Raw genomic sequence first — 57392 nt, 5'->3', positions numbered from 1 at the left:
GGTTCTGCAGCGCCTCGGCGGCAGCATCCACGATGAACGAGGGGGTCGCGAAATCGGGCTCTCCCGCCGCGTAGGAGATCACCGGGCGACCGGCGGCCTGGAGTGCCTTGGCCTTGGCGTCGACCTTGAGGGTCGCGGACTCGGCGATGGCGGACAGCTTGTGGGAAAGAGGAGCACGGGAAGTCACGGACCCGAGCCTAGTGTTCCCATCCCGGCGCGCCGAGGGTCGGATCGCCGAGCCCACCCCCGGGGCGTCACGCCGTCAGGTCAGCGCGCCATCAGCGCGACACACGGGTCGGTTACCGTGAGCGGGTGACAGCGCCCACCACGCCCCTCCGCTCCCGACGTCGGGGGTTCGGCTCGCTCGTCCGGCTCGGCGCCGCAACGGCCCTGGTGGGCGTCGGCGCGGGTCTGGCCGTGCTGCTGCTCGTCTGGATCGTGCACAGCCTCGAGCATCTCGTGTGGGGCCACGAGGAGGGGCCGTTCCTCGACGGTCTCGCCCTCCCCGACCCCTGGTGGTTGCCGATGGTCACGGTGGGCGGCGCCGGTGTCGTCGCCGCCGTCGGGTGGTACCTGCTCCGTCGGTTCGGCCGGCGCCTCGCCACGGTCGAGCAGGGCGTCGACGGGGCACGGATGCCGTGGTGGGAGACCCTCGTCGACACCGTCCTGCAGGTGGGGTCGGTGGCGATGGGGGCGTCGATCGGCAAGGAGGTCGCGCCCCGTGAGCTGGCGGCGATGGCGGGGTCCAAGGTCGTGCGGTGGTTCCGTCTGGACGCCCGGTGGTGCCGGATCCTCATCGCCTCGGCCGCCGGGGCCGGTCTCGCCGCCGTCTACAACGTGCCCCTCGGCGGTGCTCTCTTCGCCATCGAGATCCTGCTCGCGCAGTTCAGCGTCGGGGCGGCGGTGGTCGCGCTCGCCGCCAGCTCGATCGCGACCCTCGTCGCCCGACCGCTCGTCGGCGACGGATCGTTGTACTCCGTGGCATCCGTCGAGGTGAACGCCTCGCTGATCGTCGCCGCGATCCTCATCGGGCCGCTGATGGGATGGGGGGCATCGAGCTTCTCCACCGTGACCAAGACGCTCGCGCGGTTCCGCCCCGAAGGCTGGAGGCTCCTAGTTGTCCTGCCCGTCGCGTTCGCGGCCGTCGGGGCGCTCGGTGCGGCCTTCCCGCTCATCCTCGGCAACGGTCGCGCCTTGGCGGCCGCCGGTTTCGACCTGTCGCAGCCCGCGCTCCTGCTCATCGCGCTCGCTCTCATGAAGTACGTCGCGACCACCGTCTCGCTCGGTGCCGGAGCCATCGGCGGCACGCTGCAGCCGTCTGTCGCGATCGGCGGGGCACTGGGGGCGGCGGCGGCCGCGGGGTGGGCGTTCGTCTGGCCGGGAGCAGATGGCACGGCCCTGGCGATCGTGGCGGCCGCCGCCTTCCTGGCATCCACGATGCGTGCGCCCTTCACCGCCATCGCGCTGGTCATCGAATTCACCGACACCGGTTTCACCCTGTTGGTGCCGATCTTCCTCGCCGTCGCCGGTTCGCTCGCGGCCTCGCGACTGACCTCGCGCGAGAGCCTCCGGCGTTTCGCGCCGATCGATCCGGCGCGGGCCTAGAGCTGGGTGATCCAGCCGCCGGGTCGTCTGTCGCCGGGCGGGTAGCTCCGGTGCACGACGGCGGGTCGTTTCGGCGACACGCCGTTCGGGATGCCGGTGGGCCGGAGTGTCGGCAGATTCGTCCGCCGTTGTGCCCGGCGGCCCGGCTCAGGGGAGCGGAGGCCGCGCGTGCGGGGTCATTGGGCGAGGTGCAGGCCGCGGTCGACGTGGGCGAGGATGGCGAGCTCGACGGTCTCCCAGTCGTGGACGACGAGCGCGTAGTCGAAACGCAGCGTGACGAAGCCCCATGCCGCGGCGTGGGCGTCCCGCCGGAGATCGCGGTGTCTATCTGATGGTCGATCGTGATGCGGCGCGCCGTCGACCTCGACGATCAGCGCGTCTCCGATCAACAGATCGACCCGCCCCACCGACACGATCCCCACCTGCGTTCGCACCCTGAGCACGCGGTGCCGCAACCGCCATCGCACGAGGGATTCCAGCCCGCTGTCGGCGTCTGCTCGGGCGAACTCGAGCGCGGTGCGCCCGAGTTCATTCGTGTGTTCCCACAGCCACGTCCTCCCCGCGGCGCTCAGGATACGCCGACGGAGCGCCGACTCCACGGCGACGAAGAATTCCTCCACACCACGACACCGCAGGATCTGTCGGAGGATCCGCGGGACGGACGGTACGGCGAAGGGGGCGTCGACGACGGCGTCGTCCCAGTGCACGTCGCACTGGCACCCGTCATGCGCGTGCACGTGCCCGCCGCCGCGCATCCAGACGTGCGTCTCCTGCGCGTCGGCGAGCACCCACAGCCCGCGATGCCGTGCCGCCGTGACGCACGCGACGGCACCGCCGTGTCGGGCCGCGACGACGACCGGCGCGCACGCGCCCCTCGTCGCATAGACACCGCGTCGGAGATGAATCAGGTCGCCCGCCCCCGTGGCCGCGACCATGGCACTCCTCGACAGGCCGCCGGCACGAAGGTCGCGGAACGTCCGGATGCCATGCCCGCTCTCGCACATCCCACCAGAGTCCTCGCGGCATACCGGCCCCGTGCAGGGTACGGGCCAATCTGTGGATGCCGCGGGCCTGGGGAGGAGGCTGCCGGGGCCGCGTCACCGGTGGTGCACAACGGCGGGGCATTTCCGGGACACGCCGATGCGGGATGCCGAGGCGTCGGCGCGTCGCCGGTCGTTCCGCCGTTGTGCACGAGCCCCCGGGCGGCGCACTACCCCGGCGCCCCGCCCGCCCGACTACTCGACCAGCCGCAGCGCCGCCCACAGCTCCGCGCGGGCGGCGAACGACGACAGATCCCGTTCGGACACCCGTTCGGCCTGGGCGATGCGGGCGCGCACCGTGTGGCGGTGGATGCCGAGAGCGTGCGCCGTCGCCTCGTGCGAGCAGTCGTTCGCGAGCCAGGCGTCGAGCGTGGCGACGAGCGCGGAACCCTGCTCGGCGTCGTGGAGGCGGAGCGGAGCGAGGCTCCCCGCGGCGACCGTCCGTGCCGCCTCGGACCCGAGCGCGGCGATGAGGCCCGCTCGGGCGGTGTCGGCGAAGTCGGCGACGCCGGGCGTGGACACCCGATCCCGTGCGGTGCGCGCCTGGGTGAGGGCGCGTGAGAACCCGTCGTAACCGGTCGTGGCAGAGCACCCGATCACCGTCTCGAACCGTTCGGCGATCTCGGCGAGCAGCCCGCGTGCGCCGGCCGGCACCACGATGACGAGGCCGTCGTCGCCGCGGCCGAAGAACACCTCGCCGCGGTGCTCCTGCCCGCGTCGCTCGAGCCACTCGGTGAGGGCGGTGGAGCGGGCGGATGCCGCGGGGGTGAGGGCGACGACGACGGGAGGGGCGGGGAGCGGGCCGAGCAGATCACGCGCGGCGCGGCGCGCGAGCGCGGGGTCGTCGCCGAGCAACACCTGCACGAGGCCCGCGCGGAACATACCGACCGCCCGGCCGAGACCGTCCTGCTGCTCCAGCGCGAGCGCGGCCATCGCCACCACCGCGGTCACGACGCTGCGCGCTTCGTGGTCGAGGTCGGAGGATTCGATCGCGAGGGCGCCGCGGAGGTGCCCGCCGCGACCGAGCGTCTGCACGGTCACCGACGTGTCGGCGACGCGGATCGCGCCGGCGGCCCGGGTTCCCCGGCGCAGCATCGCGGTCACCTCGGCCGCGACGGCATCCACCGCCGCCGAGGCCAGGGTGCCCTCGGGATGGGCGTCGCGGAGGGCCCCCGCGGCATCGAACAATCCCACCCAGCACCCGAGCTGGCGCGACAGCTCGGCGAGGGTGGCCGAGAGACCGTCGGGGCGCAGGGCGGCGAGCGATACGGCCCGCTGGGCGGCGAGCGACCAGCTGCGGCGGGCGTAGGCATCGGCGGCGATCGCCTCGGCGCCGGCGCGGGCCACCGCGATGAACGGCGTGCGGTACGGCACCTCGAACAACGGCAGTCGTGCCGCCGTGCACGCGTCCACCAGTCCGGAGGGCATGCCGTCGCGCACGACCTCCGTGCCGAAGCCCAGGGCCCGCACGCCCCGGGCGACGAGGCGATCCACGTAGGCGCGGTAATCCGCGGCGTCGGCGTCGGCGAACTGCGTGCCGGTGGTCAGCAGCACGAGCCCCTCGCTGAGGAACGGGGTCGGGTCGGCCAGGTCGCTGGAATGCACCCAGCGCACCGGTCGGTCCATGCTGCCGGGCGCGAGGTCGTGCTCGTCGACGACGAGGCGCAGGTGCAGGTCGCGTCGCGCGAGCAGCGCGCGCAGGCTCGGTGGGGCGACCGCGGTGTCGGCCATGCTTCCTCCTGTACAAGACGTATACGGCGGTGCGAGCGACTGTACAGCCTGGAGAGTGCGGGCCGTGTCGCGCCGTCCGTAGCATCGCCGCCATGAGCCTCGACACCCTCCCCACCGTCGGCGGTCCGTCCCTCGCCCAGGAGCGCCGCCTCATCACCTCCATCCCCGGCCCCCGTTCGCAGGAACTGCTCGATCGCAAGGCCGCGGCTGTGGCATCCGGTGTCGGCCACACCGTCCCCATCCACGCGGTCGCCGCGGGCGGCGGGGTCGTCGTCGACGCCGACGGCAACTCCCTCATCGACCTCGGCTCGGGCATCGCCGTCACCAGCGTCGGCAACGCCCATCCCGCCGTGGTCGCCGCCGTGCAGGAGCAGGTCGCCGCCTTCACCCACACGTGCTTCATGATCTCGCCCTACGACTCCTACGTCGCCGTCGCCGAGGCGCTGAACCGCCTGACGCCGGGGGACCACGCCAAGAAGAGCGCGCTGTTCAACTCCGGCGCCGAGGCCGTCGAGAACGCCGTGAAGATCGCCCGCAAGTACACGGGACGTCAGGCCGTCGTCGCTTTCGACCACGCCTACCACGGCCGCACCAACCTCACGATGGCGCTGACCGCGAAGAACATGCCGTACAAGAGCGGCTTCGGCCCGTTTGCGGCGGAGGTCTACCGCGCGCCCCTGTCCTACCCGTTCCGCGACAGCCTGTCGGGCCCCGAGGCCGCGGCCAAGGCCATCTCGCTCATCGAGAAGCAGGTCGGCGCCGACAACCTCGCCGCCGTCATCATCGAACCCATCCAGGGCGAGGGCGGCTTCATCGTGCCCGCCGACGGGTTCTTGAACGCGATCGTGGACTGGTGCCGCGACAACGGGGTCGTCTTCATCGCCGACGAGGTGCAGTCGGGCTTCGCCCGCACCGGAGCGATGTTCGCCAGCGAGCACTTCGGCATTGTCCCCGACCTGGTCACCACCGCCAAGGGCATCGCCGCGGGTCTGCCGCTGGCGGCCGTGACGGGGCGAGCCGAGATCATGGATGCCACTCACACGGGCGGCCTCGGTGGCACGTACGGCGGCAACCCGGTGGCGTGCGCCGCGGCTCTGGCATCCATCGACGCGTTCGAGAACGAGGGCCTCATCGAGCGGGCCCAGCAGATCGGCGACCTGCTGAAGGGCCGGCTCCACGACCTGCAGGCGGGCGACCCCCGTATCGGAGACGTGCGCGGCCACGGCGCGATGATCGCCGCCGAGTTCGTCGAACCCACTACCGGCGCGCCCGACGCGGCCCTGACCGCCGCCGTCGCGAAGGCGTCGATCGCGGAGGGCGTCATCGTCCTCACCTGCGGCACCTACGGCAACGTCATCCGGTTCCTGCCCCCGCTGTCGATCGGCGACGAGTTGCTGAACGAGGGCCTCGACGTCGTGGCGGCAGCGCTCGCCCGCAGCTGACGACCGTCCCGGCGGCGGACCCACCGCCGTCGGGACGAGGGCCCCGCCGACCCCGATCGGCCCCGCAGAACACACAGACGTGAACGAGAAGGAAGAAGAGCCCATGGACGAGATCACCCGCGATGTGGTCGTCATCGGAGCCGGCGCCGCCGGACTCACCGCCGCCAACAAACTGCGCAAGGCAGGCCTCTCGGTCGCCGTCCTCGAGGCGCGCGACCGTGTCGGCGGGCGTCTGTGGACCGACGTGATCGAGGGGGCGATGCTCGAGCTCGGTGGGCAGTGGGTGTCTCCCGACCAGCAGGCGCTCATCGACACCGTCGCCGACCTGGGCCTGTCGACCTACAGCCGCTATCGCGAGGGCGACAGCGTCTACGTCGGCGCCGACGGCGAGGCGAAGCGCTTCACGGGGGAGATGTTCCCGGTGGCGGAGTCGACCGAGCGGATCATCGACGAGATCACCGCGCGGCTGGATGCCATGGTGGCCGAGATCGACCCCGACAAGCCGTGGGAGCACCCCCGCGCCGCCGAGTGGGACAAGGTCTCGTGGGACGCATGGCTCCGCCAGCAGACCGATGACGACGAGGCCGTGCGCAACCTCGCGTTCGCCACGGGCTCGGCGATGCTCACCAAGCCCACGCACACCTTCTCGCTGCTGCAGTCGCTGCTCATGGCGGCATCCGCGGGGTCGTACTCGCACCTCGTCGACGCCGACTTCATCCTCGACAAGCGCGTCGCCGGCGGCCTCCAGCAGGTGCCCGAGCTGCTCGCCGAGCGTCTCGGCGACGACGTCTTCCTGAACCAGCCGGTGCGCCGCATCGTGTGGGGTGCCGAGTCGGCCACGCCGGATCGCCCGGCCGACACGGGCCGGCGGGTCGCGGACCTCCGCGCGCTGACCGCCCGCGTCGAGGCCGCGGCATCCTCCTCCGACGGCGTCACGGTGATCGCCGAGGGCGTCACCGTGCGCGCACGCTTCGCCATCCTCGCCCTGGCCCCCGTGCTGTACTCGCGCATCTCGTTCGAGCCGCCGATGCCGCGCCTGCAGCACCAGATGCACCAGCACATCTCGATGGGCTTCGTCATCAAGGTGCACGCGGTGTACGAGACGCCGTTCTGGCGCGAGCAGGGACTGTCGGGTACGGCATTCAGCCCCTACGAGCTGTGCCACGAGGCCTACGACAACACCAACCACGGAGATGAGCGGGGCACCCTGGTCGGCTTCGTGTCCGACCAGAACGCCGACGACCTGTTCCGCCTGAGCGCGGAGGAGCGCAAGGAACGCATCCTCGAGTCCCTGTCGCACTACTACGGGCCCGCCGCGAAGGCACCCGTCGTCTACTACGAGAGCGACTGGGGCACCGAGGAGTGGACCCGCGGCGCGTACGCGGCGAGCTTCGACCTCGGAGGCCTGCACCGTTACGGCGCCGACCAGCGCCGGCCCGTGGGCCCGATCCACCTCGCGTGCAGCGACATGGCCGGGGCGGGTTACCAGCACGTCGACGGGGCGATCCGGCAGGGACACCGCGCCGCCGACGAGATCCTCGAGCGGACGCGCGGATGAGCGGCGACCGCGTCGTCGTCGGCTACGCGGCCACCGACGCGGGCGCGGACGCCCTCGCGCTCGGGGCGCGCCTGGGCGCGGCGCTCGACGCCCCCGTGCACGCCGTCGTCGTGCTTCCCTCGGCCGAGGGCAACGTCTCGATCCCGACCGATGCGTCGTACGAGCGTCTCGTGGAAGACACCGCCCGCGGGTGGCTGCGCGACGCGCTCGCGTCGTTCCCCGGCATCCGGGGTCACGTCCGACACGCTTCCGCCGTCTCGGACGGTCTCGTCGCCGCCGCGGAGGAGTTCGACGCCGGCGTCATCGTGGTCGGCACCGGCGGGGGAGGCCCGCGCGGTCGTCACCGCCTCGGCACCACCGCCGAGGAGCTGGTGCACTCCGCTCCGGTCCCCGTCGCGCTCGCGCAGGAAGGGGCGCGCGGGATCGACCCGGGCGTCGGCCTTCCGCGGGTCACCGCCGCGATCGGCACCCGCCCGGGCGCCGGCGTGCTCCTCCACACCGCCGCGACCGTCTCGCGTCGCACCCACGCGCCGCTCCGGCTGCTCTCCCTCGCCGGCGTCGACCTGCCGAACCGCGTCGATGCCGGCCTCACCCGCCTCACCGGCCAGACGCACGCCGCGAGCGTGCTGGACGCTGCGCGCGCGACGCTTCCCCCCGAAGTGCCGGCCGAGGCCGTCGTCGGCACGGGCAGCGACATCGAGGACGCCGTCTCGCACATCGAGTGGCAGCCCGGCGAGATCGCACTGGTCGGATCGAGCCGCCTCGCCCAGCCCCGTCGCCTGTTCCTCGGCTCCACCGCGGGGCGGATCCTGCGCGCCCTGCCCGTCCCGATGATCGTGGTGCCCCGCACCTCGGAGGCCTCGTCATGACTCACGCAAGCCCGGCGCCCGACAGCGCCGTCACCACCGGCATCTCCAACAAGGGCCTTCGCGTCGGCTCGATCGGCATGATCGGCGCCGTCGTCATCGGCATCTCCACCATCGCCCCGGCGTACACGCTGACCGGCGCCCTCGGCCCCACGGTCTCGGCCGTCGGGTTCCAGGTGCCGGCGATCATCCTCGTCGGCTTCATCCCGATGCTGCTGGTGGCGCTCGGCTACCGCGAACTGAATTCCCGGATGCCGGATGCCGGGACCTCGTTCACCTGGGCGGCGCGGGCCTTCGGCCCCTGGGTGGGCTGGATGGCGGGCTGGGGCCTGGTCGCCGCCACCGTGATCGTGCTGTCGAACCTCGCCGGTATCGCGGTGGACTTCCTCTTCCTCCTCATCGCGCAGATCAGCGGCAACGCGGAGATCGCCGAACTCACGCGGGTCGTGCCGATCAATATCGCGGTGTGCCTGCTGTTCATGTTCCTGGCGACGGTGGTGTCGTACCGCGACCTGCAGACGACGCAGCGCCTGCAGTACGGCCTGGTCGGCTTCCAGATCCTCGTGCTGCTCGTCTTCGCCGGCGCCGCCGTGGTCGAGATGATGAGCGGCAACGCCTTCGATGCGAGCCCCGTGCAGGCGTCGTGGTTCAACCCGTTCGAGGTGGAGTCGTTCAGCTCGTTCGCCGCGGGCCTGTCGCTGTCGATCTTCATCTTCTGGGGGTGGGACGTCATCCTCACCATGAACGAGGAGACGAAGGACCCCGACAAGACACCGGGTCGCGCCGCCACCGTCACGGTGTTCCTCATCGTGGCGCTGTACCTGTTCATCGCGGTCGCGCTGCTGATGTTCGCGGGCAACGGCACCGGCGAGCTCGGACTCGGCAACGAGGACATCCAGGAGAACGTCTTCTTCCACCTCTCCGGTCCCATCCTCGGCCCCCTCGCGTTCCTCGTGTCCCTCGCCGTCCTCACCAGCTCGGCATCCTCGCTCCAGGCCACTTTCGTGGGGCCGGCGCGGACCCTGCTGGCCATGGCGCACTACGACGCCCTGCCGAAGAAGTTCGCGAAGGTGAGCCCGCGGTTCTTCACCCCCGGCTACGCCACGATCGTGTCGGCCATCGTCGCCTCGGCCTTCTACGCGATCATGCGCGTGCTGAGCGAGAACGTGCTGACCGACACCATCACGGCGCTGGGCGCGATGATCTGCTTCTACTACGGCCTGACGGCGTTCGCGTGCGTCTGGTACTTCCGCAAGCAGTGGTTCGACTCCGCCCGCAATGTGCTGCTCACCCTGCTCGCCCCGCTCGTGGGAGGCGCCATCCTGGCCGTGCTGTTCGTCACGACCCTGATCGACAGCGCCGACCCCGAGTACGGGTCGGGGTCGAACATCGGCGGCGTCGGACTGGTCTTCGTCATCACCGTCGTCATCATCGTCACCGGCATCGTGCTGATGGTGCTGCAGCGCGTGGCGAGCCCCGCCTTCTTCCGCGGTGAGACCCTGGGTCGGGAGGCACCCGCCAGTGCCCGCCGCCGCCGTACGTCCTGACATCGAAACGACAAGGAGCACCATGAGCGACTACGCCGTCGTCAACCCCGCCACGGGGGAGACCCTCGCCGAATACGACACGCTGACCGACGCCGGAGTCGAGGACGCCCTGGCATCCGCCCACGAGGGATACCGCACCTGGTCTCGGACCGCTCCGGCCCAGCGGGCCGAGGCGCTCCGCCGTGTGGCCGAGCTGCACCGCGAGCGCCGTGACGACCTCGCCGCGATCATCGTGCGCGAGATGGGCAAGCCGCTCGAGGCGGCCCTGGGCGAGGTCGACTTCGCCGCCGACATCACCGAGTACTACGCCGACGTGATCGACAAGATCACCGGGGACACCCCGCTCGACATCCTGGGCGAGGGGTCGGCGGTGATCCGCCGCTCGCCGCTGGGCGTGCTGCTGGGCATCATGCCGTGGAATTTCCCGTACTACCAGGTCGCCCGTTTCGCGGCCCCGAACCTCGCGGTCGGCAACACGATCCTGCTCAAGCACGCCCCCCAGTGCCCCGAGTCGGCGGAGGCGCTGCAGGCGATCTACCGCGACGCGGGGCTGCCCGACGGCGCGTACGTCAACATCCGGGCGACCAACGACCAGGCGGCGACTATCATCGCCGACCCGCGCGTGCAGGGCGTGTCGGTCACCGGCTCGGAGCGCGCCGGTGCCGCCGTCGCCGAGATCGCCGGCCGCAACCTCAAGAAGGTGGCGCTGGAACTCGGCGGCTCCGACCCGTTCATCCTGCTGTCCACGGACGACCTGGATGCCGCCGTGCAGGCCGCCGTCGACGCGCGCCTCGACAACAACGGCCAGTCGTGCAACGCCGCCAAGCGCTTCATCGTGATCGACGACCTGTACGACGCGTTCGTCGAGAAGTTCTCGGCCGCGCTCGGCGAGGCGAAGGTCGGCGACCCGTTCGCCGACGACACCGTGCTCGGTCCGCTGTCGTCGCTCGCGGCCGCCGAGCGCCTCGACGAGCAGGTGCAGCGCGCGGTCGCCCAGGGCGCGACGGTGGAGGTCGGCGGTACGCGCGACGGGGCGTTCTACCCCGGCACCGTGCTGACGGGCATCACGCCCGACATGGACGCGTACGGCGAGGAGTTCTTCGGCCCCGTCGGCACCGTCTACCGGGTCGCCGACGAAGAGGAGGCGATCGAGATCGCCAACGGCACCGGCTACGGGCTGGGCTCCTACGTCTTCACCACGGATGCCGAGCAGGCGCAGCGCATCGCCGACCGGATCGAGGCCGGCATGGTCTACGTGAACGTCGTGCTCGCCGACTCGCCCGAGCTCCCGTTCGGCGGCGTCAAGCGCAGCGGCACCTCGCGCGAGATGGGTCTGCTGGCGGCCGACGAGTTCGTCAACAAGAAGCTCATCCGCACGGTGTGACCGGCAGAACGTCCCCGGCCCGGTTTGCGGGGTCGGGGACGCTCGGCGTGCCGGGCGGGCGGCATCCGAGCGCCCTCTCCGCCCCTTCGATGGGTGGCTCGGTTCGCCAGGTCGGGGCACATGGCATAGACTGGGAAGTGCAGTCGAAATCTGCATTCTTTCGCCGTGCCCTCGGGTACGCGGCATCCTCCCCCGAGAGATTCCAGGCGGAAGTGCGCCGGTTTCGTTTCCTGGATCCCTCGGGATCTTAGGGCGGTAGCTCAATTGGCAGAGCAGCGGTCTCCAAAACCGCAGGTTGCAGGTTCGATTCCTGTCCGCCCTGCGCACAGCGCACGCTGGCACAGACACAGACCAAGGTGGTTCGATGACGCAGGACGAGGCGAGCGGCGAGATCGTCGCCGAGCGCGGCGCCCCCCGCGAGAAGAAGCTGAACTTCTTCGCGCGGATCGCCCTCTTCATCCGTCAGGTCTTCGCAGAACTCCGCAAGGTCGTCACGCCGACGCGGCAGGAGCTGCTGAAGTTCACCGCCGTGGTCCTCGGTTTCGTCGTCGTCATGATGGCGATCGTCTATGGCCTCGACGTGCTGTTCGTGTGGATCACCACCGCCGTCTTCGGCGTCCCCGGTACCGCCGGCGCCTGACCGGCGTTCGTGCGGACGTGCGGCGCCAAGAGCGGCCGCCTCTGAACGGAAGAGATCACAGTGTCTGAAAGATATGTCGACGACGCCGATTGGGCGACGGCAGCCGAGCAGTCCAGCGAGGACGACGAAGCCCAGGAGGGCAACGTGCTCGAGTCCCAGGAGCGCGCCTCCGACTCGGCCGAGCACTCCGCCGTGCACATCGTGGAAGACGAAGACGAGGTCGACGACGCCGACCTCAGCGACATCGACATCACCGACCCGGAGGCGGACGCGATCGTGAACGACGCTCTCGAGATCGACGAGACCAGCGAGGCCGAGGCCGCCGCCGAGGTCCTGAACGACTCCCTCGCCGAGGAGCAGGCCGAAGAGGCCGCGGAAGCAGCCGACGAGGTCACCCCCTACGACGGCCCCGACGTCAACGGCGAGCCCGACGAGCCCGTGCTCGACGAGGACTTCGTCGACGAGGTCTCCGCCGCAGCCGGCGTGGTCGACGAGGTCGAGGCCGGCGAGTCCGCCGCCGACGCGCCCACCGACCTCCACTCCGAGGACCTCGAGGCCGACGACGAGGACGCCGACCCGTACGAGGCCTACCGCACCGAACTGCGGTCGCTCCCGGGCAAGTGGTACGTCATCCACTCCTACGCGGGGTTCGAGCGCAAGGTGAAGGCCAACATCGAGCAGCGCAAGTCGACGCTCGAGGTCGAGGACGACATCTACCAGGTCGAGGTCCCCATGGAGGACGTCGTCGAGATCAAGAACGGCCAGCGCAAGATGGTCAACCGCGTGCGCATCCCCGGCTACGTGCTGGTGCGCATGGACCTCAACGAAGACACCTGGTCGGTCGTGCGTCACACCCCCGGCGTGACCGGCTTCGTGGGCAACGCCCACAACCCCACGCCGCTGCGTTTCGACGAGGCGTTCAACATGCTGAAGAGCCTGGTCGAGGTCAAGGAGTCCGCTCCCACCAAGGCCGGCGCCGCCAAGGGCTCGGCGACGGCCCAGCGCGTCATCCCCGCCGAGGTCGACTTCGAGACCGGCGAGACGATCACGATCAAGGAGGGCTCGTTCGCGGGTCTTCCCGGCACGATCAGCGAGATCAAGCCCGAGAGCGGCAAACTCACCGTGCTCGTGTCGCTCTTCGAGCGCGAGACCCCCGTCGAGCTCTCGTTCGACCAGGTCACCAAGATGGTCTGACGCCCCGCGCGTCTCCCGAACGCCCCGCCCGGCTCTCGCCGGCGGGGCGTTCGTCGTTGGCGCCCATCGTTGTCGCCCGTCGTTGTCGCCTGTCGGTCGTCCGGTCGTCCGTCGCTCGCCGGTCGTCTGTTGCTCGCCGGTCGTCTGTCGTTCGCCCGGTTGTCGGCGCTCGCCGGTCGTCTGTCGCTCGCCCGGTTGTCGGCGCTCGTTCCGGTCGCTGAGCGGCGTCAGCGAGCAGCGCGCCCGCGATCCCCACGCATAAACACGATCCGTGCGCGGAAACACGCTGTCGCCGTGTTTATCCGCACGGATCGTGTTTATGCCGTTGGCTCAGGCGCCGCGCTTACCCGGCCAGGGACGATGTGGCCCGTCGGAGCGCGGTACCCACGCGGGTGCGTTCGCCGGCGGCGGCCATGCGGGGTGCGTTCGCCGGCGGCGGCCACACGGGTGCGTTTGCCCGCGGCATCCACGCATAAACACGATCCGTGTGCGGAAACATGCTGTCGCCGTGTTTATCCGCACGAAACGTGTTTATGCCGTTGGCCCGGGCGCCGCGCTCGGCGGGCGGGGACGAGGTCGCCCGTCGAGGTGGGGTACCGATGCGGGGTGCTTTCGGCCGCGGTGTCCACGCATAAACAAGATCCGTGCGCGGAAACACGCTGTCGCCGTGTTTATCCGCACGGATTGTGTTTATGCCGTCGGCTCAGGCGCCGTGCTTACCCGGCCAGAGACGATGTGGCCCCTCGGATTGCGGTACCCCCGCGTTCGCCGGCGGCGGCCACGCCGCTTGCGTTCGCCGCGGCCATGCGGGGTGCGTTCGCCCGCGGCTCCCAGCAACCCATGCGGGGTGCGTTCGCCCGCGGCATCCACGCATAAACATGATCCGTGCGCGGAAACATGCTGTCGCCGTGTTTATCCGCACGAAACGTGTTTATGCCCAGGGGGAAGGCGCCGCATGGCAACGTAGGGCAGGGCATCGGCCCGTAATCCGCGGCATCGGCGCGACCGAGCGTTCGCCCGCGGCGGCCGTGCCCTGACCGCGCCTACGCGGGACATTGCGGTGATGCGAGTTCGTCAACGCGGCTGCCGTCCGCGCGTCACAACGAGCGCGGATTGTGACCGACGGATGTCAGCGCCGCCGCCTCGGCGCGCCGCACGGGGGTGAGCCCCGCGGCGAGAAGGGCGGACCTCAGCCCCTCGACGCCGGTAGCCCCCGCGTAGTCCCACCGGGCGATGCGCCAGCCGGCTCGGCGGAGAGCGTCTTCGCGGCGCTTCTCGGCGCGGAGGGCCTCACCCGCGCCGTCTCCCTGGTACTTGACCCATCCGTCCGATTCGCCGATGACCTTGCGCTCGGGCCAACAGAAGTCGGATCTATAGACACGACCGTCGATCTCATGCTCCGTTTGAAGCGCCGGATTGGGGAATCCGCACCACTCGATGACGACCCGGCTGATCGACTCCGCGGGGGATTCCGAAAGCGGCGTCGCACGATTCAGCACCCACTCCATGCGTCGAAGGCCGAACGTGTTGCGTTGAACGGAGCCTCGCTCGAGGAGATCCACCCCGAACAAGCCGAAGGAGCGCGACGCCGCGTCGGCGACGGCGAGCCCCAATGCGGGAGGGAGGGCGCGGGCGAGGTCGACGACGACGTCCTCGACCGGTGTCGTCCGGATGCCGGCCGTCTCCAGCGTCGCGCGTCGGTCCGCGCTCGTGTGCACGGCGACGTCGCCGTACTTGGCCGAGCGTGCGCGGCGCCCGTCGAAGATGTGGATCAGCCGCGGATGCCCGAACGTCGGTAGACCGAGGAGTGCGGCAGCCGACTCGTGCGAGAAAACGGCGTCGCGTCGTGCCGTGGCGAACGCGTGGACGCGGACCAGGTAACGCTCCCACGGGGAAAGCCCCTCCCATCGGACGCGTGCCGTGTAGACCCCAGGACGGACGCGCACCAGCCGCCCGTCGCGCGACGGCGGCGGTTCGGAGAACGACACACGCGTAGCGAGCACCAGCGGTGTCGGCGATGCGCGCAGTGATCGAGGTACGACATCCATGCGGTGGAGGATGGCAGCTTTGCCGGAGTGGGATGCGCGTCCTGTGGATAAGTCCCCTGGTGCTGACGCATAAACACTGTTCGTGCGGGGAAACACGTCGTCGTCGTGTTTCTGCGCACGGATCGTGTTTATGCGTGAGGAGACCGGCAGTGGCGCGACGAAACCGGATGCCGGATGCCGTGCGGATGCCGCGACACGTGGCCGTGGAGCGGGCCGCTGGGGGAGCGCGGAGGGGCGGGGGACTGCGGGCGGAGCGGAGCGGGCCGGTGGGGGAGAGAGGGGCGGAGCGGGCCGGCGGAGGAGCGGCGCGGTGGGGAAGCAAGCGGCGGAGCGGGCCGCTGGAGGAGCGAGGGGCGGAGCGGGCCGGCGGGGGAGCGGCGCGGTGGGGAAGCAAGCGGCGGAGCGGGCCGGTGGGGGAGCGCGGCGCAGGGCCCGGCCGGCGGGGAGGGCGCTGCGGGGGAGGTGGGGCGAGCGGGCGGGGCGGCGGAAGCGACGCGAACGATGGATGCCGATGGATGCGACGTCGCGTATGATGGGGAGGTTGCGTGCGACAGCACGTGACGACCGCTGCCCGGAACCGCCGGGTGTGCGGGAGAGAGGGAGCCGCGAGGCCCCCGCTCGAGAGAGGAAAAGGATATGGCACCCAAGAAAAAGGTGACCGGCCTGATCAAGCTCCAGATCAAGGCGGGCGCGGCCAACCCCGCGCCGCCGATCGGTCCGGCGCTCGGTCAGCACGGCGTCAACATCATGGAGTTCTGCAAGGCCTACAACGCGGCGACCGAAGCCCAGCGCGGCAACGTCATCCCCGTTGAGATCACGGTCTACGAAGACCGCAGCTTCACCTTCATCCTGAAGACCCCGCCCGCTGCGGAGCTCATCAAGAAGGCGGCTGGCCTTGCCAAGGGCTCGTCCACGCCCCACACGGTCAAGGTGGGCAAGCTCACCAAGGACCAGGTCCGCGAGATCGCCACCACGAAGCAGCCCGACCTGAACGCGAACGACATCGAGGCTGCCTCGAAGATCATCGCCGGCACCGCCCGTTCCATGGGCATCACGGTCGAGGACTGAGGGAGATAACAATGGCTACCAAGTCCAAGGCATTCCGCGCCGCTGCTGAGAAGATCGCGGCCGACACGTTCTACACCCCGACTGAGGCCGTCGCCCTCGCGAAGGAGACCGGCTCGAAGAAGTTCGACTCGACCGTCGAGGTCGCGCTGAAGCTCTCGGTCGACCCCCGTAAGGCAGACCAGATGGTCCGCGGCACGGTCATCCTGCCCCACGGCACGGGCAAGACCGCGCGCGTCATCGTCTTCGCCAACGGCCCCGCGGCCGAGGCGGCTCTGGCCGCCGGCGCCGACGAGGTCGGTGGCACCGACCTCATCGAGAAGGTCGCCGCCGGTTACACGTCGTTCGACGCCGCCGTGGCGACCCCCGAGCTCATGGGCCAGGTCGGTCGCCTCGGTAAGGTCCTCGGACCCCGCGGCCTCATGCCGAACCCGAAGACCGGCACCGTGACCCCCAACCCGGCCAAGGCCGTCGAGGAGATCAAGGGCGGAAAGATCGAGTTCCGCGTCGACAAGCACGCCAACGTGCACTTCGTCGTCGGCAAGGCGTCGTTCTCGGCCGAGCAGCTCGACGAGAACCTGAAGGTCGCTCTCGAAGAGATCGTCCGCCTGAAGCCCTCGAGCTCGAAGGGCCGTTACATCCAGAAGGGCGCCGTCTCGACCACCTTCGGTCCCGGCATCCCGCTCGACGTCAACGTCATCGCCTGACGTCTGTCGTCATCCGGAAGCCCCGCCGCGCCTCGTGCCGGCGGGGCTTTCGCGTGCCCGGTCGACCCCGCGGCACCCCGGTCGCCCGCCCGTCCGTGCCCGTTCCGGCGTCGTCGGTCTGGACCGCGCGTCGCCCGCCACCCTCCATCCGTCCGTGCCCGTTCCGGCGTCGTCGGTCTCGACCGCCGCCCCCCGACACGCACGAACGTGCAACACAGCGTCATCGGGGAAGAGACGGACGCGCGAGCGTGTTCTGCTTGAGGGCGCCGATCGCGCCACCCCCATCACCATGTCTGGAACAGCTATGCCCCGTCGCCGTCTGACCGTCCTCGCCGCCACCCTGGGCCTGAGCGCCCTCGCGCTGACCGCCTGCAGCGGCGGTGCGACCTCCGAGGCCGCCCCGGGAGCGGGATCCGAATACGGTCTCGTCTCCGACGGCACCTTGACCGTCGCCACCGAGGGCACCTACCGCCCGTTCTCGTTCCACGAGGGCGCGGGCGACCTCACCGGCTTCGACGTCGAGATCGCACAGGCGGTCGGCGACAAGCTCGGCCTCCAGGTCACGTTCCAGGAGACCCAGTGGGATGCCATCTTCGCCGGCCTCGACGCGGGACGCTTCGACGTCATCGCCAACCAGGTGTCGATCAACCCCGAGCGTGAAGAGAAGTACACCTTCAGCGCCCCGTACACGGTGTCCCGCGGTGTCGTCGTCACCGCCGACACCGACGACTCGATCTCGAGCTTCGCCGATCTGTCGGGAAAGACGACCGCGCAGTCGCTCACGAGCAACTGGTACGAGCTGGCCACCCAGAGCGGCGCCCAGGTCGAGGCCGTCGAGGGCTGGGCCCAGGCCGTCGCCCTTCTCAAGCAGGGTCGCGTGGACGCCACGGTCAACGACCAGCTCACCTACCTCGACTACGAGAAGACGAACAGCCCCACGGGCCTGAAGATCGCCGCCGAGACCGAGGACACCTCGGAGAGCGCGTTCGCCTTCAAGAAGGGCCAGGACGCCCTCGCGCAGGCCGTCGACGGCGCACTCGACGAGCTTCGCGCCGATGGCACGCTCGCGGAGATCAGCCAGAAGTACTTCGGTGCCGACGTCACGCAGTAACGACCCGCTGTAAAGCCCCGCGGATCGATCGTCTCCCGCCCCTAGCGTGGGAGTCGGTCGGTCCGCGTCCGCGTGTGCGCGAGCACCCGCGCGCAGGATCCGGGCCGCACGCCCGCAGGAGGAAGGAGGCCCATGAACGACATCTGGACGCTGTTGCTCGACTCGTTCTGGCCGATGGTTCTGGCGGGGCTGCGGGGCACCATCCCGCTGTCGCTGGCCTCGTTCGCGATCGGTCTCATGATCGCGTTGCTCATGGCACTGCTGCGCCTCTCGCCCAACGTGGTGTTGTCGGGGATCGCCCGGTTCTACATCTCGATCATCCGCGGCACGCCGCTGCTGGTGCAGTTGTTCGTGATCTTCTACGGCCTGCCGTCGTTGAACATCACGATCGACCCGTTCCCCGCGGCGGTCATCGCCTTCTCGCTCAACGTCGGCGGCTATGCGGCGGAGATCATCCGCGCGGCCATCCTCTCGGTCCCCCGCGGACAGTGGGAGGCGGCCCACACCGTCGGACTCTCGCCCACCAAGACGCTGACGCGCATCATCCTGCCGCAGGCCGCGCGCGTGTCGGTGCCGCCCCTGTCGAACACCTTCATCTCTCTCGTGAAGGACAGCTCGCTGGCATCCCTCATCCTGGTCACGGAATTGTTCCGCCAGGCCCAGAACATCGCCGCCTTCTCGTACGAATTCATGGCCGTGTACCTGGAGGCGGCGCTCATCTACTGGCTGTTCTGCCTGGTGCTGTCGTTCGGGCAGAACGCCCTCGAGAAGAGGTTGGACCGCCATGTCGCCCACTGAGAACCCTCTGCTGCAGGTCACGGGGCTCGAGAAGAGCTTCGGGACGAACAAGGTGCTCGCGGGCGTCGATCTCGAGGTGCGCCGCGGTGATGTGCTCGTGCTGATCGGGCCGTCGGGGTCGGGCAAGACGACGGTGCTCCGCTGCCTGAACGGCTTGGAGACCCCGGATGCCGGAGTCGTGGCGTTCGAGGGAGGGCCACGCGTCGACTTCGGTGCGAAGGTCACCAAGGGCGATCGGACGGCGCTCCGTGATCGCTCGGCCATGGTGTTCCAGCACCACAACCTGTTCCCGCACCTGACGGTGATCCAGAACGTCATGGAGGGGCCGGTGCAGGCCCACGGCGTGTCTCGGGCTGAGGCGGGGGAGCGGGCCGAGAGGCTGCTGGCGCGCGTCGGTCTGTCGGAGAAGCGCAACGCCTACCCGTCCGAGTTGTCGGGCGGTCAGCAGCAGCGGGTCGGCATCGTCCGCGCGCTCGCCCTCGAGCCGCAGCTGCTGCTGTTCGACGAGCCCACCAGCGCCCTCGACCCCGAGTTGGTCGGGGAGGTGCTGACGGTACTGCGCGAACTCGCGAACGAGGGGTGGACCATGGTCATCGTCACGCACGAGCTCGGCTTCGCCCGCGAGGTCGCCGACGAAGTGCTGTTCTTCGACGAGGGTGTGATCGTCGAGCGTGGAGCTCCCTCGGAGCTGCTGCGGCAGCCGAAGAAGGAGCGCACGCGGCGCTTCCTGAATCGTCTGCTGCGTCCTCTCGACGGCCCTGATCCCGCGTCGGACGAAACCGCCTAGCGCCCCGCCGGGAGTAGCGTCGGAGCATGGGACGCCTCGAAGATCTGCTCGGCATCGACACGCCCGTCGTCCTCGGCCCGTTCGGTGGCCTCTCGTCCGTCGCGCTGACCGCGGCCGTCAGCGGCGGCGGCGGTCTCGGTTCGTTCGGGCTGTACGGCTACGCGCCCGAACGCGTCCACGACACGGTCGCGGCGCTGCGCCGGGCGACGACGGGCCGCATCGCGGTGAACCTGTGGTGGCCCCGCGGTGACGAGGTCACACCCGCTGATGTCGACGTCGCCCCCTTCGTCGCCGCCGCCGCCCCGCTCTTCGCGGCCGCCGGTGTCACCCCGCCCCTGCCCCCGGCATCCTTCATGCCGACCCTCGCCGCCCAGCTCGACGCGGTCTTCGACGCCCGGCCCGACGTGCTGAGCGTCGTCTTCGGGGTCCCGGATGCCGACACCCTCGCCCGCGCGGCGTCACTCGGCATACGGGTCGTCGGAACAGCCACCTCGGTCGCCGAAGCCGTGGCGCTCGAGGCCGCCGGCGTCGACGCCGTCGTCGCGACGGGGTCGGAGGCGGGAGGACATCGGGTGTCGTTCCTCCGCGACCCGGCGCACTCGCTCGTCGGTACGTTCGCGCTGGTACCGCAGGTCGTCGACGCCGTCGGCATCCCGGTGATCGCCGCGGGTGGAATCGCGGACCGACGAGGCGTCGCGGCGGCGTTCGCACTGGGGGCCGAGGGTGTGCAGGTCGGCACGGCGTTCCTCCGCACCCGGCAGTCCGCCGCGACGGACGGTCATCGGGCGGCGATCACCGCGTCCGCCGACACCGACACGGTCTTGACGCGGGCGATGAGCGGACGGCTGGCCCGTGGCATCCCGAACCGCGCGATGCGCGAGCTCGAGGCGTCGGGCATGATCGCACCGTTTCCCGCGCAGAACTGGCTCACCGGGGTGTTCCGTGCCGCGGCGACCGCGTCGGGCGACGCCGATCTGGTGTCGCTGTGGGCCGGGCAGGCGGCGGCTCTCGCGCGTCTCGACGACGCTGCGGAGGTCCTCACCGACCTGCGGGCCGGGGTTCCAGCCGGCCACTCGGGCCCCGCTTGAATCACACAGAATCGCGCCGATCTCGCAGGATTCTCGCCGGAAGATGCGAATTTCGCCTCATCCTCCGCGTTCGATGAGCCCGCCCCCGTCCGCGGCGTCTGGTCAGGCCGTCGCGCGGATCTCGAAGCCGTCGGGAGGCGTCTCGCTGCTCTCCTCGGCGTCGACGCGGTCGACCCCCGCCGACGGTGGTCCGTCATGGGCCCAGGCGATCACGCTGTCGACGGTCGCCGCATCCCCGGCGATGAGCGCCTCGACCGAGCCGTCTCGACGGTTGCGCACCCAGCCGCGGGCGCCCGCGCGCTGCGCTTCGTTCTGCAGGGCGTAGCGGAAGCCGACGCCCTGCACTCGCCCGTGCACCGTGATCGTCACCGCTCGCATGCGGTCATTCTCGCCGAGCGACTCGCGATCTGTGCGGGATCCCGCGGGTTCGGGGCGGATTCGGCGGTTCGGGGCGGGCGGATCCCGCCCCGAACGGCGGATCGCGCCCCAGGTCCGAGGTCCCGCCCCGAACGGCGGATCGCGCCCCAGGTCCGAGGTCGCGCCCCGAACGGCGGATCGCGCCCCAGGCCCGAGGTCGCGCCCCGAACGGTGGATCGCGCCCCGAATCTCGGACCGCGCCCGACGGATCGACGGCCGCGACCCGGGCAGCCCCCGGTGCCGGCCCCGCCGCGTCAGTGCGGCAGAACGAGGGAGAGGGCGATGGCGAACATCACCACGGCGATGACGGCGTCGAGTATCCTCCACGCGCGCGGGGTGTCGAGCCAGCGGCCGAGGTAGCGTGCGCCGAACCCCAGCGCCGAGAACCACGCGAGGCTGGCGATGCAGGCGCCGATCGCGAACGCCCAGCGGTCCTCTCCGTGCGTGGATGCCACGGAGCCGAGCAGGAAGACGGTGTCGAGGTACACGTGCGGGTTGAGCCACGTGAGCGCGAGGCACGTCAGCACGGTGGCGGTGAGGGTCGTGCGGGTGCGGAGCGCGGTGCCCCCGGCATCCGTCGTCGTGGGCGTCCCCGTGTTGACGCGCAGGGTCTCGCCGCTGGGACGCAAGGCCCGCCGCGCCGCGAGCACTCCGTAGCCGACGAGGAACGCCGCCCCCGCCCAGCGCACGACCACGATCAGCCACGGCACGGCCTGGAGCACGAGCCCGATCCCCGAGACGCCGAGCAGGATCAGGATGGCGTCGGAGAGCGCGCACACCGCGACGACGGCGAGCAAGTGCTCGCGCCGCACGCCCTGCCGCAGCACAAATAGGTTCTGAGCGCCGATGGCGACGATGAGAGAGAAGCCAAGGCCGAGGCCGGCGAGCAGGGGAGTGAGCACGTTCCGACGGTAGGGCGACAGCGTTCAGAAGACCAGCTCAAGATTCTGCAGGACCATTAGCATCGCTTCATGTCTATTCCGCTCGATCTGGCCCGCACCCTCGCCGCCGTGGTGGAGGAGGGGACACTGGATGCCGCCGCCCGTCGCCTCCACATCACCCCCTCCGCGGTGAGTCAGCGGGTTCGCGCTCTCGAGGATCAGCTCGGACGGGTCGTGCTCGTGCGCTCGAAGCCCGTGCGCACCACCGAGGCGGGGGATGCGGTGGTGCGGCTCGCGCGCCAGCTCTCCTTGCTGGAGCACGACGCGCTCGCCGCGATGGGCGCGGAGGGAGGGTCGGTGGCATCCGTCCCCCTCGCGGTGAACGCCGACTCGCTCGCCACCTGGTTCCTGCCGCCGTTGGCCCGGGTCGCGGCCCGCCGCCCCGTCGTGTTCGACCTGCACCGCGACGACCAGGATTTCACGGCGGGACTGCTGGAATCGGGGACGGTGATGGCCGCCGTCACCTCGCGAGAGGCCCCGGTCGCCGGGTGCCGCGTGCGCCGGCTGGGGGTTCTGCGCTACGAGGCGGTGGCCACGGCGGACTTCGCGACGCGGTGGTTCCCCTCGGGCGCTCACCCGGACGCGCTGGGCTCTGCGCCGGTGGTCGACTTCGACCGGCGCGACGACCTCCAATCGCGTTGGCTCGCCCGGCGGGATGTGGCGGTGGTGGGGCCGCCGCGACACCGGGTGCCGGCATCCCAGGACTTCGCCACCGCGATCGAGCTGGGTCTCGGCTGGGGTCTTCTGCCGGGCTTCCAGTCCGCCGCGGGCCTGGCATCGGGTGCGCTCGTGCGCCTGGGCGAGGATCCGGTCGACGTGCCGCTGTTCTGGCAGCAGTGGAACCTCACCTCTCCGCTGCTCGACGACATCGCCGACGAGATCGTCGGCGAGGGGCGTCGCGTGCTCGCGGCGTGAGGTCAGTCGCCGCTGACCCGCAGCACGATCTTGCCGCGCGTGTGCCCGCGTTCGAGCTCCGTGTGCGCGGCGGACGCCTCGGCCAGGTCGAACACCCGGTCGACGTAGACCCGCACCGCGCCGGAATCCAGAAGGCGCGCGATGGTCGCGAGGGCACTGCCGTCGGGGATCGTCTTGTAGTCGGTGCAACGGATGCCGCGCGCGGCGGCCGCCTCGCGGAATCCCGGCCACGCGCCGGTGGGGACCTCGATGAGCAGCCCGCCCGGACGGAGGACCTCGAGCGAGCGGGTGCCGGTGTCGTCGGAGACGTCGCCGATGAGATCGATGACGACGTCGACGTCGTCCAGCACGTCTTCGAACCGCGTCGAGGTGTAGTCGACAACCTCCGACGCACCGAGCTCGCGGAGCCACGCGAGATTGCGCGGCGACCCGGTGGCGATGACGTGCGCGCCGAAGTACGCGGCGAACTGCACCGCGAAGTGACCCACTCCGCCACCTCCCGCGTGGATGAGGATGCGCTGCCCCTGATGCGCGAGGGCCGTCTCGACGACGAGCCCCCACGCTGTCAGGGCGGCGACCGGCACTCCGGCGGCCTCGACGTGCGAGAGCGAGAGCGGCTTACGGGCGAGCGAGAGGGTCGGCACGACGACGTACTCGGCGTAGGTGCCCGCCGTGCGGGGGACGGCGGCCATGCCGTACACCTCGGTCCCGACCGGGAACGGGTGCGCGTCGAAGGGGGCGCGCACGACGACACCGCTCACGTCGAGTCCGAGCACCGCGGGCCACGCGTCGATGGATGCCGACATCCCGCGTCCGGCGCGCGTCTTGGCGTCGATCGGGTTGATGCCCGCCGCGACCACCCGCACGAGCACCTCGCTCAGCACCGGCTGGGGCACCGCGGTCTCGGCGATGCGCAGCACGTCGGCTGCGCCCGGCGCGTCGTAGACCACCGAACGCATCGTCTCGGGCACCGCGGGAGCGGGGTGCAGGGCGGCCTCGGGACGCGTCGATCGGAATCTCATCGGGCGCTCTCTCTCGCGGGTGTTCGCAATCGAGGCGGCTCCGCCCCGACGATCCCAGTCAAGCGCGTCATTGTCTCGATGGTGTTTCGCCGCCGTCACCGTGTCGCGAAGCCCGATCGGCGAGTTTGCTTCGGCAGCGGCAGCGGCAGCGGCAGCGGCAGCGGCAGCGGCAGCGGCAGCGGCAGCGTCAGGCGGTAGTGGCAGCGTGGGGCGGCGGCGGCAGAGGCATCGCCAGCGGCGGCGGCACGGAGTGGCCGACCCCGCCACGGCGGTGCGCGCCACGGTGCCGGCGGGTGCCGCCGCCGGCACCCGTCGAGGGCCGTCCGTCCGGGCCGCGCCCACCACCGGGGCGCGCCGCAGGGTCGAAGACCTCAGTCCCGCGCCGGGACCTCTCCCACGGCCAGCGCGTGCAGCAGCGTCGAGAGGTGGCGGATGTCGTCGATCGACCAGTCGGCGATGGCCTCGAAGAGTCGGCTCTCATGCGGAGCGCGCGCGTCGGCGAGCCGGCGATGGCCGAGCTCGGTGACGGCGATGAGGCGCGAGCGGCCGTCGTTGGGGTCGGGGGTGCGGGTGACGAGCCCGAGCTCCTCGAGCTCGGTGATCGACCGGCTGAGGAAGCCCTTGTCGGCGGCCAGGCGTTCGGCCAGGGCCGAGAGGGTCAGCGGCCCGAACCGGCTCACGACGGAGAGAGCCTTGAACGTGGCCGGGAGCATTCCGGGGCTCACGCGTTCCGCCGCCTCGGAGACGAAGCGGCGGAACACGGTCATGAGCTCCGAGAACGACGATTCCAGGGCCTGTACGGCCACTCGGCGGTCATCGGTCACGTCGCTCATCACGTCAGCCATCCTCTCCCATCTCGGCGTCGCGGTGGGTGCGGCGGGAGGTCGCGGCATCCACGGTCCTGACCGAACCGGTGGCGGCGAGGGCGCCGTCGCCGGCACGGGGGTCGGTGGAAGCATCCAGGGTCCGCACCGATCCGGTCGCGGAGAGGGTGGCCATGGCCGCGGGGACGGAGACGGTCGCGAGGTCGGCTTCGCTCGCCGCCACGCGCTCGCTCGTGGTCATGCGGGTCAGCGGACGGTTCGGCAGGAACAGGATGGCGACGAGGCTGACCACCGCGACCGGCACCGCGATGAGGAACGAGTGGGCGATGGACTGCGCGTAGATGTCCTCGACGATGATGCGGACGCTCTCGGGCAGCGCCGAGACCTGCGGGATCGTTCCGGACTGCAGCGACTGGGCCACGGCGGCGCCGTTCGCGCCCAGACCCATGATCGCCGCCTGCAGGTCTGCCGCGCGGTCGGTGAACAGGCTCGTCGCCATGCTGGCGAGAGCGGCACCCATGACCGAGACGCCGATCGTGCCGCCGAGGCTGCGGAAGAACGTCACCCCCGAGCTCGCGGCTCCCATCTGGGCGGGGTCGGCGGTGTTCTGCACGATGAGCACGAGGTTCTGCATGGTCATGCCGACGCCCGCGCCCAGGAGGAACATGTACAGCGAGACAAGGGCGAAGTTGGTGTCGTAGTGGATGGTCGACAGCAGGAACGATCCGGCGATCAGCAGCACTCCACCGGCGATGAGGAACGGCTTCCAGCGACCGAAGCGGGAGATCAGGGCACCGACGACGATGGATGCCACGAGCAGGCCGCCGATCATCGGGATGGTCATGACGCCGGCCTCGGTGGGCGTGGCGCCACGGGCCATCTGCATGTACTGGCTGAGGAAGACCGACGTTCCGAACATGGCCAGTCCCGTCGCGATCGAGGCGATCGTGGCGAGTGTGAAGGTGGCGTCGCGGAAGAGGGTGAGAGGAACGAGCGGCTCGGACGAGCGGAGCTCGACGACGATGAACAGGACCGCTGCCAGCACGGCGCCACCGACCATGAGGGTGGTCTCGAGGCTCGCCCAGTCGAAGGAGGTGCCGGCGTTGGTCACCCAGATCAGCAGCAGCGACACCGCTGTCGACAGCAGCACGATGCCGACGTAGTCGATCTTGACCTTGCGCTTCGCGCGGACCGGCAGGTGCAGCGTGCGCTGCTGGATGAGCAGGGCGGCGACGGCGAAGGGGAGGGCGACGAAGAAGTTCCAGCGCCAGCCGAAGGCGTCGGTGATGACGCCGCCGAGCAGCGGGCCGCCCACGGTCGCGACGGCCATGACCGCGCCGAACAGGCCCATGTAGCGGCCGCGCTCGCGGGGGCTGATGATGTCGGCCATGATGACCTGGCTGAGGGCGGCGAGACCGCCGGCACCCAGGCCCTGCACCGCGCGGAAGGCGATGAGCATCTCGGTGTTCTGCGAGAACCCGGCGGCCGCGGTGGCGAGCACGAAGATGGCGATCGCGACCTGGATCAGCACCTTGCGGTTGAACAGGTCGGCGAGCTTGCCCCAGATGGGGGTCGAGATCGCGGTGGTGAGGAGGGTCGCCGTGATGACCCAGGTGTAGGCGTTCTGGTCGCCCGACAGGTCGTGCACGATGACCGGCAGCGACGTCGAGACGACGGTCGAGGCGAGCATCGACACGAAGGTGCCGAGCAGCAGCCCGATGAGGGCCGGGAGCACGCGCCGCGGGGCGGCGGTCTCAGGGGAAGTGGTTGTCATGCGGAACTCCACGTGGGGGACGGATGCCGCGACGACGATGGCGCGATTAGTTGACTGATGTCAACGATACGCCTATTGCTTGACTTGCGTCAACTATCAATCGAGGAGCGCGAGGGCGCGATACCTCTCCGTGGGTTCCGGGCGCACGGGCTCGGGGCGCGGCTGGCGCGTCTGCATCGTGCGGCGGTAGAGCTCGTCGATGAGGGAGGTCGCCAGGTTGACGAGCTTGCCGATCTCGCGCTCGTCGCGGTCGATCCACTGGCAGCGGGGTTCGTCGTGCAGCGGGACGAAACCGTCGTGCTGCTCCCAGGCCACGAGGGTGCGCTCGGCGCCGAGCACGTGCTGCTGCCACCAGATCTGCCGCATGTAGGTGCGGGGGATCGAGCGCCACGCCTTGTTGGTGGTCTTGATCTCGGCGAGGACGACGCGTCCTTCGCCGTCGACGACGACGCCGTCGGGAGTGGCGAGGTGACGCTTCTCGACGACCGCGTGGTACAGCGCGGAGGAGGGGCGGATGCCGTGCGTCGCCGCGACCCAGGCGGCGATCTCGGGTTCGCGCCGACGACCGTGCGCGGTGAAGGCGTTGCCCGAGAAGTTCGAGCCCATGAGCTTGGCATCCGCCGCTCGCGAGATCGCGTTCGGGCTCGTGAGGGTCGCCACGTCGGTCGCTGTGATGCCGCGGGATCGCGCGCGGATCCAGGCCACTCGATCGCGGGAGTCGGCGACGATCCGTGCGTCGAGGTCGGCGCTTCGGGAGGCGACGAACTCGGGGGACATGCGTTCGACCCTAACCCCGCTCGCGCGTGGACCGTATGCGAACCTCGGCGCGTCGGCATCCGGGGTCTTGTCATGCAGGTAAGGGTGCCCTAAGTTGATGGGCATGACTTCGGATGCCGCTTCGCTGCGCCGCCCCGACGGCGGTCGCTGGTGCGATCTCGAGGGCGCGGTGCTGCTGGGCGGCGACGCACGGAACCTCCCCGAGATGCGACGGATCGCCGCCGCTCTGTCGCCGTCCGCGCACGTGACGGTGCTGGTGGAGGTGTGCGGATCCGACCAGGTCGGCGTCATCGACGCCCGCGAGGGACGGGTGAGCTGGCTGGATCGGTCGCTGGACGGCGGGCTCCGCCCGCGCGGCGAACGTCTCGCGCAGGCGATCCACGCCTGGTGCGCGGAGTGGGCCTGCGGCGACGACCCGGTCTGCACGGTCTGGCTGGGCGCCCGCACGCCGTCCCGGATCGTGCGCATGACCCGCGCCCTGCTGCCCGAGCCGCGCATCTCCTGACGTCTGTCGCTGGGTTGCCGCGGGGTGCCGAGATGACCGTCTTTTCGCGAGATGACCGGCGATTGGTCGAGAAGGCGGGTCATCTCGGCAGGCGGAGGTGATCTCGGCGCAGCGGCGATCGGGCGTCACCCCTCCTCCACAGGGGGAGAGAGCGAGCGCTCGCGGTGCAGGATGCCGCAGCATCGACGGATGGAGCGGGAAGAGCGGGCGGCGAGGGGCGTGGGCGAGGGGCTCTTCACTCGGGAGGAGCTACTGTCCCGCGGCGTGTCCGCCGGTGTTCTCGCGCTCGCTTCTCGGAGTGGCCCCTGGCTGCGTCTGCAATCCGGCGCGTACGTCGACCGTGAAGTGCATCTCGCGCGGCCGCCGGTGGAGAGGCACAAGATCGCCCTGGATGCGGCGTCCCGGTGCATGCGCGGTGGGTCAGCCGTGGTGTCCCATCTCTCGGCGGCGGTCCTCCACGGGTTGCCGCAGTACCGCTTCGGCGACCGCGAGGTGGAGGTCACGCTCGCGGGGCCCGTCGGGGGGTCCAGTCGTGACGGGCTGCGACGTCACCTGGATGCGCTCCCCGACGGCGATGTCGTGTCGATCGGCGGTGTCGCCTGCACCAGCCTCGACCGGACCGTGTTCGACGTCGCACGCACGGCGTCGGTGGAGATGGCGCTGGCCTGCGCCGATGCGGCGCTCCGGCGTGAGGCGGTGTCGGGGCGCCGGTTCGATGCCGCGGCGCAGGAGCGATGGCGGGAACGTCTACGCCATCGAGCGGATCAGGCGTCGGGTCGACGCGGGGTCCGTCGCGCGCGCCGCGTGATCGAGTTCGCCGACGGTCGCGCCGAACTGCCCGGTGAGAGCATCAGCCGGTTGCAGCTCCATCGCATCGGGTTCCGGCAGATCGACCTTCAGATCGCCGTCGCCGGTCCGCGAGGGGCTGACTACTTCGTCGACATCGGGCTGCGCGAGGTGCGCACCTTCTGGGAGTTCGACGGCGAGGTCAAGTATCGGGATGCCGCGATGCGCGGTGGTCGATCCGTCGAGACGGTCCTGCTCGACGAGAAGCGCCGCGAGGACTGGATCCGGGGCGCGACGCAGTGGCGGCTGTGCCGAGGAGGTTTCGCAGACGTGCGGACACCCGAGACGCTGGCCGCCCGCCTCGCATCCTTCGGCATTCGCCCTCCACGCTGAGCGCGTGCCGTGGGCCCCGCCGGGGTGCCGAGATGACCCGAGATGCGCGAGATGACCCGCGATTCGCGCGAACGGCGGGTTATCTCGGTGATCGAGGGTCATCTCGGCGTCGAGAGCGGGGGACGCGGCGCGGAGGCCGGGGGCGGGGCGGGCGGCGGTGCGCGCGCGGCGGGGGCGGGCGCGGCGGGGGCGGGCGCGGCGGGGGCGGATTGGCGAAGGGGGCGAGGGTCGGGTACAGTGGGGGCAAGCCAAAGACCGTCGGTTATCGGAGTGCTCGCACTCCGGTCGAAGCGTCTGCTGAGAAGCAGAGAACCTACGCAGGTCACTTGAACTCCTCCCGAAAGGGAATCCGAGCTCCGTGCGCCTGCGCCGGAGCTCTTCTTTTTTGCCCAGACCCGGTGTCTTCGGCCGGCGCCCCGCCATCGCGGAGCGCCTCGTACACACAAGGAGTGGCCATGGCGCAGAAGGATGCATCGGTCGCCGAGCTCACGAAGAACTTCGAGAACTCGACCGCCGTTCTGCTGACCGAGTACCGCGGTCTGACGGTTGCCCAGCTCAAGCAGCTGCGCAACGACATCCGTCAGGACGCGGATTACGCCGTGGTGAAGAACACGCTGACCAAGATCGCCGCGAACAACGCGGGGGTCACGGGACTGGATGACGAGCTCAAGGGCCCGTCCGCCATCGCGTTCGTGCACGGCGACCCCGTCGCCGTCGCGAAGAGCCTGCGTGCCTTCGCCAAGGCTAACCCTCAGCTCGTGGTGAAGGGCGGCTACTTCGATGGCGCCGCTCTGACCGCGGATGAGGTCAACAAGCTCGCCGATCTCGAAAGCCGTGAAGTCCTGCTGGCGAAGCTCGCCGGCGCGATGAAGGCGACGATGACCAAGGCGGCATACGTCTTCCAGGCGCTTCCGTCGAAGGCCGTTCGCACGGTCGACGCGCTGCGCGAGAAGCAGGACACCGCGGCCTGACCCGGCCCCGGATGATTAACCCGATCAAGGAGATACAACATGGCTAAGCTCAGCACCGAAGAGCTGCTCGACGCGTTCAAGGAGCTCACGCTCATCGAGCTGTCCGAGTTCGTCAAGGCGTTCGAGGAGACCTTCGACGTCACCGCCGCCGCCCCCGTGGCTGCCGCAGGCCCCGCCGCCGGTGGCGCCGCCCCCGCCGAAGAGGTCGAGGAGAAGGACTCGTTCGACGTCGTCCTCGAGGCCGCCGGTGACAAGAAGATCCAGGTCATCAAGGTCGTCCGCGAGCTCACCTCGCTCGGCCTCGGCGAGGCCAAGGCCGTCGTCGACGGTGCTCCCAAGGCCGTGCTCGAGGGCGCGAACAAGGAGACCGCCGAGAAGGCCAAGGAGGCGCTCGAGGGTGCCGGCGCCACGGTGACCCTGAAGTAATAACGCTTCACGCGGTCGCGGCAACGCGATACACGAAGACCCGGATGCCACTGGCATCCGGGTCTTCGTCGTTGTCAGCCGAGGGACCCGAGTTGCCGCGGGCATCCGGGTCTTTGTCGACGGAGCCGCATTCGTGCGGCGCGGTGGTCGGCTCTCGGACGGCACGGGAAGCGTGGTACCCGGTTTCACGGGTCGAGGGACCGATGTTCACCAGATCGAAACGTTGAAGCCTGGGAAAACCGTATGCCCATCGTTTACGGTCGTTGTGAACCCCCGTCGATCCCCCCATCCGACGTCGATCGTTCGCGCGTCGGTACCTGGAGACTCATGCCCATCGCTTCATCCCGCGTGCCCGCACGCCGTTTCACGACCGCATTGAGCGCCGCCCTCGGTGCCGCTCTGCTCGGTTCCGCCCTCGTCCCGCTCCCGGCCTTCGCCGCCGACGGCCCGCGGGTGGTGATCAACGAGGCCTACCTGAAGGGTGGAAGCGCCGGTGCTTTCTTCAACCAGAAGTTCGTCGAGTTGTACAACGCCGGCGATACCGCGCAGGACCTCAGCGGATGGTCGCTGCAGTATCGTTCCGCGGGCAGTGTGGACGCCCCGACCGGCGCGAACACGCAGCCGCTGACCGGATCCATCGCCCCCGGCGGCTACTACCTCATCGGTATACCCGGAAACGGCGCCAACGGCGCCGGCCTTCCCGCGGCCGATGTCACCAGCACGGGTCTGAACCCCTCCGGCACGAACGGGCAGCTGTTCCTCGCCAACGTGACCGAATCGCTCGCCCTGCCCGCCGGCTCCGTCACCGACGGCCGCGTGGTGGACTTCCTCGGCTACGGCACCGCCTCCAGCTACGAGACGCAGGCGGCGACCGTCGAGGGGCCGAACGGAACTGCGAACGCGCTCGTGCGCACGGACTTCGTCGACACGAACGACAACTCCCTCGACTTCACCAACACCACCGCCGTGACGCCGCAGGGCTCGGGGGGCGCGGTGACGCCGACGCCCGCGCCGACCGCCACGGCCACCCCGACCGCAACGCCGACGGCAACGCCCACGCCCGCGCCGACGGTCACCCCGGGCGCGGTCACGCCGATCCGCGACATCCAGGGCACCGGCGCCACGACGCCTCTCGCGGGCGCGACCGTCACCACGCGCGGTGTCGTCACCGCCGCGTACCCGACGGGCGGTTACAACGGGTTCTTCATCCAGACCCCCGGCACCGGCGGCCCGCTCGACCCCGCCACCCACACCGCGTCCGACGCGATCTTCGTCTACGGCTCCGCCGCGACCGCCGAGGTCGCGATCGGCCAGCACGTCGAGGTCACCGGTACGGCGGGCGAATTCTCCGGACAGACGCAGATCACCGTCGACGCCCCCTCGGTCAGCATCCTCACCGAACAGGCGGCCGAGGTGCGCCCCGCGAAGATCACCTGGCCGAAGACCGACGAGGAGCGCGAGCGCTTCGAGGGCATGCTCCTCGAACCCCAGGGCGACTTCACCGTCACCAACACCTACTCGACCAACCAGTACGCCGAGGTGGGTCTCGCCGCCGGTACGACGCCGCTGCGCACCCCCACGGACGTCGCCCGCCCCGACAGCCCGGAGTACGTCGCGGCCGTCGCCGACAACAACGCGCGAGCGGTCGTGCTCGACGACGGTGCGTCGATCAACTTCCTGAACGACGCGAACAAGGGCATCCCGCTGCCGTACCTCTCGCTCACCGAGCCGGTACGCGTCGGCGCGCCGGTGTCGTTCGCGACGCCGGTCATCCTCGACTTCCGCAACAACGCGTGGAAGTTCCAGCCGACCCAGCAGCTGACCGTCGACAACGCCGCCACCGTGCAGCCGGCGACGTTCGCGAACGATCGAACCAATGCCCCGGCGGCCGTCGGCGGCAACGTGAAGATCTCGAGCTTCAACGTGCTCAACTACTTCACCACCACGGCCGAGAGCGTCGGCTGCACCTCGACGTACAAGGACCGCGAGGGCAACCCGATCACGGCCGACACGTGCCCCGCTCCCGGGCCCCGCGGTGCGGCGAACGACGCCAATCTGAAGCGCCAGCAGGACAAGATCGTCGCCGCCGTCAACGGACTCGGAGCCGACGTCGTCTCGCTCGAGGAGATCGAGAACTCCGCCGTCTTCGGCGAGGACCGGGATGCCGCGCTGTCCACCCTCGTCGACGCGCTCAATGCCGCGCTCGGCTCGTCGCAGTGGGCGTTCGTCCCCTCGCCCGCCGTGCTCCCGGCATCCGAAGACGTCATCCGCACCGCCTTCATCTACAAGAAGGCCGTGGTCGCACCGTCCGGTGACAGCGTCATCCTCGACGACCCGGCGTTCCGCAACGCCCGTCAGCCGCTCGCGCAGGCCTTCGCTCCGGTCCAGCATCCGGATGCCAAGATCCTCGCGATCGTGAACCACTTCAAGTCCAAGGGCGACAGTCGTCCCGCCGCCACCGGCGACAACGCCAACGGCATCCAGGGCGCCTTCAACGGTGACCGCGTGCGCCAGGCCGACGCCCTCGGGAAGTTCGCGGCGGCCCGCTCGGCCGACGTGGGCACCGACGACGTGTTCCTGCTCGGAGACTTCAACGCGTACACGCAGGAGGACCCGATCCAGAAGCTGCGCGAGTACGGCTTCGAGCCGCTCGAAGCGGGCACGGGCAAGTACTCGTACTCGTTCAGCGGTCAGTCCGGCTCGCTCGACCACGTGCTGGCGTCGCCGTCGGCCCGGGAGCTCGTCACCGGAACCGACATCTGGAACATCAACGCCGTCGAGGCACTCGCGCTCGAATACAGCCGCTACAACTACAACGTGCGGAACTTCTACGACGCCTCGCCATACCGCTCCAGCGATCACGACCCGGTGATCGTGGGGCTCGACCTCGGGCCCGAGACCACCGACATCACCCTGCTCGGCATCAACGACTTCCACGGTCGCATCGACGCCAACACGGTGAAGTTCGCCGGCACCATCGAGCAGCTGCGCGCAGCCGGAGGTGAGGACAACACGCTATTCCTCTCCAACGGAGACAACATCGGCGCGTCGCTCTTCGCCTCGGCGTACTTCGACGACGAGCCGACCATCGAGGTGTTGAACGCGCTCGAGCTCGCCGCATCCGCCGCGGGAAACCACGAGTTCGACAAGGGCGCCGCCGACCTCACCGGTCGCGTGTCCGACTCCGCCGACTTCCCCTATCTCGCGGCCAACGTCTACAAGGACGGGCAGCCCCTGCTCGACGAGTACGCGATCTTCGAGGTCGACGGAGTGCGTGTGGGCATCATCGGCGCCGTCACGCAGGAGACGGCGCAACTCGTTTCGCCGGGCGGCATCGAGGGCATCGAGTTCCGCGAGCCCGTCGCCGAGGTGAACCGCGTCGTGGCCGAGATCAAGGACGAGGTCGACGTCATCGTCGCCGAGTACCACGAGGGTGCCGCCGAGGGCGACTCCACGGGCGAGACGATCGAAGAAGCGGTGGCCGCCGGCGGCGCCTTCGCCAAGATCGTGAACGAGACGGATGCCACGGTCGACGCGATCTTCACCGGTCACACCCACCAGAAGTACGCGTGGGACGCTCCCCTTCCCGGTGGAGAGGGCACACGCCCGATCGTGCAGACCGGAAGCTACGGCGAGAACATCGGTGAGATCGTGCTGACCGTCGACCGCGAGAACGGTGCCGTGGTCGACTACTCCGCCCGCAACGTCGCCCGCCTCGCGTCGGCGACCGTGCCGAACGATCCCGCGCAGACCGCGGCGAACAGCGCCGCGCTCGATGCCGAGCTGATCGCCGCCTACCCGCGCGTGAAGGAGGTCGACCGCATCGTCACGCTCGCGCGCGCCGAGGCCGACCGCGTCGGTGCGCAGCCGGTCGGGTCGGTCACCGCCGACATCACCACCGCGTTCCGCGGCGGATCGTACGTCGACGGCGTCTACACGGGCGGCCAGCGCGACGACCGCTCGAAGCAGTCGGCTCTCGGCGGCCTGGTCGCCGACGCCCTCCGCGACACCCTGGCCGACCCCACGCGCGGCGGGGCGGAGATCGCGCTGGTGAACCCGGGCGGTCTGCGGGCGGAACTCCTCTACGCGGGCGACGGGGTCATCACCCTGGCCGAGGCGAACGCCGTGCTGCCTTTCGTCAACAACCTGTGGACCACCACGCTGACCGGGGAGCAGCTGCGACTCGCCCTCGAACAGCAGTGGGGTGACACGGCGGGCCGCGACCGCGATCTCGCCCTCGGCGTCTCGGACAATGTGCGCGTCACGTACGACGTCGCGCGGGGCCTGGGTCAACGAATCACCGGCATCTGGATCGACGGGGCTCCCGTCGACCCGGCGGCTACCTACCGGGTCGGCTCGTTCAGCTTCCTCCTGCAGGGCGGTGACGCGTTCGCCGTCCTCGGACAGGGCGCCGACACGCGTGATTCCGGCCTCATCGACCGCGACGGGTGGATCGACTACCTCGAGGCGAACCCCGGCCTCACCCCCGACTTCACCGCGCGTGCGGTGCAGGTCTCGGGTGTGCCCGCTCAGGTCGTGCCCGGCGGCGACGCCACCGTCTCGGTCTCGAACCTCGACCTCACCTCGCTCGGAGCTCCGGCCAACACGTCGCTCTCGGCGACGTGGGGTGCGACGGCCGGGGCCGGGGCGGCCGCCGACTTCCCCGTCGCGAACGGGGCGGCGACGGTCACCCTCGCCGTTCCCGCCGACGCCACAGGCGAGGTCGCGCTGCAGCTCGTCGCTCAGCCGAGCGGTACCGATGTGACGGTCCCGATCCAGGTCGGCGTCCTCGGCGGTGGCGACGGTTCGGCCCCCGGTTCCGGAGGCGGTGCAGGTCACAGCGGCTCGTCGGGCAAGGGCGGCTCCCTGGCCGTGACCGGCACCGACGCGGGCTGGATGGGCGCAGGCGTCCTCGCGGCGCTCGCGCTGCTCGGACTCGGTGTGCTCGCTCGTCGCCGGGCGGTACGCCAGGCCGACTGATCCACCGTGCGACGAGGACCCCGGATGCCACGGCATCCGGGGTCTTGTCCGTCTCAGGCGGAACGCGGGGGCGCGGTGGACGCTCGAACGACGAGGCGCGTCTCGGCCTCGGTGCGGCGCGGGGCTTCGCCGGTACCCTCGATCATCGAGACGAGGATGCGCGTCGCCGCGATGCCCTGGGCCAGGGGGAACTGTTCGACGGTGGTGAGGGAGAACATCTCGGCGTAGTCGTGGCCGTCGATGCCCACGACGCTCAGCTCCGTCGGCACCGAGATCCCCATGCGCCGCGCGGCGATGATCACGCCGATCGCGACCTCGTCGCACGCGGCGACCACCCCCGTCGGGCGCGAGGCCGCGTCGGCGAGGAACGAGGCCGCCGCGGCGTACGCATCGGTGATGGTCAAGGTGGAGGGGACATTACGGATGCGCACGGCCAGGCCGTTGTCGTTCATGGCGTTGCGGTAGCCGATGGAGCGTTCGTCGACGTCTTTCGCGGGCGCGTCGGTCGGGGGAGTGCTGCCGACGAAGGCGATGTCGGTGTGGCCCAGGGCGATCAGGTGCTGGGTGATGATGCGGGTGATAGAGATGTTGTCGAGCCCGAGCGTCGGCACGCCGGAGAGCGCGTTGCCGATGCTGACGACGGGCTTGCCGATGTTGGCGAGGCGCTCGAGGTCGGCGTCGTCGGGCTCGAGCGCGACCGCGATGATGCCGTCGAAGCGCTTTCGCGCCAAGTAGGTCGAGTACAGGCTCTCCCGGTCGCGCGAGCCGGGTTCGGCGACGTACAGGGTGACGTCGTAACCGAGGGGGATGAGGGTGCGCTCCACGCCCTCGACGATCGCACCGAAGTACCACCGGTTCACCTTCGGCACGATCAGGGCGATCGTGCGGGTGCGGCCCGTGGCCAGGCTCACGGCGCTCGTGGAGGGGACGTATCCGAGGGATGCCGCCGCGTCGGCGACGCGCTGGCGCGTGCCGTCGGAGACGTAGCCACCGCCCGTGAGGGCGCGGCTGGCGGTCGACTTGGACACGCCCGCCAGGCGCGCCACCTCGGCGATTCCGCTCATTCGTGGTCTTCCTCGTCCCCTGTCGACGCCCGTGTCGACGTCGAAGAAGAATATCCGACATCGGCCGAAAGTGGAACCGGTTCCTGCTGCCGCGGGGGTGCGTCGATCGGCGTCATTCCGCTAGTTATCCGTTCGTGATCAACGGCGGGTTGCGAGTCTTATGGATTGCCTCTACGGTTACCTGGAATCGGTTCCCGACGGGATCCGGAGCACCACAGAACTCAAAGAGGAGAGACCACATGGGTATGTCACAGCGGACTCGCCTGCTGGCGCCTGTCGGGCTGCTGGCGGTCGGTGCGATCGCTCTCGCGGGCTGCGCCGAAGGCGACAGCGGCGGCACGAGCGCATCGGGCGGGGGCGAGACCACGGTCCGCATCTCCGGCGGAATCACCGGTACCGAAGCAGACGCGCTGAACCAGAGCTTCGAGCAGTTCACCGCGGACACCGGCATCAAGGTCGTCTACACCGGCGACAAGAGCTTCGAGGGCAACATCGTGACGAAGGTGTCGGGTGGCGACGCCCCCGACATCGCGATCGTCCCGCAGCCGGGCCTGCTGAAGACCCTCATCGGCACGGGCGAAGTGCAGGCGGCGTCCGACGCCGTCTCGTCGAACGTCGACGAGTACTGGGGCGAGGACTGGAAGTCGTACGGCACCGAGGACGGCACGTTCTACGCCGCCCCCATGCTCGCCAACCTCAAGGGCTACGTCTGGTACTCGCCGGCGAAGTTCGCCGAGTGGGGCGTCGAGGTCCCCAAGACGCTCGACGAGCTGATGACCCTGACCGCGACCATCCAGCAGAAGACCGGCGCCGCTCCGTGGTGCGCGGGCTTCGCCTCCGACGCCGCGTCGGGCTGGCCCGGAACCGACTGGGTCGAGGACATGGTCCTGCGCCTGTCCGGCCCCGACGTCTACGACCAGTGGGTGGCCAACGAGGTCCCGTTCACCGACCCGAAGATCAAGGCGGCGTTCGACGCGGTGGGCGACATCCTCCTCAACCCGTCGTACGTCAACGCCGGCTTCGGTGACGTCAGCAGCATCAACTCGACCGCGTTCGCCGACGTCGCCGCCAAGGTGGCCGACGGCAGCTGCCCGATGACGCACCAGGCGTCGTTCCTGTCGGCCAACTTCCTGACGGTGACCAACGCCGCCGGTCAGACCCCGACCATCGCCCCCGATGGCGACGTGTACGCGTTCCTGACCCCCGGTGTGACCGAGGGTGAGCTCGCGGTCGAGGGTGGCGGCGAGTTCGTCGCAGCCTTCTCCGAGGACGAGAGCGTGCAGAAGGTCGTCGAGTACATGTCGTCGCCCGAGTTCGCCGACGCCCGCGTCAAGCTGGGCGGCGTGATCTCGGCCAACAAGGGTGCCGATCCCTCGCTCGCCTCGAGCGAGTTCCTCACCGAGGCGATGAAGACGCTGCAGGACCCCAACACCACCCTGCGCTTCGATGCCTCCGACCTGATGCCGGCGACCGTCGGCTCGGGCTCCTTCTGGAAGGGCATGGTCAGCTGGATCGACGGCACGCCCACCGACCAGGTGCTCAGCGACATCCAGGCCGGCTACGACAACTGATCGACGCCGACCGATCGATGGGCCGCCCGCTGTGCGGGCGGCCCATCCGGTCCATACTTCTAACCCGCCCGACGCGTCATCCGGGCACTGATCGATGAGCACGAAGGCGTGTTCGGGAGGGACGTCATGACCGATATCAAGAACGCGGAGACGACGCCGACGGCGTCACCACCGCCGACCGGCCGGGGGAAGCCCGCGTCACGCGGCTCCGCGACCGCGCACCGCACCACGCTCCTCGTGGTCATCGTGGGCCTCATCCTCGTGGTGGCCCTCTTCCTCTTCATGGTCACGCGGGCACCCGCCGAGACCAAGCCCACCACGCTCGGCTTCTCGCTCAACAGCTTCTTCATCTGGCTCGGTGGACTCAGCCCGATCGTGCAGATCCCGATCGTCCTCGTGGCATTCGGCGCCGTCGTCGGCATCCTGCTGCTGCTCATCGAGTACGCGCCGCGATCGGGCAAGGGCTACTTCTGGCTGCGGCTGGCGGCGTGCTTCGCCATCCCCGTGCTGGCGTTCATGCTGCTGCGTCCGTACCAGAACGCCGTGGTCTACGTGCTGGGCATCGCCATCATCCTGGGCGCGATCCTCTTCTACGCCGACTACCGCTCCCGCCAGGGCGCGGGCTACCTGTTCCAGCTGATCCTGTTCGCCGCACCCGCCGCGATCCTCCTGCTGCTCGGACTGGTGTACCCGGCGATCACCACCTTCTTCCAGTCGTTCTTCGACAAGACCGGGGACAACTTCGTCGGCCTCGAGAACTACATCTGGACGTTCACGAACCCCGAGGGCTTCTGGTCGGTCATCAACACCCTCATCTGGGTGCTGCTCGCACCGACCATCGCGACCGCCATCGGTCTCGCGTACGCCGTCTTCATCGACCGAGCCGCGGGGGAGAAGTACCTGAAGGTGCTCATCTTCATGCCCTTTGCGATCTCGTTCGTGGGCGCGGGCATCATCTGGAAGTTCGTCTACGACTTCCGCCAGGGCGACCAGCTCGGCATCCTGAATGCCATCGTCACCTCCTTCGGCGGGCAACCGATCTCGTGGCTGTCCGCGGCTCCGCTGGTGAACACCCTCCTGCTCGTGGTCGTGTTCATCTGGAGCCAGACGGGCCTCGCGATGGTCATCTTGTCGGCGGCCATCAAGGCCGTCCCGCCAGAGCAGAACGAAGCGGCCGAGCTCGACGGGGCGAGCGCCTGGGAGCGGTTCATCAACGTCACCGTCCCCGGCATCCGGTCGTCGCTCATCGTGGTGCTCACCACGATCGCGATCGGCGCGCTGAAGATCTACGACATCGTCGCCGTCATGACGGGCGGTCGCAACGACTCGACCGTGCTCGCCTTCGAGATGGTCAACCAGCAGCAGCGGTTCCAGAGCTATGGGCACTCCGCAGCGCTGGCGGTCGTGCTGTTCGTCTTCGTGCTGCCGCTGATCATCTTCAACGTGCGCCAGATCCGGAAGCAGAGGGAAGTGCGATGACCACCTCCACCGTGGTGCTCGAACCCACCACCGACACCCGCACCGCGCGTCAGGTCGCCCGCGACACGCGCAAGCACGAGGCCATGGCGCGGAGGCGCCTGACCTCGAAGGGCGCCACGATCGCCGCGATCGTGATCGCCTTCTTCTGGACGATCCCCACGTTCGGCCTGTTCATCACGTCGTTCCGTCCCGGATCCGACACGCAGTCCACCGGCTGGTGGACGGTCTTCGTCGACCCGGCGTTCACGCTGGAGAACTACCGGCTCGCCCTTACGTCCGGCGGCACCGCCCTGACGCTGGCGCAGTCGTTCCTGAACTCGCTGGCGATCACGATCCCGGTCGTGCTGTTCGCCCTCGCGGTCGCGTCGCTCATCGCGTACGCGTTCGCCTGGATCGACTTCAAGGGCCGGAACTTCTTCTTCATCTTCATCTTCGCGCTCCAGATCGTGCCGCTGCAGATGGCCCTCGTGCCGCTGCTCAGCCTGTTCTCGCGCGGACTGACGATCAACGAGGTGACGATCTTCCCGGGCTTCGACCTGCGCGGTGTGGAGCACAGCTTCGCCACCGTGTGGATCGCGCACGTGATCTTCGCGATGCCGCTGGCCATCTTCCTGCTGCACAACTTCATCGCCGAGATCCCCGCCGAGGTCATCGAGGCCGCACGCGTGGACGGCGCCGGGCACGGGCAGATCTTCTTCCGCCTGATCCTGCCGCTGGCGGCTCCCGCCCTGGCCTCGTTCGCGGTGCTGGAGTTCATCTGGGTGTGGAACGACCTGCTCGTGGCGACGATCTTCGCGCCATCGTCATCGTTGCCGCTGACGCAATCGCTGAACTCGCTGTCGGGCACCTGGGGCGACCAGTGGTTCCTGCAGTCGGCGGGAACGTTCATCTCGATCCTCGTCCCGCTGATCGTGTTCTTCCTGCTGCAGCGCTTCTTCGTGCGCGGCCTGCTGGCGGGCGCGACGAAGGGCTGAGGCCCGACCTCACGCCAGAGGCGCGGCATCCGATCGGATGCCGCGCCTTCGGCGTTCGTGGGGGTGGTGGCTTGGAGGGGCGGCCGCTTGGGGTGCGCGTGCATGGCGGGGCGCGTGCATGGCGGGGCGCGTGCGTGGGATGCGCGTGAGTGGGGTGCGCGTGCGTGGCGGGGCGCGTGACGGCTTCACGCATAAACAGTGTTCGTGCGCGGAAACACGCTGCCGGAGTGTTTATGCGCACGGATCGCGTTTATGCGTGAGTGCGGCGGGGTGCGGGGCCGGTGGAGGGGGATGCCGCTGCGTCGGCTCCCCGCGGAGGTTGCGGCGTCGGTGTTCGCACGCACGCGGGGCGGTCCGGAGTGGGCGACGGCTCGCGCCACTCTGGGAACCGGGCATAAACACTGTTCGTGCGCGGAAACACGCTGCCGGAGTGTTTCCGCGCACGGATCGCGTTTATGCGTGGGCGGAGTGGGAGCGCGGGGCCGGCGGGAGCGCGGGGCCGGCGGAGGGGGGGTGCCGCGGGTGACGGCTCGCACGGAACGGCCGGGCGCGGAGCGATGACGCGTGCGCAGCGGATCCCGGGGCGGGATGGGATCCGGCGGGTCAGGCGCTGCAGCCGAGGCGCGACTGGATGTCGCGCATCGCGTCGATCTCGGCGGACTGCCCGCTGACGATCGTGCCGGCGACCTCTTTCACCCGCGGGTCGTCACCGAGTTCGATGACGGCCTGCGCCATGGGGATCGCACCCTGGTGGTGCCGGATCATCAGCCCCAGGAACAGGCAGTCGGCGGGCTGACCCTGCAGGGTGCGCAGCTCATCGAGCTCGGCATCCGAAGCCATTCCCATCTCTTCGAGCAACTGCTTCTGCGTCAGCGCCGCGGTGTCGCCGTGGCTGTGTTCGCCCGAGGCTTCCATCCACGTCATGAGCGGCTGCGACGACGCCTGCGGCAGGCCCCACTCCACGAGCCACCCGTACATCTCGCCGCGCTGACCGGCCTGGCCGGTGGCGATGTCGTACGAGAGGGTGCGCAGCTCGTCGTCGTCGGTCTTGCGGTAGATCTCCATCGCCATGAGCACCGCCTGCGTGTGGTGCACCTGCATGTCGCGGGCGAAGCCCGCATCGGCCGAGGTCTCCGAGGGGTGCGCGGGCGCGGCCGTCGCGCCGAACGCCGTGAAGCGCCCGATCGCGAAGGCCACGGCCACGACCGCGACGGCGACGACCGCGACGACGATCCAACGGACCGCGGGACGCGCCGCCGGAGCGTCGTCGCTCACGTCAGGCCTTGCCCGGTCCGTCGATGGCGCCGGAGCAGGAGGCGTTGGGCTCGGGGACGTTCTGACTGCGCCAGAACTCGGTGAAGAAGTCCTTGATGCGCGGGTCGGCCGGGTCGTCGACCTTGAGCTGGTGGTTCCACCCGCTGACCGCGACGGCGGTGTCCATGCCCGAGTAGGGCGAGAGGATGACGTAGCTGGAGGGCATGACGGCCTTCAGCGCATCGATGCCGGCCTCGTCGACGCGCGCCGGGTCGTAGGTGACCCAGATGGCGCCGTGCTCCATCGAGTGCACCGCGTTCTCGTTCGCCTGGGGCTCGGTGTAGACGCCGCAGTTGAGCCAGTACGGGTTGTGGGGGCCACCCGCGGGCGGGTTCTGCTCGTAGGTCACCGTGCCCTGCACGTGGTCGGAGCGGTTCTCGAAGGTCTGCACGCCGCCGATCTCCTGCCCCGTGGAGTTGCCCGCCTCGTAGCTGGGCGCGGGGGCGGGGGCGAAGACGAAGGACGCCACGACCAAGCCGATGACGGCGATGGATGCCACCGAGCCGACGACCCACCACACGAGCTTGCCGCGCTTGCGACGCGCCATCTGCTTCTGGTACTCGGCCAGCTTCTCCTGGCGTTTCTGCTCGCGCTGCTGCTTGACGGTGAGGTCGATCTGAGCCTGCTTGGCGGGGTTGCCGCTGGCTCGCTTATCGGAGGGGGAGGTCATGCGCTGTGTTCTGTCTCTCTTCGGGGCGGGACACATCGGCGTCCGCCGACACGTCCAGCCTATTCGGGCGAATGGGCCTATGGCCTGGGAGGAACCCCCGAGCCGGGATGGTGGCAGGTGGGGGAGTCGCGATAGTATGACGAGGTCGAATCGATTCGAGGTTCGACGATCCCCCCATTTTCTCAGCCCGACAGCGTCGGGCTGTCCGGCGTGACGAAACGAAACCAGACGCGTGCTCGATACCTCCTCCCACCCCGTGATCACCCCCTCCACCGCGCCCTCGCGCCCCGCCCCCACCACCACCGGGGCCATCCGGACGCTGGGTAAGAACCCGGCCACCGCGCCGATCGTGCTGCATCCGGGCGACGCCATCCCGTCGTCGCGGCGCGCGCTGTACATCGTGCTCCTCGGCGCGCTCACCGCCCTCGGCCCGTTCACGATCGACCTGTACCTGCCGGCGTTCCCGGTGCTCGAGGCCGACTTCCAGACGACCGCCGCCGCGATCCAGCTCACCCTGACCGGAACGATGATCGGCTTCGCCCTCGGGCAGCTCATCGTCGGACCCCTCAGCGACAAGGTCGGGCGACGACTTCCCCTGCTCTCGGTCACCGCTCTGCACGTGGCCGCGAGCGTCTTCGCCGCGCTCGCGCCGACCCTCGGCACCCTCTCGGTCGCTCGCGTGCTGATGGGCGCGGGCGCCGCCGCCGGTGGCGTCGTGGCCGCGGCCATCATCCGCGACCTGTTCGGCGGTCGCCGCCTGGTCGTCATGCTCTCGCGCATGGCGATGGTCTCGGGCGTCGCTCCCGTGCTCGCGCCGCTCGCGGGTTCGGCGCTGCTGCTGGTGATGAACTGGCGCGGCATCTTCGTGGTGCTCGCGATCTACGGCGCCGTGATGCTCGTGTCGGCGATCATCTTCATCCCCGAGACCCTGCCGCCGGCTCGCCGCGGCGGCCCGGGCGCCACGACCGTCTGGCAGCGGTACGGCAGCGTCTTCCGCGATCGCGTGTTCATCGGCGTACTCGTCATCGGCGCGATGGCCTTCAGCGGATTGTTCTCGTACCTCTCGGCATCCTCGTTCCTCTTCCAGGTGACCTACGGCTTCAACCCGCAGCAGTACGGCGTGCTGTTCGCCGCCAACTCGGTGGGTGTGGTCGTGGGCGTGCAGGTGGCCTCGCGGCTGGCCGCCCGCTTCGGGCCGCAGTGGGTGCTCGCGGTGTCCACCGCGGTGCTGGTGCTCGCGGGTGGGACCATCGTGCTCACCGACCAGCTCGGACTGGGGCTCTGGGGCACGATCATCCCGCTGTTCTTCTTCATGACCGCGTGCGGCTTCACCTTCCCCTGCGCGCAGGTGCTCGCGCTCGACCGGCACGGCAAGGCGGCGGGGACGGCGCAGTCGATCATCGGCGCCGCCAACTTCGGTGTCGCGGGTGTCATCTCGCCACTCGTCGGACTGCTCGCGACCGGGTCGGGCATCACGGCCACGACGATGGCCTCGGTCATGGTCGGCTGCGCCGTGATCGGCGTGATCGCGCTGTGGACGCTGGTGCGCCCTCGCACGGTGGAGCGTCTCGCGCCCTGAGCGGTCGGCGGCGGGTCGCCTCGCGCCCTGAGACGTCCGGTGCCGGGTCGCCCCGCGCCCTGAGCGGTCGGTGGCGGGCAGGTCACCGCGGCGAACAGTAGCAGAGCGCCGGCGAGAGTCCGCCCGCGCGGGCGACCATTCCCCGGCGCCGTCCGAGACGGCATCATGAGTCGATGGATGACAGGTCGATAGGCGACAGCGCGATCGAGGTCGTGCTCGACACGCGTCCGCAGCGCTTCCGTGCCGTGGTGGGTGTCGTGCTCATCGCCCTCGCGTGCGGACTCGGGGCGTGGGTCTTCTTCCGCGGACCGAGCCCGTTCGCGATCGACGTGTGGTGGAACCAGCTGTTCGCCGCGGCTCCCTCGCAGCCGGTGTTCGTGTTCGCCCTGGTGATGGACGCCGTCGGAGGTCATCTCACCGCGGTGCTGATCGTGCCCCTCCTGGGCGCGGCGGCGCTGTTCCTGTCGCGACGACGATGGTCGGCGGTGTACTTCCTCGCCGCGTCGGTGGGCAGTGCCCTGCTCGTGCAGGTGATCAAGCAGACCTTCGGTCGGGCGCGCCCGGAAGACATCCTCATCCTGAGCGACTACGGCTCCTTCCCCTCGGGACACACGGCGAACGCGGCGACGATCGCGGTGGTGGCGGCGGTGCTGTTCCCGCACGTATGGGTGAGGATCGTCGGCGCCGCCTGGGTCGTGCTGATGGCCTTCAGCCGGACGTACCTGCACGCGCACTGGCTGTCGGACACGATCGGCGGGGCACTGGTGGGTGCCGGAGCCGCCCTCGTGTTCGCCGCGGCGTTCTCGCGCCTTCGTGCCCGGGATGAGGACAGGCTCACGATCAGACGCGCCCGGAGATCGGATGCCGAGGCGGCGGCCTCGCCGTAGGCTGACGCCCATGAGCGAGCCCGGCGACGCAGCCCCCGTTCCCTCCGCCGCGGATGCGGAGGTGGCACGGCTCAGAGCCGAGGCCGACGCGGCCGAGGCCGAGCTGCGCCTCGCCCGCGCTCGGGCCGACCTCGCGGCGGCGGAGGCCGCGGCGGCAGCCGCACGCGTCCGCGCCGCGGGCGGCGGGGCAGCCGACGGCGCGGCAGTGGCCGGCGGGGCATCGGGAGAGGGCGCCGCGGACGGCGCCGACCCGGGCGCGACCGCCGACCCGGCCCCCACCGCCGACCCGGCACCGGCCGAGACCGTCGGGGCGAACCGCGCCGCACAGGACGCGGCGCCGGCAGCGACCCCCGCCGCGTCGGTGCCTGTCGCATCCGCGGCATCCGATGCTCCCCTCACGCCGTCGCAGGTCGCCGGCATCGCCGCGGGGTACGCCGCCGACGGCGCGGCGCTCGACCTTGGAGTGCTGGTGAACGGCGGGCCGGTGGCATCCGTTCCCGTGCGCATCCCCCTCGCCATGGTCAACCGCCACGGCCTCGTGGCGGGGGCGACGGGCACCGGCAAGACGCGCACGCTGCAGCTGCTCGCCGAACAACTGTCGGAGAACGGTGTGCCGGTGTTCGCCGCCGACATCAAGGGGGACCTCTCCGGCGTCGCCGCCCCCGGAATCCCGAGCGAGAAGCTCGCCGCGCGCACGGCCGCCCTCGGCCAGGAATGGTCGCCGCGTGCGTTCCCGACGGAGTTCTACGCGCTGGGCGACGACGTCGGCTCGGGCATCCCGGTGCGGGCGACGGTGTCGGGCTTCGGCCCCCTGCTGCTCAGCCGAGTGCTGGGCCTGAACGCCACTCAGGAGTCGAGCCTCGGACTCGTCTTCCACTACGCCGACGAGAAGGGCCTCGCCCTGGTCGACCTGTCGGACCTGCGCGCCGTGCTGACCTATCTCACCGGCGACGAGGGCAAGGCCGAGCTCAAGGGGATCGGCGGGCTGTCGGCCGCCACGGCGGGGGTGATCCTGCGCGAGCTGGTCGCCTTCTCGGCCGCGGGCGCGGAGTCGTTCTTCGGCGAGCCCGAGCTCGACGTACGCGTCTTCCTGCGGACGGATGCCGCGGGCGTCGGCATCGTGAGTCTGCTGGAGGTGCCCAATGTGGCATCCCGACCGGAGCTGTACTCCACCTTCCTCATGTATCTGCTCGCCGAGCTCTACGAGGTGCTGCCCGAGGTGGGCGACGTCGACAAGCCCAAGCTCGTGTTCTTCTTCGACGAGGCGCACCTGCTCTTCCGGGACGCGTCGAAGGCGTTCCTCGCCGCGATCACGCAGACCGTGCGCCTGATCCGCTCCAAGGGCGTGGGCGTGTTCTTCGTCACGCAGACGCCGAAGGACGTGCCTGGCGACGTCCTCGCCCAACTGGGCTCGCGCGTGCAGCACGCCCTGCGCGCGTTCACCCCCGATGACGCCAAGGCGCTGCGCGCGTCGGTTCGCACGTACCCCGACTCCGGCTACGACCTCGAGCGCGTGCTGCAGGAACTCGGAACGGGCGAGGCGATCATCACGGTCATGAGCGAGAGGGGGGCTCCGACCCCCGTCGCCTGGACCCGCATCTTCGCGCCGCGCGCGTCGATGTCGCCGATCGCCGCCGAGGCGATGGCGTCGGCCGTGTCGGCATCCCCCCTCTTCTCCACCTACGGAACGCCCATCGACGGTGAGTCGGCGCGCGAGATCCTCGGCGCGCGCATGCAGGCGGCGACCGCGGCGCGCGAGGCGGAGGAACGGGCGAAGAAGGCCGCAGCCGACGAGGCCGAGTACGCCAAGCAGAAGGCCGCGATCGACAAGGAGAACGCCGCCGCGCAGAAGAAGGCGCAGCAGGAGTACGACCGGATCCTGAAGTCCACGGCGGCGCCACGGAGCCGCGCGAGCACCCCCGCGCCGGGGCTCGACGGACTGCTCGGACGCGGCGCGACGAAGAGCATCGTCTCGGGCGTGATCCGCGGCCTGTTCGGCAACAGTCGCCGACGCTGAGGGCTCCGCACCGGTGACGTGCGCGCGTCACCGTGTCGGGGGACCGTCACGAAATCGGATGCCGGAGGGTGTGGCATCCGATTCCGTGGGATCCGGCCGATTCTGCGCGGGCGGCGTGGGGCCTCGGCCCGGATCCGGCGGCGACGGGGCGCGGGGTCAGGGGCGACGGACCGCCAGCGGCATGGTCGAGGTGTCGATGAGCGGGTCGCGATCCTGCCGTGCAACGACCGCCTCCGCCTCGGCGGGGGTCTCCACCGTCGGCAACGAGCCGAGCAGAGGGCGCCGGGCGGTCTCGCGCATCGAGAGCAGTGCGACGAGCCCCAGGGCGGCGAAGAACATGATGTAGAACGCGGGCATGAGGGTGTTGCCGGTCCAGTCGATGAGGGCCTGACTGAACAGGGGCGTCGTTCCGCCGAACAGGGACACGGCGACATTGTAGGCCACGGCCATGGCGCCGAAGCGCGACGCGGTGGGGAACAGCGCGGGCAGGGCGGATGCCGAGATCGCCACGTAGAAGGCCACCGGCACCGCCGCCATGCAGAGCGCGATCATGACCGCCCAGAGCTCCCCGATCTGCATGATGAGGAACGCCGGCACCAGAAGGACGAGCGCGGACCCCGCGGCGATCGCGTAGACGGGCTTCCGGCCGATGCGGTCGCTGAGGCGCCCGATCAGCGGGAGCGACGCCGACATCACCAGCAGCACGGGGACCGTCGCGACGGCGGCGGCGATGTTGGAGACGCCGACCTCCTTCTCGAGATAGGTGGGCATGTAACTGGTCAGCGCGTAGCCGGCGGTGTTGGTGGCGGCCACCAGGGCGATGCCGATCAGCAGGGCGCGCCAGTGGTGTCGCACGATGCCGACCAGGCCCTGGCGGGCCATCGGGTCGTCGGCGTCGGCCTCGTGGGTGCCGGCCTGCTCGAAGGCGGGCGTCTCGGGGATGCGCAGGCGGAAGTAGATCGCCACGATGCCCAGCGGGATCGCGAGCAGGAACGGGATGCGCCAGCCGTAGTCGACCATGGCGTTCTCGCCCGAGATCGAGGTGGTGATCGCGGTCGTCAGGGCCACGGCCGACGCGCCCGCGGCGAAGCCGACGTACGAGCCCACGTCGAGCCACGACGACCAGAAGCCGCGGCGGCGGTCGGGGGAGAACTCCGAGACGTAGGTGGTCGCACCGGCGTACTCGCCGCCGGTGGAGAAACCCTGCACCATCTTCAGCAGATACAGCGGCACGATCGCCCACAGCCCGATCTGGGCGGAGGTGGGCAGGATGCCGATGAGGGCGGTCGCGGTCGCCATCATCGCCATCGTGAGGAACAGCACCTTCTGCCGACCGATGCGGTCGCCGAGGGGACCGAGGACGAAGCCTCCGAAGGGGCGGACGAGGAACGAGATGGCGAAACCGAGGAGGGTGACCAGCAGCCCCCACGGGTCGGGGACGTCCGAGGCGAACACCGCGGTGAGGGTCAACGCGAGGTAGCCGTAGATACCGAAGTCGAACCACTCCATGAAGTTGCCGACGACGGTGCCGCCGATGGCCGTGCGCACGCGTTTCGTGTCGACGACGATGACGTCGTCGACCTCGAGGCGGGGGGAGGGGGATGCCGAGGGGCGATTCTCGTTCACCCTTCTACCCCTACCCCGATCGCGGCGAAGTCGCCAGTCGGGGCGCCGCGGACGGCACCGTGCTACCGGAACGCCAGCACGTCGTCGCCCCACGCGCGCCGGAGGTCGGCGTCGAGGTCGTCGACGACGCGGTCCTGCCGGTCGATGACGAGCGTCGCGCGGGAGTCGACGGTGAACGCGGGCCAGTCGGGAGCATCGGATGCCGACGGCGCGCGGCCGTGCGCGAAGGCACTCCAGCGCTGCTGCATCCGCGTCGCCAGCTCCTCGCCGGTGCGGCGTCCGCCGAGGCGGAATGTGAGGTCCTTCGGCCCGCCGTCGAGGTTGCCCCACACGTAGATCAACTCGCTGCCGTGGGTGGCGCCGAGGCGCACGAGCCGGAAGAACGGCGTGCAGTGGTCGAAGCGGTAGAGGTGCACGGGCGCGACGGCCGCGTGGCCCTCGGCCACCCAGAGTGTCGGCAGGCGGAAGCCGATGTCGCCGGCGATGCCGAGGCCCAGCGCCCGATGGCGGACGTGCTCATAGGCGGCGAGCACCTGCGAGCGCTCCGGCAGCACGACGTCGGGGTTCTCGGCGGCCATATCGGCGAACATGCGCTCGATGCGCTCGCCGGTGACGGGGATGAGGGGCGACTTCATGTAGGCGAACAGCGACGCCTCGTCTTTGTTCGTCCCGATCATCAGGGGCACGGGGAGTCCTCGCCCCTCCCGCAGCACCGTCACGGGCGTCTCGGGCACGAGGTCGCCGTCGACGACGGGGGCGAACGCGAGGGTCCCGGGGTCGTGCTCGGGGACCTCGGCGAAGAGTCGTTGACCGGCCGCCGCCAGCGTCGCGGGGCTCATCTCACCGAGCGCGCGGGCGGCGTCGGGCGCATCCGGGTCGACGCCGAGCGACCGGACGAACCGCGTCGCGACCTTGCCCGCCCGCTCGCGGCCGTAGACGCTCGACGCCGGCGACGACTCCGCGATGGCGCGGTGGAAGAGTCCGGATGCCGATGGCGTCGCCAACAGCGTCGTGACGACGCCGCCGCCCGCCGACTCGCCGAACAGCGTCACGCGAGCGGGATCGCCGCCGAACGCGGAGATGCTGCGCTGTACCCAGGCGAGGGCGAGGAGCACATCGCGGAGGCCGAGATTGCCGTCGAAACCCGCGCCCGGGAGTGCCGCGTCTACGCCGAGGAAGCCGAGGGTGCCGAGGCGGTAGTTCAGGGTCACCACGATCACGTCGCCCACCACGGCCAGACGAGCGCCGTCGTAGGTGCGCTGGCTCGCGGCGCCGAACACGTAGGCGCCGCCGTGCACCCACACCATCACCGGGCGCGGCGTCGGGGTCTCGGCATCCGGAGACCAGACGTTGAGGAACAGGCAGTCCTCGTGCTGCGCGACGCCGTCGCCGAGCGGAAGGGGACTGGACGGTTGCGGGCACGCCGCGCCGAAGGCGGCGGCGTCGATCTCGTGCTCCGCATCGGGCGCGGCGCGCGGCGCGCGCCAGCGGAGGTCGTCGACGGGCGCCTGGCCGTAGCGGATGCCCAACCACCGGCGAGCCCCTGCTTCGAGGCGACCGCGAAAGGATCCGGCGGGGGCCTCGGCGAGCGGGCCGGGGGAGGCGTCAATCACGCGAACACCCTAGCGCCGCCGTCAAGCCCCCGGCGATGTCGGAGGCCCGGCGTACGGTGTCGGGCATGAGCGAGCTGACCACACCCACCGGCCGCGAACCCGCCCTCGTCGCGCAGCCCCGCGACGACGGTTCGGCACCGCGCGCCCTCGTGCTCGGCGCCACCGGTTATCTGGGCGGGCGCCTCGTTCCACGTCTCATCGCGGCGGGCTACCGCGTGCGCGTCCTCGCGCGCGACCCCCGGCGTGCGGCGGCGTTCCCGTGGGGCGACGACGTCGAGGTGGTGCAGGGCGATGCGACCGACGCCTCGGCCGTGGCAGAGGCCGTGAGCGACGTCGACGTCATCTACTACCTGATCCACTCGATGGGCGGCGGCCGCGACTTCGAGAGCACCGACCGGCGTGCGGCGCAGACGGTCGCCGATGCGGCGGTCGCGGCATCCGTCCACCGCATCGTGTACCTCGGCGGCCTGCACCCGCTCGACGCGACCCTGTCGGCTCACCTGCGCTCCCGCGTCGAGGTGGGCGACATCCTGATGGCCAGCGGCGTGCCCACCCTGGTGCTGCAGGCCGGCGTCGTCATCGGCTCGGGCTCCGCCTCGTTCGAGATGGTGCGCCACCTCACCGACGTGCTGCCGTACATGCCCGCGCCGAAGTGGGTGCGCAATCACATCCAGCCCATCGCGGTGCGCGACGTGCTGCACTATCTGCTCGGGGCGGCGCGCGTGGCGCCCAACGTCAACAGGGCCGTTGATATCGGCGGACCCGACGTGCTGCGCTACGGCCAGATGATGAACGGCTACGCCCTCGAGGCGGGTCTGAACCAGCGCCCGATCGCATCGCTGCCGGTGCTCACGCCCCGTCTCGCGTCGCACTGGGTCAACCTCGTCACGCCGATCCCCAAGTCGATCGCCCGTCCGCTGGTGGAGTCGCTGCAGAACGACTGCGTCGTCAAAGACCGGGCGGTCGACGACCTGATCCCGCGTCCCGAGGCGGGACTCATGCCTTACCGCGAGGCGGTCCGCTTGGCGATGCGTCGCGTGAACAACGACGACATCGAGACCAGCTGGCTGGATGCCGAGGTCTCCGGCGTTCCGAGCGACCCGCTGCCGAGCGACCCCGATTGGGCCGGTCGCCTGGTCTACACCGACAAGCGCTCGATGACCACGACGGCGAACGCCAAGCAGCTCTGGTCGGTGATCGAGGGGATCGGCGGAGAGAACGGCTGGTACTCCTCGCCGCTGCTGTGGGCGATCCGCGGATGGATGGACCGGCTCGTGGGCGGGGTGGGCCTCGCTCGCGGACGCCGGAGTCGATCGGTCGTCACCGTCGGCGATGCCCTGGACTTCTGGCGTGTCGAAGCGATCGAACCCGGCCATCTCCTGCGGCTGCGCGCCGAGATGAAGGTTCCAGGGGGCGCGTGGCTCGAGCTGCGTGCGACCCCCGAGGGCGACGGCGCGCGCTTCGACCAGCGGGCGCTGTTCTTCCCCACAGGCCTCGCCGGGCGGCTCTACTGGCTCGCCGTCCTCCCCTTCCACGGCCTGATCTTCAGCGGCATGGCGCAGCGCATCACCGCCGCCGCCGAGCACGTTCAGCGAGAAGACCCCGAACCGCAGTCCGAGGCGGGCCGGATCGCGCCCGAGGTGCCCGAGGTCGAGACGATCGGCGGGTGATGTCGGTTCCCCGGTCGCGTGGCCGGCGCGCCTAGGCTGATCCCGTGCCGCATGCCGCCCGGGTGATCACCGTGTCCGACCGTTCCGCCGCGGGACTCCGCGAAGACCGCGGCGGGCCGCTCGCCGTCTCGCTCCTGCGAGAGGCCGGCTTCGAGTGCGCCGAGGCGATCGTCGTCCCCGACGGTGCCGACAGCGTGGAGACCGCCCTGCGCGCGGCCGTCGCGGCCGGCCCCGGGCTCGTCGTCACGACCGGCGGCACGGGTATCGCCCCGCGCGACCGGACGCCCGAGGGGACCGCGCGCGTGCTGGAGCGCGAGCTGCCCGGCATCGCCGAGGAACTGCGCCGCCGCGGCTTGTCCGACACCCCTCTCTCGATCATCTCCCGGGGGCTCGCCGGCATCGTCGACCCGGGCGTGCTGATCGTCAACCTGCCCGGTTCGACCCGGGCCGTGGCATCCGGGATCGCGGTGGTCGCCGAGATCGCGCCGCACGTGCTCGACCAACTCGCCGGAGGAGACCACGCATGACCACGCCCGACACCCACGCGCCGTCTGATCCGCCGGCCCGGGGCGCGGTACGTCTCGCCCGCCTGTCGGAGACACCGCTCGATCTCGACGCCCACCTCGACGCCGTCGAAGACGCGTCCTCGGGAGCGGTGACCACCTTCGTCGGTCGCGTACGCGACACCGACCCCGACGCATCCGAGGCCGTGATCGCGCTCGAATACAGCGCGCATCCCGACGCCGAGCAGGCTCTCCAGCGCATCGCCGAGACGGCCGCCGAGGGCACCGATGCGATCGTCGCGGTCAGCCACCGCGTGGGTCGCCTCGGCGTCGGTGAGGCGGCGGTCGTGATCGCCGTGGCATCCGGTCACCGTGCGGAGGCGTTCGAGGTCTGCCGCCGGGTGATCGAGACCATCAAGACCGACCTGCCCGTGTGGAAGCGTCAGGTCGAGGCCGACGGCACGACGGCGTGGAAGGGTCTGGGCGGGTAGGCGTCCCGGCGCACCCCCGCTTTCTCGCAGGTCGGGCGCTTCCTCTCAGGCTTCCCCGCGGATTCTGCGCGGAACGCGCGTTCGTGCGAGGTGTGGACCCGGGTCAGCCGCCGGCGAAGGGCGGGAGCACGTCGACGTGCGCGACCCCGGCGAAGGGGGCGTCGTCGTCGCGACGCTCTCCGTCGACGAGCACGGCGCAGCGGCCCAGGATGCCGCCGAGAGCGGGGTGGTCGGCGACCATCGCCGCGCGCAGCGCCGCGAGTCCCGGTTCGGTGCGCTCTTCGGCATCTGTTCCGGCGGCCTCGGCGGCGGCCGCGAAATAGCGCACGCGCACGCTCATGCGGATGCTCCCGTGACGCCGTGGTCGGCGCCCGAGGCCGGGGCGGCAGCGGGCGCGCCTCCGGCGACCCCGGGGTCGGCAGTCGGAGCCGCTCCGGCGGGGGATGCGCCTGCGGGCTCTCCCGGACGGATCCAGTCGCCGGACTTGCCGCCGGTCTTCGACACGATGCGCACGTTCTCGATGAAGGTGCCTTTGTCCATCCCCTTCACCATGTCGACGATCGCGAGGGCCGCGACCGAGACGCTCGTGAGAGCCTCCATCTCGACGCCCGTGCGATCGGCGGTGCCGACGGTGGCCTCGATCTCGACGCCGTCGTCGGTGATCGCCAGATCGACCGAGGCGCGGTGCACGCCGATGACATGGGCGAGGGGGAGGAGGGCGGGCGTGGACTTCGCGGCCTGGATGCCGGAGATACGGGCCACGGCCAGCACATCGCCCTTCGGGGCGGTGCCGTCGCGGAGGGCCGCCACGACCTCGGGCGCGCACCGGACGAAGCCGCGCGCGGTGGCGGTTCGGACGGTGGGCTGCTTCAGCGTGACGTCAACCATGCGGGCGTTGCCCGCGGCATCCAGGTGCGTGAAGGTCATGGAATCAGCATGACATCGAGCGGGTCGCCCACCGAGACGGTCGACACCTCGGCGGGGACGATGGCGAACGCCTCGGCGCGCGCCAGCGAGGCGGCCAGGTGCGATCCGGAGCCGCCCGCCGTGGCGGGGCGAACGGTGCCGGCGACGAGGTCCACGACGGCGGGGAGGTACTGGCGACGGCCCAGCGGGGTCGTCCAGCTCTCGGATGCCGTGAGCCGGGCGAGAGGCCGATCGACGCTCGCGCGGCCCTGCAGGGCGAGGAGCGCGGGACGCACGAAAACCTCGAACGACACCGCCACGCTCACGGGGTTGCCGGGGAGTCCGAAGACGAGGCGGCCGTCGTCGAGCACGCCGAAAGCCTGCGGCTTGCCGGGCTGCATCGCGACCTTGTCGAAGGCGATGCGATCGGCCAGGGCCAGGCGCACGGGCTCGTACGCCCCGGCACTCACCCCGCCGGTGAACACCACGACATCGGCGCGGGCGGCGCGTGCCAACACGGAGTCGATTCCCGCGGGGTCGTCGCCGATACGGTCGACGAGCTCGACGTCAGCGTCGGCTCGGGCGACGACAGCCGCGAGCAGGGTCGCATTCGAGTCGGGCGTCTGACCGCGGCCGGGCGTGCGGCCGGGGGCGACGAGCTCGCTGCCGGTGGACACGACGGCGACGCGGGGGCGGCGGGTGACGGCGACCGTGTCGACCCCCGCGGCCGCGGCGGCGCCCAGGGCGAAGGGGCCGAGGCGCTCACCGGGCGACAGGACGACATCGCCGGCGCGCGTGTCGCCGCCGCGACGGCGGATGAAGACTCCGGATGCCGCGGGTGCCCGGAGCACCGTCACGGTACCGAGGGAGTCGGCGAGGCCCCCCGCGGTGTCTTCGAACGGGACGATCGCGTCGGCGTCGGCGGGGACGGGCGCGCCCGTCATGATGCGCACCGCCTCGCCCTCGCCGATCGACGGGTCGTCGGATGAACCGGCCGGCAGATCGGCGATCACGCGAAGGGTCGCCGGGTTCTCGGCATCCGTCCCCTCGAAATCGGCGAAGTGCACCGCGAAGCCGTCCATCGCGGAATTGTCGAAGCCGGGGAGGTCGTGCGCGGCGAGCACCGGTTCGGCGAGGGTCCGGCCCGACGCCTCCGACAGCGGCACCGACTCGGCGGGCAGTACGGCGACGGCGGCGAGCACGCGGGCGCGATGGTCTTCGACGGTGAGGAGGTCGGTCACGTGAGAGTCCTTCGAACCGATGCGGCGCGCGCCGCAGCCTGTCGTACGTTCTTTGCCGCCCCCGGACAGCGCTGACTTGCGCCTTTCGTCCGGCGCGGGGGCGTCACCGCGTTCATTTCGCGGGAGTCACCGTGAGTCTTCACGGTCGCCTCGCCGGGACGAGCGGGATGACGTCGTGCCGGGCGCGCAAAGAGTCGATGACCACGAGGCGCCCGAGGAGGGGCTCGCCCGCTCCCGTGACGAGCTTGATCGCCTCGGTCGCGAGCAGTCCGCCGGCCTGCACGCACAGGGAGCCGAGCACGCCGACCTGGGCGCACGTCGGGGGCTCTCCCGCGGAACCGGGCGGGAAGAGGTCGCCGAGGATGACCGGAGCGTGTCCCTCCGGCGGCTGCGACCAGAACACCGTCACCTGCGCCGACCACTCCTGCACGGCACCCCAGACCAGGGGGATGCCGAGGGCCTCGGCGCTCGCGGCGACGGCCTCGCGCGTGTCGAAGGTGTCACTGCCGTCGATGACGAGGTCCACGCCCTCGAAAAGCTCACGGGCATTGTCGGAGGTCAGTCGTACGGTGCGTTCGTGAACCACGGTGAGCGGCGACAGATCCCGCACGGCGCGGGCGGCGGAGGTCGTCTTCGCGGTGCCGATGTCGTCCACGCGGTGCGCGAGCTGGCGCTGCAGGTTCGTCCGCTCGACCGTGTCGTCGTCGATGATCACGAGCTCGCCCACACCGGCCGCGGCGAGCGAGAGCAGCACGGGGGAGCCGAGCCCTCCCGCACCCACCACGGCGATGCGCGCCCCGGCGAGGCGGCGTTGCCCCTCTTCGCCGATACCAGCCAGCACCGCATGGCGGGCCGTGCGGATGAGTTCTTCCGGGGCGAGAAATGCCACGGGCTCGACGAGCGGTCTCATCCGCCGATCGCGCTCATGGTGCGCTCGGGCTGCACGAAGTCGGCACGCGCGAGCCCGACGCGATCGGAGCCGTGCGCCCGGGGCTTGGCCCACATGGCATCCCGCCAGATCTGCGCGATCCCCTCGTCGTCGGCGCCGTCGCGGAGCGCGGTGAGCAGATCGGTCTCCTCATGCGAGAAGAGGCACGAGCGGATGCGGCCGTCGGCCGTGATGCGCGTGCGCGAGCACGCGGCGCAGAACGGTTCGGTGACCGACGAGATGATGCCGACGTGTCCGGCGAGGCTGGTCTCGCCGTGGCGGCGCACCTCCCAGCGTTCGGCGGGGGCGGCGCCGCGACCGCGCGGGTCGGCGGTCAGGGTGAAGGCCTCTTCGATCGCGGAGCGGATGTCGCGCGCCGCGATGACGTTGGTCGCACTCCACGAGCGGTCGCCGTCGAGGGGCATGTCCTCGATGAAACGCATCTCGAAGCCGTTCGACACCGCCCAATCGACCAGCGGTACGACCTCGGTGTCGTTGATGCCGCGCAGCAGCACGGCGTTGATCTTGATCGGACCGAGGCCCGCTGCGCGCGCGGCCTGGAGCCCGGCCAACACCTTGTCGAGGTGGGGGCGGCGGGTGAGTTCGGCGAAGGTCTCGGGGTGGAGGGTGTCGAGAGAGACGTTGAGGCGGCTGAGCCCGGCGTCCTTGAGGTCTTGGGCGCGGCGGTCGAGGCCCACGGCGTTGGTGGTCAGGGCGATCGGCAGGTCGGGGTTGTCGGCGCGGATGCCGGCGATGATGTGCTCGAGATCCTTGCGCACGAGAGGTTCTCCGCCGGTGATGCGGAGCTCTTCGGCCCCGAGCGACTGCACGGCGACCCGCACGATGCGCCGGATCTCGTCGGCGGTCATCAACTGCGTCTGCGGGAGCCACGGCATCCCGTCGGCCGGCATGCAGTACGTGCAGCGGAGGTTGCACTTGTCGATGACCGAGACGCGGAGGTCGGTCGCGACGCGGTTGAAACGATCGAGCAGGCCGCCCTCCGTCGGGGCGCCGGTGGCGCGGACGGCACCGGGTTCGCGCTGCGGTCCGGGCCGCAGCCCTCCCGCCGGGCGGGGGACACCGGTGGTGCGCACGGCGCCGAGCTGAGCGGCCGGGCCGGCCGTGGTGATGGTGGCGCCGAGCGGCACGGGCACCGGACCCGGCGTCGTGTGCGTGTGCTCGGCATCCATGGGTCGAGCCTAGGTCAGCCGCGGGCGGGTGGGGGCGGATGCGGGATGGCTCGCGGGCGCTCACGGCAGAGCAAGCAGGCTCGAGCGCGGCACCCGTCAGACAGCGGCAGGCGAAAATGCCGCGCGGTAAGTCGCCTTGCCCAGAGGAACACGCCGATGTCGTCGCCCCGTGTCCACCCCGGTGAGAGGCCCTGCACGCCGGACGGGCCGACCGGTACGGTCGGGACATGCCGAACGCCTTCCGCATCGCCACGGCCGCTCGACTACTCGGCGTGAGCGACGACACGGTGCGCCGCTGGATCGACCAGGGCGTGCTCCCGACGACCG

50 protein-coding genes, 1 tRNA gene and 1 pseudogene (2 of these 52 cut by a window edge) are annotated in these 57392 nt (G+C 70.6%); 31 read left to right on the top strand and 21 right to left on the bottom strand.

Annotation, left to right across the window (positions count from 1 at the left end; all coding sequences use genetic code 11):
• Positions 1–187 carry the 5' end (the start) of a pyridoxal phosphate-dependent aminotransferase gene (locus tag QRO03_RS03960; protein ID WP_285136217.1) on the bottom strand. 1013 nt of this gene lie to the left of the window's left edge, so 187 of the gene's 1200 nt are visible here — the first part of the coding sequence; its start codon is at positions 185–187; the stop codon falls past the left edge of the window.
• A gap of 125 nt (positions 188–312) precedes the next feature.
• On the opposite strand from QRO03_RS03960, the gene QRO03_RS03955 reads away from it, so the two are divergent.
• The gene (locus tag QRO03_RS03955) at positions 313–1605 is read left to right on the top strand and encodes a chloride channel protein (protein WP_285136216.1); all 1293 of its coding nucleotides are present in this window, start codon (positions 313–315) and stop codon (positions 1603–1605) included.
• A 176-nt stretch (positions 1606–1781) separates the two neighbouring features.
• Here QRO03_RS03955 and QRO03_RS03950 read toward each other — a convergent pair whose 3' ends face one another.
• Both QRO03_RS03950 and QRO03_RS03945 read right to left on the bottom strand, forming a co-directional pair.
• Positions 1782–2540 carry an endonuclease domain-containing protein gene (locus tag QRO03_RS03950; RefSeq protein ID WP_285136215.1) on the bottom strand — a complete coding sequence of 253 codons (759 nt, stop codon included), beginning with the start codon at positions 2538–2540 and terminating at the stop codon, positions 1782–1784.
• A 300-nt stretch (positions 2541–2840) separates the two neighbouring features.
• A complete protein-coding gene (locus QRO03_RS03945) occupies positions 2841–4376 on the bottom strand; it encodes a PucR family transcriptional regulator (protein ID WP_285136214.1) in 1536 nt (511 codons plus the stop codon).
• A 92-nt stretch (positions 4377–4468) separates the two neighbouring features.
• Here QRO03_RS03945 and gabT point away from each other — a divergent pair, with 92 nt between their 5' ends.
• The 8 genes from gabT (at position 4469) to nusG (ending at position 13007) form a co-directional block, all read left to right on the top strand.
• Positions 4469–5818 (top strand): 4-aminobutyrate--2-oxoglutarate transaminase, encoded by a 1350-nt coding sequence (gabT, locus tag QRO03_RS03940; RefSeq protein WP_285136213.1) that lies wholly within the window; start codon positions 4469–4471, stop codon positions 5816–5818.
• Positions 5819–5921: 103 nt separating this feature from the next.
• A complete protein-coding gene (locus tag QRO03_RS03935; protein WP_285136212.1) occupies positions 5922–7376 on the top strand; it encodes a flavin monoamine oxidase family protein in 1455 nt (484 codons plus the stop codon).
• On the top strand, positions 7373–8245 hold the full coding sequence (locus tag QRO03_RS03930; protein WP_285136211.1) for a universal stress protein: 873 nt from the start codon (positions 7373–7375) through the stop codon (positions 8243–8245). The genes QRO03_RS03935 and QRO03_RS03930 overlap by 4 nt, the downstream gene beginning before the upstream one ends.
• A complete protein-coding gene (locus tag QRO03_RS03925) occupies positions 8242–9789 on the top strand; it encodes an APC family permease (RefSeq protein ID WP_285136210.1) in 1548 nt (515 codons plus the stop codon). The genes QRO03_RS03930 and QRO03_RS03925 overlap by 4 nt, the downstream gene beginning before the upstream one ends.
• A 22-nt stretch (positions 9790–9811) precedes the next feature.
• Positions 9812–11173, top strand: a complete 1362-nt coding sequence (locus QRO03_RS03920) for an NAD-dependent succinate-semialdehyde dehydrogenase (protein WP_285136209.1) — start codon at positions 9812–9814, stop codon at positions 11171–11173.
• A gap of 249 nt (positions 11174–11422) precedes the next feature.
• Positions 11423–11495: transfer RNA gene (locus tag QRO03_RS03915), tRNA-Trp, on the top strand.
• 42 nt (positions 11496–11537) lie between these two features.
• Positions 11538–11813, top strand: a complete 276-nt coding sequence (gene secE / locus QRO03_RS03910; protein WP_183420560.1) for a preprotein translocase subunit SecE — start codon at positions 11538–11540, stop codon at positions 11811–11813.
• Between the two features lie 60 nt (positions 11814–11873).
• Positions 11874–13007, top strand: a complete 1134-nt coding sequence (gene nusG, locus QRO03_RS03905; protein ID WP_285136208.1) for a transcription termination/antitermination protein NusG — start codon at positions 11874–11876, stop codon at positions 13005–13007.
• Positions 13008–14104: 1097 nt separating this feature from the next.
• On the opposite strand, the gene QRO03_RS03900 is transcribed toward nusG, so the two are convergent.
• Positions 14105–14953, bottom strand: a complete 849-nt coding sequence (locus QRO03_RS03900) for a PDDEXK family nuclease (RefSeq protein WP_285136207.1) — start codon at positions 14951–14953, stop codon at positions 14105–14107.
• Positions 14954–15691: 738 nt separating this feature from the next.
• Here QRO03_RS03900 and rplK point away from each other — a divergent pair.
• The 6 genes from rplK (at position 15692) to QRO03_RS03870 (ending at position 20611) form a co-directional block, all read left to right on the top strand.
• Positions 15692–16123 carry a 50S ribosomal protein L11 gene (gene rplK / locus QRO03_RS03895; protein WP_013585556.1) on the top strand — a complete coding sequence of 144 codons (432 nt, stop codon included), beginning with the start codon at positions 15692–15694 and terminating at the stop codon, positions 16121–16123.
• A gap of 11 nt (positions 16124–16134) precedes the next feature.
• Positions 16135–16827: a 50S ribosomal protein L1 gene (gene rplA / locus QRO03_RS03890; protein ID WP_183420557.1), complete on the top strand. Its 693-nt coding sequence runs from the start codon at positions 16135–16137 to the stop codon at positions 16825–16827.
• 304 nt (positions 16828–17131) lie between these two features.
• Entirely contained in the window at positions 17132–17938 is an 807-nt protein-coding gene (locus QRO03_RS03885; RefSeq protein WP_285136206.1) for an amino acid ABC transporter substrate-binding protein, read from the top strand.
• Between the two features lie 132 nt (positions 17939–18070).
• A complete protein-coding gene (locus QRO03_RS03880; RefSeq protein WP_285136205.1) occupies positions 18071–18736 on the top strand; it encodes an amino acid ABC transporter permease in 666 nt (221 codons plus the stop codon).
• Complete coding sequence (locus QRO03_RS03875; protein ID WP_285136204.1) at positions 18723–19523, top strand: amino acid ABC transporter ATP-binding protein; 801 nt, start codon at positions 18723–18725, stop codon at positions 19521–19523. The genes QRO03_RS03880 and QRO03_RS03875 overlap by 14 nt, the downstream gene beginning before the upstream one ends.
• Positions 19524–19549: 26 nt before the next feature.
• Positions 19550–20611, top strand: a complete 1062-nt coding sequence (locus tag QRO03_RS03870) for an NAD(P)H-dependent flavin oxidoreductase (RefSeq protein WP_285136203.1) — start codon at positions 19550–19552, stop codon at positions 20609–20611.
• Positions 20612–20713: 102 nt separating this feature from the next.
• Here QRO03_RS03870 and QRO03_RS03865 read toward each other — a convergent pair whose 3' ends face one another.
• Together QRO03_RS03865 and QRO03_RS03860 are read right to left on the bottom strand one after the other, a co-directional pair.
• Positions 20714–20989, bottom strand: a complete 276-nt coding sequence (locus QRO03_RS03865) for an acylphosphatase (RefSeq protein ID WP_285136202.1) — start codon at positions 20987–20989, stop codon at positions 20714–20716.
• 293 nt (positions 20990–21282) lie between these two features.
• Positions 21283–21930 carry a LysE/ArgO family amino acid transporter gene (locus tag QRO03_RS03860; protein ID WP_285136201.1) on the bottom strand — a complete coding sequence of 216 codons (648 nt, stop codon included), beginning with the start codon at positions 21928–21930 and terminating at the stop codon, positions 21283–21285.
• 69 nt (positions 21931–21999) lie between these two features.
• Between QRO03_RS03860 and QRO03_RS03855 the strand changes: the two genes are divergently transcribed.
• On the top strand, positions 22000–22884 hold the full coding sequence (locus QRO03_RS03855; RefSeq protein WP_285136200.1) for a LysR family transcriptional regulator ArgP: 885 nt from the start codon (positions 22000–22002) through the stop codon (positions 22882–22884).
• A 2-nt stretch (positions 22885–22886) separates the two neighbouring features.
• On the opposite strand, the gene QRO03_RS03850 is transcribed toward QRO03_RS03855, so the two are convergent.
• The 4 genes from QRO03_RS03850 to QRO03_RS03835 all read right to left on the bottom strand — a co-directional run bounded on the left by QRO03_RS03850 (position 22887) and on the right by QRO03_RS03835 (position 27281).
• Positions 22887–23906 carry an NADP-dependent oxidoreductase gene (locus QRO03_RS03850; protein WP_502883000.1) on the bottom strand — a complete coding sequence of 340 codons (1020 nt, stop codon included), beginning with the start codon at positions 23904–23906 and terminating at the stop codon, positions 22887–22889.
• A gap of 371 nt (positions 23907–24277) precedes the next feature.
• A complete protein-coding gene (locus QRO03_RS03845) occupies positions 24278–24739 on the bottom strand; it encodes a MarR family winged helix-turn-helix transcriptional regulator (RefSeq protein WP_285136199.1) in 462 nt (153 codons plus the stop codon).
• A 4-nt stretch (positions 24740–24743) separates the two neighbouring features.
• Positions 24744–26504: an MDR family MFS transporter gene (locus QRO03_RS03840; protein ID WP_285136198.1), complete on the bottom strand. Its 1761-nt coding sequence runs from the start codon at positions 26502–26504 to the stop codon at positions 24744–24746.
• Positions 26505–26600: 96 nt separating this feature from the next.
• Complete coding sequence (locus QRO03_RS03835) at positions 26601–27281, bottom strand: YqaJ viral recombinase family protein (protein ID WP_285136197.1); 681 nt, start codon at positions 27279–27281, stop codon at positions 26601–26603.
• Between the two features lie 103 nt (positions 27282–27384).
• Between QRO03_RS03835 and QRO03_RS03830 the strand changes: the two genes are divergently transcribed.
• From QRO03_RS03830 to rplL, 4 genes are all read left to right on the top strand, one after another.
• The gene (locus QRO03_RS03830) at positions 27385–27786 is read left to right on the top strand and encodes an SIP domain-containing protein (protein WP_285136196.1); all 402 of its coding nucleotides are present in this window, start codon (positions 27385–27387) and stop codon (positions 27784–27786) included.
• 426 nt (positions 27787–28212) lie between these two features.
• Complete coding sequence (locus QRO03_RS03825) at positions 28213–28965, top strand: hypothetical protein (protein ID WP_285136195.1); 753 nt, start codon at positions 28213–28215, stop codon at positions 28963–28965.
• 455 nt (positions 28966–29420) lie between these two features.
• The gene (gene rplJ, locus QRO03_RS03820; RefSeq protein WP_285136194.1) at positions 29421–29936 is read left to right on the top strand and encodes a 50S ribosomal protein L10; all 516 of its coding nucleotides are present in this window, start codon (positions 29421–29423) and stop codon (positions 29934–29936) included.
• A gap of 39 nt (positions 29937–29975) precedes the next feature.
• Complete coding sequence (rplL, locus tag QRO03_RS03815) at positions 29976–30362, top strand: 50S ribosomal protein L7/L12 (RefSeq protein ID WP_285136193.1); 387 nt, start codon at positions 29976–29978, stop codon at positions 30360–30362.
• Positions 30363–30369: 7 nt separating this feature from the next.
• Here rplL and QRO03_RS03810 read toward each other — a convergent pair whose 3' ends face one another.
• Positions 30370–30573, bottom strand: a complete 204-nt coding sequence (locus QRO03_RS03810) for a hypothetical protein (protein ID WP_285136192.1) — start codon at positions 30571–30573, stop codon at positions 30370–30372.
• A 116-nt stretch (positions 30574–30689) separates the two neighbouring features.
• Between QRO03_RS03810 and QRO03_RS03805 the strand changes: the two genes are divergently transcribed.
• On the top strand, positions 30690–35342 hold the full coding sequence (locus QRO03_RS03805; protein WP_285136191.1) for an ExeM/NucH family extracellular endonuclease: 4653 nt from the start codon (positions 30690–30692) through the stop codon (positions 35340–35342).
• Positions 35343–35395: 53 nt separating this feature from the next.
• On the opposite strand, the gene QRO03_RS03800 is transcribed toward QRO03_RS03805, so the two are convergent.
• Entirely contained in the window at positions 35396–36406 is a 1011-nt protein-coding gene (locus tag QRO03_RS03800) for a LacI family DNA-binding transcriptional regulator (RefSeq protein ID WP_285136190.1), read from the bottom strand.
• Between the two features lie 239 nt (positions 36407–36645).
• Here QRO03_RS03800 and QRO03_RS03795 point away from each other — a divergent pair, with 239 nt between their 5' ends.
• From QRO03_RS03795 to QRO03_RS03785, 3 genes are all read left to right on the top strand, one after another.
• On the top strand, positions 36646–37977 hold the full coding sequence (locus QRO03_RS03795) for an ABC transporter substrate-binding protein (RefSeq protein WP_285136189.1): 1332 nt from the start codon (positions 36646–36648) through the stop codon (positions 37975–37977).
• Positions 37978–38103: 126 nt separating this feature from the next.
• Positions 38104–39456, top strand: a complete 1353-nt coding sequence (locus tag QRO03_RS03790; RefSeq protein ID WP_502882999.1) for a carbohydrate ABC transporter permease — start codon at positions 38104–38106, stop codon at positions 39454–39456.
• Positions 39453–40430, top strand: coding sequence for a carbohydrate ABC transporter permease (locus tag QRO03_RS03785; RefSeq protein ID WP_285136188.1), 978 nt, complete (start codon positions 39453–39455; stop codon positions 40428–40430). Before QRO03_RS03790 ends, QRO03_RS03785 begins: the two co-directional genes overlap by 4 nt.
• Before the next feature lie 603 nt (positions 40431–41033).
• Here the strand turns inward: QRO03_RS03785 and QRO03_RS03780 are convergent.
• Both QRO03_RS03780 and QRO03_RS03775 read right to left on the bottom strand, forming a co-directional pair.
• Positions 41034–41705, bottom strand: a complete 672-nt coding sequence (locus tag QRO03_RS03780; protein ID WP_285136187.1) for a DUF305 domain-containing protein — start codon at positions 41703–41705, stop codon at positions 41034–41036.
• 1 nt (position 41706) lies between these two features.
• Positions 41707–42414, bottom strand: coding sequence for a DUF3105 domain-containing protein (locus QRO03_RS03775; protein WP_285136186.1), 708 nt, complete (start codon positions 42412–42414; stop codon positions 41707–41709).
• A 232-nt stretch (positions 42415–42646) separates the two neighbouring features.
• Between QRO03_RS03775 and QRO03_RS03770 the strand changes: the two genes are divergently transcribed.
• The 3 genes from QRO03_RS03770 (at position 42647) to QRO03_RS03760 (ending at position 46897) form a co-directional block, all read left to right on the top strand.
• Positions 42647–43993 carry a multidrug effflux MFS transporter gene (locus QRO03_RS03770; RefSeq protein WP_285136185.1) on the top strand — a complete coding sequence of 449 codons (1347 nt, stop codon included), beginning with the start codon at positions 42647–42649 and terminating at the stop codon, positions 43991–43993.
• 173 nt (positions 43994–44166) lie between these two features.
• Positions 44167–44880 (top strand): phosphatase PAP2 family protein, encoded by a 714-nt coding sequence (locus QRO03_RS03765; RefSeq protein WP_285136184.1) that lies wholly within the window; start codon positions 44167–44169, stop codon positions 44878–44880.
• Between the two features lie 10 nt (positions 44881–44890).
• Positions 44891–46897, top strand: coding sequence for a helicase HerA-like domain-containing protein (locus QRO03_RS03760; protein WP_285136183.1), 2007 nt, complete (start codon positions 44891–44893; stop codon positions 46895–46897).
• Positions 46898–47053: 156 nt separating this feature from the next.
• On the opposite strand, the gene QRO03_RS03755 is transcribed toward QRO03_RS03760, so the two are convergent.
• Both QRO03_RS03755 and QRO03_RS03750 read right to left on the bottom strand, forming a co-directional pair.
• Positions 47054–48523, bottom strand: coding sequence for an MFS transporter (locus QRO03_RS03755; RefSeq protein ID WP_285136182.1), 1470 nt, complete (start codon positions 48521–48523; stop codon positions 47054–47056).
• 62 nt (positions 48524–48585) lie between these two features.
• Positions 48586–50136 carry a carboxylesterase/lipase family protein gene (locus QRO03_RS03750; protein WP_285136181.1) on the bottom strand — a complete coding sequence of 517 codons (1551 nt, stop codon included), beginning with the start codon at positions 50134–50136 and terminating at the stop codon, positions 48586–48588.
• 65 nt (positions 50137–50201) lie between these two features.
• Here QRO03_RS03750 and QRO03_RS03745 point away from each other — a divergent pair, with 65 nt between their 5' ends.
• The 3 genes from QRO03_RS03745 to QRO03_RS03735 are packed head-to-tail and all read left to right on the top strand — an operon-like array spanning position 50202 to position 52800.
• Positions 50202–51806, top strand: coding sequence for an SDR family oxidoreductase (locus tag QRO03_RS03745; RefSeq protein WP_285136180.1), 1605 nt, complete (start codon positions 50202–50204; stop codon positions 51804–51806).
• A gap of 44 nt (positions 51807–51850) precedes the next feature.
• The gene (locus QRO03_RS03740) at positions 51851–52333 is read left to right on the top strand and encodes a MogA/MoaB family molybdenum cofactor biosynthesis protein (protein WP_285136179.1); all 483 of its coding nucleotides are present in this window, start codon (positions 51851–51853) and stop codon (positions 52331–52333) included.
• Positions 52330–52800, top strand: a complete 471-nt coding sequence (locus QRO03_RS03735) for a molybdenum cofactor biosynthesis protein MoaE (RefSeq protein WP_285136178.1) — start codon at positions 52330–52332, stop codon at positions 52798–52800. The genes QRO03_RS03740 and QRO03_RS03735 overlap by 4 nt, the downstream gene beginning before the upstream one ends.
• Before the next feature lie 103 nt (positions 52801–52903).
• Here QRO03_RS03735 and QRO03_RS03730 read toward each other — a convergent pair whose 3' ends face one another.
• From QRO03_RS03730 to moaA, 5 genes and pseudogenes are all read right to left on the bottom strand, one after another.
• Complete coding sequence (locus tag QRO03_RS03730) at positions 52904–53140, bottom strand: MoaD/ThiS family protein (protein ID WP_285136177.1); 237 nt, start codon at positions 53138–53140, stop codon at positions 52904–52906.
• Between the two features lie 116 nt (positions 53141–53256).
• A pseudogene (gene moaC / locus QRO03_RS03725) lies at positions 53257–53727 on the bottom strand (cyclic pyranopterin monophosphate synthase MoaC); the annotation flags it as partial.
• Positions 53724–54947 (bottom strand): molybdopterin molybdotransferase MoeA, encoded by a 1224-nt coding sequence (locus QRO03_RS03720; RefSeq protein ID WP_285136176.1) that lies wholly within the window; start codon positions 54945–54947, stop codon positions 53724–53726. The pseudogene moaC and the gene QRO03_RS03720, both read right to left, overlap by 4 nt.
• Positions 54948–55086: 139 nt before the next feature.
• Positions 55087–55836, bottom strand: a complete 750-nt coding sequence (locus QRO03_RS03715) for a HesA/MoeB/ThiF family protein (protein WP_285136175.1) — start codon at positions 55834–55836, stop codon at positions 55087–55089.
• A 17-nt stretch (positions 55837–55853) separates the two neighbouring features.
• Complete coding sequence (gene moaA / locus QRO03_RS03710) at positions 55854–57065, bottom strand: GTP 3',8-cyclase MoaA (protein WP_285136174.1); 1212 nt, start codon at positions 57063–57065, stop codon at positions 55854–55856.
• 227 nt (positions 57066–57292) lie between these two features.
• Here moaA and QRO03_RS03705 point away from each other — a divergent pair, with 227 nt between their 5' ends.
• Positions 57293–57392, top strand: the 5' portion of a protein-coding gene (locus tag QRO03_RS03705) for a TOBE domain-containing protein (protein ID WP_285136173.1). Its footprint extends 296 nt past the window's final position; 100 of the gene's 396 nt are visible here — the first part of the coding sequence; it begins with the start codon at positions 57293–57295; its stop codon lies beyond the right edge, outside the window.

The organism is Microbacterium sp. lyk4-40-TSB-66 (genome assembly GCF_030209475.1).
GTDB lineage: Bacteria > Actinomycetota > Actinomycetes > Actinomycetales > Microbacteriaceae > Microbacterium.
Note: the sequence above shows the minus strand (reverse complement) of the source record. Positions and strands in the feature narration are given on the sequence as shown.

What these genes read in the sequence shown, in the direction of transcription:
- QRO03_RS03950 (WP_285136215.1), bottom strand. Translation starts at nt 2,540, where the DNA reads ATGGTCGCGGCCACGGGGGCGGGCGACCTGATTCATCTCCGACGCGGT.
- QRO03_RS03945 (WP_285136214.1), bottom strand. Translation starts at nt 4,376, where the DNA reads ATGGCCGACACCGCGGTCGCCCCACCGAGCCTGCGCGCGCTGCTCGCG.
- gabT (WP_285136213.1), top strand. Translation starts at nt 4,469, where the DNA reads ATGAGCCTCGACACCCTCCCCACCGTCGGCGGTCCGTCCCTCGCCCAG.
- QRO03_RS03935 (WP_285136212.1), top strand. Translation starts at nt 5,922, where the DNA reads ATGGACGAGATCACCCGCGATGTGGTCGTCATCGGAGCCGGCGCCGCC.
- QRO03_RS03930 (WP_285136211.1), top strand. Translation starts at nt 7,373, where the DNA reads ATGAGCGGCGACCGCGTCGTCGTCGGCTACGCGGCCACCGACGCGGGC.
- QRO03_RS03925 (WP_285136210.1), top strand. Translation starts at nt 8,242, where the DNA reads ATGACTCACGCAAGCCCGGCGCCCGACAGCGCCGTCACCACCGGCATC.
- QRO03_RS03920 (WP_285136209.1), top strand. Translation starts at nt 9,812, where the DNA reads ATGAGCGACTACGCCGTCGTCAACCCCGCCACGGGGGAGACCCTCGCC.
- secE (WP_183420560.1), top strand. Translation starts at nt 11,538, where the DNA reads ATGACGCAGGACGAGGCGAGCGGCGAGATCGTCGCCGAGCGCGGCGCC.
- rplK (WP_013585556.1), top strand. Translation starts at nt 15,692, where the DNA reads ATGGCACCCAAGAAAAAGGTGACCGGCCTGATCAAGCTCCAGATCAAG.
- rplA (WP_183420557.1), top strand. Translation starts at nt 16,135, where the DNA reads ATGGCTACCAAGTCCAAGGCATTCCGCGCCGCTGCTGAGAAGATCGCG.
- QRO03_RS03885 (WP_285136206.1), top strand. Translation starts at nt 17,132, where the DNA reads ATGCCCCGTCGCCGTCTGACCGTCCTCGCCGCCACCCTGGGCCTGAGC.
- QRO03_RS03880 (WP_285136205.1), top strand. Translation starts at nt 18,071, where the DNA reads ATGAACGACATCTGGACGCTGTTGCTCGACTCGTTCTGGCCGATGGTT.
- QRO03_RS03875 (WP_285136204.1), top strand. Translation starts at nt 18,723, where the DNA reads ATGTCGCCCACTGAGAACCCTCTGCTGCAGGTCACGGGGCTCGAGAAG.
- QRO03_RS03870 (WP_285136203.1), top strand. Translation starts at nt 19,550, where the DNA reads ATGGGACGCCTCGAAGATCTGCTCGGCATCGACACGCCCGTCGTCCTC.
- QRO03_RS03865 (WP_285136202.1), bottom strand. Translation starts at nt 20,989, where the DNA reads ATGCGAGCGGTGACGATCACGGTGCACGGGCGAGTGCAGGGCGTCGGC.
- QRO03_RS03855 (WP_285136200.1), top strand. Translation starts at nt 22,000, where the DNA reads ATGTCTATTCCGCTCGATCTGGCCCGCACCCTCGCCGCCGTGGTGGAG.
- QRO03_RS03850 (WP_502883000.1), bottom strand. Translation starts at nt 23,906, where the DNA reads ATGAGATTCCGATCGACGCGTCCCGAGGCCGCCCTGCACCCCGCTCCC.
- QRO03_RS03845 (WP_285136199.1), bottom strand. Translation starts at nt 24,739, where the DNA reads ATGAGCGACGTGACCGATGACCGCCGAGTGGCCGTACAGGCCCTGGAA.
- QRO03_RS03840 (WP_285136198.1), bottom strand. Translation starts at nt 26,504, where the DNA reads ATGACAACCACTTCCCCTGAGACCGCCGCCCCGCGGCGCGTGCTCCCG.
- QRO03_RS03835 (WP_285136197.1), bottom strand. Translation starts at nt 27,281, where the DNA reads ATGTCCCCCGAGTTCGTCGCCTCCCGAAGCGCCGACCTCGACGCACGG.
- QRO03_RS03830 (WP_285136196.1), top strand. Translation starts at nt 27,385, where the DNA reads ATGACTTCGGATGCCGCTTCGCTGCGCCGCCCCGACGGCGGTCGCTGG.
- rplJ (WP_285136194.1), top strand. Translation starts at nt 29,421, where the DNA reads ATGGCGCAGAAGGATGCATCGGTCGCCGAGCTCACGAAGAACTTCGAG.
- rplL (WP_285136193.1), top strand. Translation starts at nt 29,976, where the DNA reads ATGGCTAAGCTCAGCACCGAAGAGCTGCTCGACGCGTTCAAGGAGCTC.
- QRO03_RS03805 (WP_285136191.1), top strand. Translation starts at nt 30,690, where the DNA reads ATGCCCATCGCTTCATCCCGCGTGCCCGCACGCCGTTTCACGACCGCA.
- QRO03_RS03800 (WP_285136190.1), bottom strand. Translation starts at nt 36,406, where the DNA reads ATGAGCGGAATCGCCGAGGTGGCGCGCCTGGCGGGCGTGTCCAAGTCG.
- QRO03_RS03795 (WP_285136189.1), top strand. Translation starts at nt 36,646, where the DNA reads ATGGGTATGTCACAGCGGACTCGCCTGCTGGCGCCTGTCGGGCTGCTG.
- QRO03_RS03790 (WP_502882999.1), top strand. Translation starts at nt 38,104, where the DNA reads ATGACCGATATCAAGAACGCGGAGACGACGCCGACGGCGTCACCACCG.
- QRO03_RS03785 (WP_285136188.1), top strand. Translation starts at nt 39,453, where the DNA reads ATGACCACCTCCACCGTGGTGCTCGAACCCACCACCGACACCCGCACC.
- QRO03_RS03775 (WP_285136186.1), bottom strand. Translation starts at nt 42,414, where the DNA reads ATGACCTCCCCCTCCGATAAGCGAGCCAGCGGCAACCCCGCCAAGCAG.
- QRO03_RS03765 (WP_285136184.1), top strand. Translation starts at nt 44,167, where the DNA reads ATGGATGACAGGTCGATAGGCGACAGCGCGATCGAGGTCGTGCTCGAC.
- QRO03_RS03760 (WP_285136183.1), top strand. Translation starts at nt 44,891, where the DNA reads ATGAGCGAGCCCGGCGACGCAGCCCCCGTTCCCTCCGCCGCGGATGCG.
- QRO03_RS03745 (WP_285136180.1), top strand. Translation starts at nt 50,202, where the DNA reads ATGAGCGAGCTGACCACACCCACCGGCCGCGAACCCGCCCTCGTCGCG.
- QRO03_RS03735 (WP_285136178.1), top strand. Translation starts at nt 52,330, where the DNA reads ATGACCACGCCCGACACCCACGCGCCGTCTGATCCGCCGGCCCGGGGC.
- QRO03_RS03730 (WP_285136177.1), bottom strand. Translation starts at nt 53,140, where the DNA reads ATGAGCGTGCGCGTGCGCTATTTCGCGGCCGCCGCCGAGGCCGCCGGA.
- moaA (WP_285136174.1), bottom strand. Translation starts at nt 57,065, where the DNA reads ATGGATGCCGAGCACACGCACACGACGCCGGGTCCGGTGCCCGTGCCG.